The 57,671-nt window shown below is 45.6% G+C and carries 47 protein-coding genes and 1 tRNA gene (2 of these 48 cut by a window edge); 47 read left to right on the top strand and 1 reads right to left on the bottom strand.

The genetic code is table 11. From position 1 onward, the window contains the following. From thrB to QZV31_RS02595, 38 genes are all read left to right on the top strand, one after another. On the top strand, window positions 1-724 hold the 3' portion of the coding sequence (gene thrB / locus QZV31_RS02780; protein WP_093731122.1) for a homoserine kinase. Its footprint begins 206 nt before the window's first position; 724 of the gene's 930 nt are visible here — the last part of the coding sequence; the start codon falls outside the window, past its left edge; its stop codon occupies window positions 722-724. A 125-nt stretch (window positions 725-849) separates the two neighbouring features. Beyond that, window positions 850-926 (top strand) — tRNA-Pro (locus tag QZV31_RS02775). Between the two features lie 226 nt (window positions 927-1,152). Further along, window positions 1,153-1,386 (top strand): Nif11-like leader peptide family RiPP precursor, encoded by a 234-nt coding sequence (locus QZV31_RS02770; RefSeq protein ID WP_295357793.1) that lies wholly within the window; start codon window positions 1,153-1,155, stop codon window positions 1,384-1,386. A 274-nt stretch (window positions 1,387-1,660) separates the two neighbouring features. Beyond that, window positions 1,661-6,022 (top strand): amino acid permease, encoded by a 4,362-nt coding sequence (locus QZV31_RS02765; protein WP_295357790.1) that lies wholly within the window; start codon window positions 1,661-1,663, stop codon window positions 6,020-6,022. 11 nt (window positions 6,023-6,033) lie between these two features. Beyond that, window positions 6,034-6,879: a PHP domain-containing protein gene (locus tag QZV31_RS02760; RefSeq protein WP_295357787.1), complete on the top strand. Its 846-nt coding sequence runs from the start codon at window positions 6,034-6,036 to the stop codon at window positions 6,877-6,879. Window positions 6,880-7,086: 207 nt separating this feature from the next. Further along, on the top strand, window positions 7,087-7,365 hold the full coding sequence (locus QZV31_RS02755) for a hypothetical protein (RefSeq protein WP_093731127.1): 279 nt from the start codon (window positions 7,087-7,089) through the stop codon (window positions 7,363-7,365). A gap of 63 nt (window positions 7,366-7,428) precedes the next feature. Beyond that, complete coding sequence (locus tag QZV31_RS02750) at window positions 7,429-7,671, top strand: DUF2624 family protein (protein WP_093731128.1); 243 nt, start codon at window positions 7,429-7,431, stop codon at window positions 7,669-7,671. A 220-nt stretch (window positions 7,672-7,891) separates the two neighbouring features. Next, the gene (locus QZV31_RS02745; protein WP_093731129.1) at window positions 7,892-8,626 is read left to right on the top strand and encodes an acetolactate decarboxylase; all 735 of its coding nucleotides are present in this window, start codon (window positions 7,892-7,894) and stop codon (window positions 8,624-8,626) included. Window positions 8,627-8,759: 133 nt separating this feature from the next. Beyond that, window positions 8,760-8,990, top strand: coding sequence for a hypothetical protein (locus tag QZV31_RS02740; RefSeq protein ID WP_295357777.1), 231 nt, complete (start codon window positions 8,760-8,762; stop codon window positions 8,988-8,990). 228 nt (window positions 8,991-9,218) lie between these two features. Continuing rightward, window positions 9,219-9,467, top strand: a complete 249-nt coding sequence (locus tag QZV31_RS02735; protein ID WP_295357774.1) for a Nif11-like leader peptide family natural product precursor — start codon at window positions 9,219-9,221, stop codon at window positions 9,465-9,467. A 488-nt stretch (window positions 9,468-9,955) separates the two neighbouring features. Continuing rightward, window positions 9,956-10,567 (top strand): hypothetical protein, encoded by a 612-nt coding sequence (locus QZV31_RS02730; RefSeq protein ID WP_143005954.1) that lies wholly within the window; start codon window positions 9,956-9,958, stop codon window positions 10,565-10,567. Window positions 10,568-10,925: 358 nt separating this feature from the next. Continuing rightward, window positions 10,926-11,759 carry a GGDEF domain-containing protein gene (locus tag QZV31_RS02725; protein ID WP_295357768.1) on the top strand — a complete coding sequence of 278 codons (834 nt, stop codon included), beginning with the start codon at window positions 10,926-10,928 and terminating at the stop codon, window positions 11,757-11,759. Window positions 11,760-12,024: 265 nt separating this feature from the next. Then, the gene (locus QZV31_RS02720; protein WP_093729690.1) at window positions 12,025-12,255 is read left to right on the top strand and encodes a hypothetical protein; all 231 of its coding nucleotides are present in this window, start codon (window positions 12,025-12,027) and stop codon (window positions 12,253-12,255) included. A 620-nt stretch (window positions 12,256-12,875) separates the two neighbouring features. Beyond that, window positions 12,876-13,760 (top strand): Rpn family recombination-promoting nuclease/putative transposase, encoded by an 885-nt coding sequence (locus QZV31_RS02715; RefSeq protein WP_295357765.1) that lies wholly within the window; start codon window positions 12,876-12,878, stop codon window positions 13,758-13,760. A 793-nt stretch (window positions 13,761-14,553) separates the two neighbouring features. Further along, window positions 14,554-14,985, top strand: a complete 432-nt coding sequence (locus QZV31_RS02710; RefSeq protein ID WP_295357762.1) for an HD domain-containing protein — start codon at window positions 14,554-14,556, stop codon at window positions 14,983-14,985. 18 nt (window positions 14,986-15,003) lie between these two features. Next, a complete protein-coding gene (locus QZV31_RS02705) occupies window positions 15,004-15,270 on the top strand; it encodes a hypothetical protein (RefSeq protein WP_093729687.1) in 267 nt (88 codons plus the stop codon). 74 nt (window positions 15,271-15,344) lie between these two features. Next, the gene (locus tag QZV31_RS02700; RefSeq protein ID WP_295357757.1) at window positions 15,345-15,746 is read left to right on the top strand and encodes a hypothetical protein; all 402 of its coding nucleotides are present in this window, start codon (window positions 15,345-15,347) and stop codon (window positions 15,744-15,746) included. A gap of 44 nt (window positions 15,747-15,790) precedes the next feature. Beyond that, window positions 15,791-16,249: an AAA family ATPase gene (locus QZV31_RS02695; protein ID WP_295357755.1), complete on the top strand. Its 459-nt coding sequence runs from the start codon at window positions 15,791-15,793 to the stop codon at window positions 16,247-16,249. Between the two features lie 400 nt (window positions 16,250-16,649). Further along, entirely contained in the window at window positions 16,650-19,220 is a 2,571-nt protein-coding gene (locus tag QZV31_RS02690) for a DUF4268 domain-containing protein (RefSeq protein ID WP_295357752.1), read from the top strand. A gap of 90 nt (window positions 19,221-19,310) precedes the next feature. After that, window positions 19,311-21,344, top strand: coding sequence for a histidinol-phosphatase (locus QZV31_RS02685; protein WP_295357749.1), 2,034 nt, complete (start codon window positions 19,311-19,313; stop codon window positions 21,342-21,344). After that, the gene (locus tag QZV31_RS02680; RefSeq protein WP_295357746.1) at window positions 21,304-21,618 is read left to right on the top strand and encodes a hypothetical protein; all 315 of its coding nucleotides are present in this window, start codon (window positions 21,304-21,306) and stop codon (window positions 21,616-21,618) included. The genes QZV31_RS02685 and QZV31_RS02680 overlap by 41 nt, the downstream gene beginning before the upstream one ends. 62 nt (window positions 21,619-21,680) lie before the next feature. Then, complete coding sequence (locus QZV31_RS02675) at window positions 21,681-23,258, top strand: type I restriction-modification system subunit M (protein WP_295357744.1); 1,578 nt, start codon at window positions 21,681-21,683, stop codon at window positions 23,256-23,258. Next, window positions 23,255-24,397 (top strand): PDDEXK nuclease domain-containing protein, encoded by a 1,143-nt coding sequence (locus QZV31_RS02670; RefSeq protein WP_295357741.1) that lies wholly within the window; start codon window positions 23,255-23,257, stop codon window positions 24,395-24,397. Before QZV31_RS02675 ends, QZV31_RS02670 begins: the two co-directional genes overlap by 4 nt. Then, on the top strand, window positions 24,394-25,614 hold the full coding sequence (locus QZV31_RS02665) for a restriction endonuclease subunit S (protein WP_295357738.1): 1,221 nt from the start codon (window positions 24,394-24,396) through the stop codon (window positions 25,612-25,614). Before QZV31_RS02670 ends, QZV31_RS02665 begins: the two co-directional genes overlap by 4 nt. Window positions 25,615-25,646: 32 nt before the next feature. Beyond that, window positions 25,647-28,904, top strand: coding sequence for a type I restriction endonuclease subunit R (locus QZV31_RS02660; RefSeq protein WP_295357735.1), 3,258 nt, complete (start codon window positions 25,647-25,649; stop codon window positions 28,902-28,904). Window positions 28,905-29,023: 119 nt separating this feature from the next. Next, the gene (locus QZV31_RS02655; protein ID WP_295357732.1) at window positions 29,024-29,449 is read left to right on the top strand and encodes a PPC domain-containing DNA-binding protein; all 426 of its coding nucleotides are present in this window, start codon (window positions 29,024-29,026) and stop codon (window positions 29,447-29,449) included. Between the two features lie 48 nt (window positions 29,450-29,497). After that, a complete protein-coding gene (locus QZV31_RS02650; protein WP_295357731.1) occupies window positions 29,498-30,298 on the top strand; it encodes an MBL fold metallo-hydrolase in 801 nt (266 codons plus the stop codon). A gap of 240 nt (window positions 30,299-30,538) precedes the next feature. Beyond that, window positions 30,539-31,240 carry a hypothetical protein gene (locus tag QZV31_RS02645; RefSeq protein ID WP_295357728.1) on the top strand — a complete coding sequence of 234 codons (702 nt, stop codon included), beginning with the start codon at window positions 30,539-30,541 and terminating at the stop codon, window positions 31,238-31,240. Between the two features lie 105 nt (window positions 31,241-31,345). Continuing rightward, window positions 31,346-32,956 (top strand): peptide chain release factor 3, encoded by a 1,611-nt coding sequence (locus QZV31_RS02640; RefSeq protein ID WP_295357725.1) that lies wholly within the window; start codon window positions 31,346-31,348, stop codon window positions 32,954-32,956. Window positions 32,957-33,061: 105 nt separating this feature from the next. Beyond that, entirely contained in the window at window positions 33,062-33,799 is a 738-nt protein-coding gene (locus tag QZV31_RS02635) for a WecB/TagA/CpsF family glycosyltransferase (protein ID WP_295357722.1), read from the top strand. Window positions 33,800-34,091: 292 nt separating this feature from the next. Next, entirely contained in the window at window positions 34,092-34,718 is a 627-nt protein-coding gene (locus QZV31_RS02630) for a phosphatidylserine decarboxylase family protein (RefSeq protein WP_295357719.1), read from the top strand. Between the two features lie 57 nt (window positions 34,719-34,775). Beyond that, window positions 34,776-35,456, top strand: coding sequence for a CDP-diacylglycerol--serine O-phosphatidyltransferase (gene pssA, locus QZV31_RS02625; RefSeq protein WP_295357717.1), 681 nt, complete (start codon window positions 34,776-34,778; stop codon window positions 35,454-35,456). A 46-nt stretch (window positions 35,457-35,502) separates the two neighbouring features. Continuing rightward, the gene (locus QZV31_RS02620) at window positions 35,503-36,786 is read left to right on the top strand and encodes a glycosyltransferase family 2 protein (RefSeq protein ID WP_295357715.1); all 1,284 of its coding nucleotides are present in this window, start codon (window positions 35,503-35,505) and stop codon (window positions 36,784-36,786) included. Window positions 36,787-36,977: 191 nt separating this feature from the next. Further along, window positions 36,978-39,587, top strand: coding sequence for an EAL domain-containing protein (locus tag QZV31_RS02615; RefSeq protein WP_295357712.1), 2,610 nt, complete (start codon window positions 36,978-36,980; stop codon window positions 39,585-39,587). A gap of 317 nt (window positions 39,588-39,904) precedes the next feature. Continuing rightward, window positions 39,905-40,579, top strand: a complete 675-nt coding sequence (locus QZV31_RS02610; RefSeq protein WP_295357709.1) for a Maf family protein — start codon at window positions 39,905-39,907, stop codon at window positions 40,577-40,579. 56 nt (window positions 40,580-40,635) lie between these two features. Next, window positions 40,636-41,712 carry a response regulator gene (locus QZV31_RS02605; protein ID WP_295357705.1) on the top strand — a complete coding sequence of 359 codons (1,077 nt, stop codon included), beginning with the start codon at window positions 40,636-40,638 and terminating at the stop codon, window positions 41,710-41,712. Beyond that, window positions 41,640-43,361: an EAL domain-containing protein gene (locus QZV31_RS02600; RefSeq protein ID WP_295357850.1), complete on the top strand. Its 1,722-nt coding sequence runs from the start codon at window positions 41,640-41,642 to the stop codon at window positions 43,359-43,361. The genes QZV31_RS02605 and QZV31_RS02600 overlap by 73 nt, the downstream gene beginning before the upstream one ends. 6 nt (window positions 43,362-43,367) lie before the next feature. Then, entirely contained in the window at window positions 43,368-46,487 is a 3,120-nt protein-coding gene (locus tag QZV31_RS02595; protein WP_295357702.1) for a response regulator, read from the top strand. Between the two features lie 205 nt (window positions 46,488-46,692). Here QZV31_RS02595 and QZV31_RS02590 read toward each other — a convergent pair whose 3' ends face one another. Next, entirely contained in the window at window positions 46,693-47,979 is a 1,287-nt protein-coding gene (locus QZV31_RS02590) for a DUF4428 domain-containing protein (RefSeq protein WP_295357699.1), read from the bottom strand. 260 nt (window positions 47,980-48,239) lie between these two features. Here QZV31_RS02590 and QZV31_RS02585 point away from each other — a divergent pair, with 260 nt between their 5' ends. From QZV31_RS02585 to QZV31_RS02545, 9 genes are all read left to right on the top strand, one after another. Beyond that, a complete protein-coding gene (locus tag QZV31_RS02585; protein WP_295357696.1) occupies window positions 48,240-49,928 on the top strand; it encodes a hypothetical protein in 1,689 nt (562 codons plus the stop codon). Between the two features lie 41 nt (window positions 49,929-49,969). Continuing rightward, the gene (locus QZV31_RS02580; RefSeq protein WP_295357693.1) at window positions 49,970-51,184 is read left to right on the top strand and encodes a zinc ribbon domain-containing protein; all 1,215 of its coding nucleotides are present in this window, start codon (window positions 49,970-49,972) and stop codon (window positions 51,182-51,184) included. 124 nt (window positions 51,185-51,308) lie between these two features. Further along, entirely contained in the window at window positions 51,309-52,085 is a 777-nt protein-coding gene (locus QZV31_RS02575) for a hypothetical protein (protein WP_295357691.1), read from the top strand. 126 nt (window positions 52,086-52,211) lie between these two features. Beyond that, entirely contained in the window at window positions 52,212-52,799 is a 588-nt protein-coding gene (locus QZV31_RS02570; protein WP_295357689.1) for a hypothetical protein, read from the top strand. A gap of 280 nt (window positions 52,800-53,079) precedes the next feature. Beyond that, window positions 53,080-53,868, top strand: coding sequence for a hypothetical protein (locus tag QZV31_RS02565; RefSeq protein ID WP_295357686.1), 789 nt, complete (start codon window positions 53,080-53,082; stop codon window positions 53,866-53,868). A 15-nt stretch (window positions 53,869-53,883) separates the two neighbouring features. Next, window positions 53,884-54,771 carry a hypothetical protein gene (locus tag QZV31_RS02560; RefSeq protein ID WP_295357683.1) on the top strand — a complete coding sequence of 296 codons (888 nt, stop codon included), beginning with the start codon at window positions 53,884-53,886 and terminating at the stop codon, window positions 54,769-54,771. Window positions 54,772-54,881: 110 nt separating this feature from the next. Beyond that, window positions 54,882-56,450: a hypothetical protein gene (locus tag QZV31_RS02555; protein ID WP_295357680.1), complete on the top strand. Its 1,569-nt coding sequence runs from the start codon at window positions 54,882-54,884 to the stop codon at window positions 56,448-56,450. A gap of 100 nt (window positions 56,451-56,550) precedes the next feature. After that, window positions 56,551-57,381: a hypothetical protein gene (locus QZV31_RS02550; RefSeq protein WP_093729662.1), complete on the top strand. Its 831-nt coding sequence runs from the start codon at window positions 56,551-56,553 to the stop codon at window positions 57,379-57,381. Window positions 57,382-57,472: 91 nt separating this feature from the next. Further along, on the top strand, window positions 57,473-57,671 hold the 5' end (the start) of the coding sequence (locus tag QZV31_RS02545; protein WP_295357677.1) for a hypothetical protein. The gene runs 737 nt beyond the window's last position; only the first 199 of its 936 coding nucleotides appear in the window; the start codon lies at window positions 57,473-57,475; the stop codon falls past the right edge of the window.

The following is a 57,671-nucleotide window of genomic DNA, read 5'->3' as shown; positions in this document are numbered from 1 at the left end:
TTCCATATGGAACAGAATTACAAACCACAAACGTATCGGAATTGATATGCACATGCGGAACCAGGTTCCCAAAAGCCGTGGTTTGGGCAGCAGTTCCACCGCGATTGTGGCAGGCGTAACCGCCGCGAGCATTTTAAGCGGAGCCAATCTGACACAGGACGAAATATTACAGGAAACCAACAGACTGGAAGGGCATCCGGACAACGTGGCGCCTGCTATCTACGGCGGCTTTACCATCAGTTTTCAGGAAAACGGGGTTGCGCATACTCTGCGCACGGTTCCGAAGATGCCGCTGCAATTCATTGCGGTGGTACCGGATTTTCAGCTTTCTACCCATATGGCAAGGGAAGCGATTCCCAAGGAAATCGCACATCCCGATGCAGTATTTAATGCGTCCCGTACTGCGCTGCTTACGGCCGCTTTGTTGGAAAACCGTCCGGAACTGCTACAGTACGCATTAGAGGATAAACTGCATCAGCCGTACCGGGCAAAACTGATTCCGGGGTTAACGGAAGTCTTTGCCGCCGGAAAAAAAGCGGGGGCCTATCAATGTATTATCAGCGGTTCCGGCTCTACACTGCTTGCCTATGCTTCACCGGAAGTTGACGGCAATGGTATCGGTAAAGCAATGGTGGATGCGTTTGCTGCCTGCGGACAGAACGCGGTATATCATATTCTGCAGTTAAATACAAAAGGAACCGAGATATTACACACGGAACTGTAACCGCGTTACGCGGTACAGGAATGAATTATATCTGCCATATTCACGATGAAACCGCGATAACGTTCTGTATATCAAAAAAAGTGGTTGACATAATCGTATTTCTATACTAAAATATCCTATGTATTCGGGGCGTGGCTCAGCTTGGTAGAGCGCTTCCTTGGGGTGGAAGAGGTCGCTAGTTCAAATCTAGTCGCTCCGACCAATTAAAAAACATCGGGAATCCGCATAGTAAGCGGGTTCCCGATTTTTTTATTTATAACGACAACTTTGAATGTTTGATTTCGTATGCGATTTCAGTTTTGCTTTGCAAAGAATATTATGATATAATCTAAAAAAATATTCTAAGAGTGTCAATTTTGATGAGTCTGCCTTGTATATATAAATAATAAGAGGCATTTAACATATAGCAGGTAAAGGAGGAACATTATATGCCGATCAACAAAAACGAAATCACAAAAGCACAGTTGTTAAAAGCTATGCAGTGCAAGTCTGCCGATGAACTGATGGCGCTGATCAAGGCAGAAGGCTATGACATCACAAAAGAGGAAGCCGAAGCTTATTTTGCGGAAGTTTCCGATATGGAGCTTGACAGCGAGAAACTGAAAAATATCGCGGGCGGCATTGAAACCTGCTGGGCGGTTGACGGCTGCTCCTGGCATTGATAAAGCGCGGCGCGCCTGAACTGTCAGTCCGGCCTGTGTTGTAACGGTAAAGAAAATTAAATGAGTTCCTGTTTTCCCGACAGCCGTGGATTTATTTTATGTTCCGCGGCTGTTTTGATTTTGTCGGATGTTTTTTTATTTAGTAGCTTTATTTAGTAGCGAACTGTAGAATGGCATGATATAATATAGTATAATATAATGAAATAATAGAGCAAAACACTATATGATTCAAAGTCCGAAAAATCAGAATAAGTTTATTGAAGAGGCGATTATTATGAAGGAACAATCATCTTCTGTACAGAATACCGGGGGACTGAAGCCCCACCTGTCTTCCCTGGCGGTTTGGGCGTTATCGGTAGGCTCGGCGATTGGCTGGGGCTCTCTTGTCGTTACCAGCAGCAGCTATCTTTCGGAGGCGGGACCGCTGGCATCCGTTCTGGGACTGCTGGTCGGTTTTGTGATGATGGTGATTGTGTGCAGCCACTATAACTTTCTTGCGAACCGTTATCCCGGAAGCGGCGGGCTGTATGACTATGTGAAATCCGTCTTCGGGTATGACCAGGCGTTTTTTGTCGGCTGTTTTATGTTCCTTACATACATCTCCGTCTTCTGGGCTAATGCAACGAGCATCCCCTTGTTTGCGAGGTTCTTCCTGAATAATGCGTTGGGCGTCGGATATCTTTATACGGTATTTGGTTACGAAGTCTATTTGGGCGAAGCTATCGTGACGCTGCTTGTCATTGTCCTTGTCGCCTTTATGTGCATGAAAAGCAAGAAGGTTTCAGCGGATGTGATGGTGGGTTTTGTCCTGCTTTTTACCGTTGGCATCACAGTATGCTTTGCGTTGGCGATGACAGGCCATGGATCCACGGGTATGACAATGGAGCCTGCGCTCTTGCCGGATAAGAGTGTATTAAGCCAGGTTGTAATGATTGCGTTCCTGTCTCCGTGGGCGTTTATCGGCTTTGAAAGCGTAACCAATTACACAGCAGAATATAACTTCAAACGCAGCAAACTTTTTAAAATAATGCTCATCGCAGTTACTGTCACGACTGCGCTGTATATTTTTGTAATCCTGCTGAGCGTATCCGCCTATCCGGAAGGGTGCGCCAGTTGGGTTGATTACATCACGCATCTGGACAGATATAAAGGAATTGACAGATTTCCTGCATTCTACGCGGCTCACTATTACCTCGGCGATACAGGCGTTTATATCCTGATGGCGTCTTTGCTGGCGCTTGTATTTTCCAGCCTCATCGGTATGTTGCGCGCTGTCAGCTACCTGTGCTACGCCATGGCGCAGGATGATATTTTGCCGGGACGGTTTAAAGAACTTAACGACATGCAGATACCCGCTCGAGCGATTCTTTTGATTGTCCTTGTATCGCTGCCTATTCCATTCATCGGAAGACCGGCGATTGGCTGGATTGTGGATACCACCACGTTCGGGGCCACCATTCTTTACGGCTTTGCAGCCATGGCGGTTTACAAGCTGGCAAAGCAGGAGGGAAATAAAAAATATACTATCCTCGGAGGTATCTTAATACCTATTACAATCGCTTTCCTTGTATTCCTGATTCTGCCCATGTTCTCCGGGAATGTGCTTGCCCCGGAGACCTATGCCCTTATGATCGCCTGGTCTATCATCGGCTTGATTTACTTCAATCATATCATCCGGAAGGACCACACCAGAAAATTCGGTAAAGCGATCCTTGTCTGGGTTTCGCTTCTGGCGTTCGTCGTGATCCTGTCGCTGACATGGTCACAAAGGATGAACGAGGCCAGAGAGAATGCGGTTATTAAGGATATCTTCAGTTATGTAGACGGCACGGCGGACAGCAAGACGCTTGCGATGAACAGGGAAGAATTTCTTGCGATACAGCAGGAACGGCTGCGCAATGCCGACCAGCTCAGCGTCGTGATGATTGCCGGTCTTTTTGCCCTGTCGCTGGGCGTTATGATCGCCAACTATTACTCCGTGCGGAAGTGGGAGAAAAAGGCTGCCGAGGAGAGGGATCGCGCGGAAGCCATAGCTTTTATCGATCCTCTCACGAAAGTCAAAAGTAAAGCTGCATTTGCGTTGAATGAAAAAGATTATGATGGTTTGATTGCAGAGGGGAAAATCACCGATTTTGCCGTCGTGGTATGTGATGTGAACGGCTTAAAGAAGATTAATGATACGCTGGGGCATAAGGCGGGCGATGAATATATCCGTCAGGCTTCTGTGATGATTTGCGACATCTTTCAGCACAGCCCCGTATATCGTATCGGCGGCGACGAGTTTGTCGTCATTTTAGATGGCCGCGACTACATGATTCGCAAAGAGCTGGTGCTGGCTCTGCACGATCGCTCCGTAGAGCACATTAGCAGCGGTGGGGTCGTCGTCTCCGGCGGCTATTCAGATTTCAGGCCTGGTGAAGATTCCTATTTCCATAACGTGTTTGCCCGCGCCGATGAGCTTATGTATGAAGAAAAGCAGCTGCTGAAAGGGTTAGGCTCTGTTACAAGAGACGATGCCGAAGAAGCGGCTGCACCCGCCGGACCCATGATAAACGGACAGGAAATACTCAATGTTAAGAAGTATATGCTGATCGTTGATGATGAAGAAATCAACCGGATGATACTCGGTAATATGCTCCAGAGTTCGTATGAATTGCTGTATGCGGCAGATGGTATTGAGGCCATCGAGAATATAAAGAAATATGGGGAAGAGATAGCTGTTATGCTGTTGGATCTGAAGATGCCCCGTCTGAGCGGCATGGAAGTGCTCACTATAATGCAGGAGGATAAAGACCTTGCGAATGTGCCGGTCATTGTGATGACCGCCGATCAAAGCGCAGAAGTGGAATGCCTGAAGCGTGGAGCCATGGACTTTATTCCAAAGCCGTATCCTTCCGCTGAGATTGTACAGGCTCGTGTGAACCGCTACATTGAATTGTCTGAGAAGCGCAGTATCATCGAATCTACGGAACGCGACAGCCTGACAAAGCTGTACAACGCGAGCCACTTTATGAACTATGCCAGAATGTATGACAGACACTATCCGGAAATGCCCATGGATGCAATCGTGGTTGATGTCAATCATTTCCACATGGTCAACGAGCGTTATGGAAAACAATACGGCGACGAAGTGCTAAGCAAAATCGGCAGCCGCATCCGGTCTATTGCACGTGAAATCAGAGGCGTCGCCTGCAGGCGTAACGCTGACGTATTCCAGATTTATTGCCCGCATCGCGATGATTACGAAGCGCTGCTTACCAATATTTCAGACGGCCTTAACGGAGAGGATACTCTTAACAACAGGGTAAGGCTGCGCATGGGCGTCTATTCCAACGTGGACAAGACACTGGAAATTGACAGGCGCTTTGACCATGCCAAAACTGCCGCAAATACAGTAAAAGACGGATATCGGAAAGCTGTCGGTATCTACGATAATAAGATGCATGAAGCCGAGCTTTATCGGGAACGGCTTCTGGAAGATTTCCGACCGGCGCTGGAGAACAATCAGTTTTTGGTCTACTTCCAGCCCAAGTTTGATATCCGGCCGGACCAGCCGGTCCTTTCAAGCGCGGAAGCATTGGTGCGTTGGGAACATCCGGAACTGGGCATGATCAGTCCCGGCATATTCATCCCGATGCTGGAGGAAAACGGGCTGATTTTGGAACTGGATAAGTTCGTGTGGCGTAAGTCTGCTGCACGGATCAGAGACTGGAAAGACCGTTTCGGTTATTCGGTGCCGATTTCCGTGAATGTATCGCGAATTGATATGCTTACCCCGAATCTTACAGGCATCTTCAAGGAGATACTTGACGAGTATCAGCTGAGTGTGGATGATCTGATGCTGGAAATCACAGAATCTGCATATACCGAAGATTCTGAGCAGGTGCTGTCTACTGCGCGCGAATTGTGCGGGATGGGTATGGGCTTCCGTATTGAGATGGATGACTTCGGAACCGGGTATTCCTCACTGGGAATGCTGTCCCATCTGCCTATTGACGTTCTGAAACTGGATATCAGTTTTATTCGGAACGCATTCGGTGAAACCCGGGATGTGAGAATGATTGAACTGATCATTGACATTGCGGAGTACCTTCATGTGCCGGTGGTCGCAGAAGGCGTGGAAACAGAGGAACAGTACATGGCGCTGAAGGCTTTGGGCTGCGATTATGTTCAGGGCTATTACTTCTCAAAGCCTGTACCGCCTGCTGATTTTGACCGCTTCCTGATTGAACGGGGCGAGCAGGGCGTAGAGATTGCGCCGGCCGTTAAAAGGACATACGTGAGCATTTCCAAGGCACTGACCAGTGACTATGAGAACATCTACTTTGTTGATGTTGTGTCAAATCACTATCTGGAATTCTTCAGTGGCAAGAACGGAGATTTGGAGATTCGGCCGGGAGGAACGGACTTCTTCGGAGAGGCGAAGGTTACGATTCTGGAAGATGTTTCCGAGGATGATGTGAAAACTGTCGGTGATGCCCTCAGCAAGAGCAACCTGGTTCGTTGTGCAGGTGAAGATGAAACATTCACCATCACCTTTAAGCGAATGAAAGGCGGAACATTAAAGGAATACACGCTGCAGACGATAAAGACCAGAAGCGATGATAAGCACCATATAGTGATTGGCGTGAAGTAAGGAGGATCACTATGAATTCAAAAGTTGACTTACACATGCATACCGTCGTTTCGGATGGAACGGATACGATTCCGGAATTGTTGAAAAAAATACAAACCCTCGGCATAACGACATTTGCGGTAACAGACCATGACGCAATTGACGGCGCGCTGGAAATGGAACGCATTGTACCTGCCGAAATAAAATTTATAAAAGGCGTTGAGCTTTCGTGCAAAACAGATGTTGCCAAGTGTCATATTCTTGGTTATAACTATGATCCCAATCATGCAGCGTTTCGAAAATTTGTTGAAGAAGCGAACGATGTGCGGATGAACAAAACGGAACGGCGTTGGAAGTACTTGACAGAAGAATTGGGTTTTGCGTTCAGCGAAGAAGAAAAAGCAGAGCTGTTTAAAAAGAAAAGTCCCGGTAAGCCGGCTTTTGCCGACCTTATCCAGAAACACTTACCGCCTGTACAACCGCCAATAGATATTTACAAAACCTATTTAAAGAGTCTGCCCGGCGGCAGAGTGGATGCCATAGGCGCCATTAAAGCCATAAAAGCTGCCGGAGGCGTTGCGGTGTGGGCGCACCCTTTTGGGGGAGTCAGGGAGAAACGGTTAACGCAAGAACAATTCCGGGAGCAGTTGGAACTGTTACGCAATGCAGGCATTGACGGACTGGAATGTTATTATTCCGAATACACAATGGAGGAAGTGGAAGCGCTGTGCCGCGCTGCCTGTGAAAAGGGACTGCGGATCAGTGGCGGCAGTGATTACCACGGCACAGGAAAACCGCATTTGCACCTGGGGATGCTGAATAAGGAAGATACGATAATAAGAGAAGAACAGCTTACGGTGTTGGATATGTGGAGATAAGGAAATACGATTGTGTCATAACCGTGGAAACAGGTGTGAGGATTGGCGTGGTAATGTCATTAAGTTAAGCTGATTTCAGCTTTGCTTATCAAAGATTAGTATGATATAATCAAAAAAATATTTTCCAACAATGTCAAGTTTGCTGAACCTGTCTTGTATATATAATAAAAGGCATTTAATAATTAACAGTTGAGGGAGGCTTCTATTATGCCGATTGACAGAAATGAAATCACAAAAGAACAGATTGCGAAGGCTATGCAGTGCAAGAGTGCGGAAGAGTTGATTGCTTTTGCAAAATCGGAAGGCATTGACATTACCAAAGAGGAAGCTGAAGCCTATTTGGCTGAGATGAACGATGTTGAGCTGGATGAAGAAGCACTGAAAAAGGTTGCTGGCGGCAACTATGTTAGTTGCCCAATCCATTGCTTAACTGATTGCCCAAGATACGGTAAAGGAGCGAATTGTCGTCGTTATGGAAATACTTAATGAACTTGTCTTATTTCTATAATAAAAGGCATTCACTATTTAACAATTAGGGAGGATCCTGCTATGCCGGTTAACAAAAATGAAATTACAAAAGAAATGCTGGAAAAAGCGATGCAGTGCAAAACTGCGGAAGAGTTGATTGCATACGCTAAAACCGCAGGCGTTGACCTTACGAAAGAGGAAGCCGAGGCGTACTTTGATGAGTTATCAGAGTGTGAACTGAAAGACGGCGACCTCAGACATGTTGCGGGCGGATTGTGTGGGGATGTTGGCGCTCCTCCTGTAGGACCCTCAAACTATCAATAATTCACGCTAAATCAGAGTTTTGCGAAGTAAATAATGCAACAGTCGTGGACCTTCCACGGCTGTTTTGTTATAATGATGATAGTGACATAACGAAACAAACCGCCTCATACCATTGGGAGCGGATGCATAGACAATTCTCGCTTCATTTGTGGGATGCTGTCTTCTCAACCGAAACTCTGTGTCAGCATAAAAAACGTCGTCGTAGGAGGGACAACAGGTTATGAATAGCATGAAGATGTATCAGGTTTCAACACTGCAAGCTCTGATGCTTGGATATTCGAGGGCTGTTATACCCGTTTCGGAGTTGCTTAACCACGGTAATATCGGGCTTGGCACATTCAAAGACGTAGATGGCGAAATGATCGTACTTGACGGTTCCTGTTACAGAGCTATGGAAAACGGTGATGTTGTTGTGGCAGAACCAGACCGTGGCGTTCCGTTTTCTACTGTTTGCGTAATGAAAGAGAGTACCCCTATAGAATTCGGTTGTATTAATAGCATAGAAGAACTGAAGATGGCGCTTAATAATATTATTGATTCCCACTTTGGCCTTAACAGCATGCATATGGCTCGTATTGACGGAGAATTTGATATTGTGGATGCCAGGTCGGAATCAGGCTATGAGTCCGTGCATGTGGACCTGAAAACGATACTTGGAAAAACCCAGAAAGCTTTTAAATTTGAAAAAATTAAGGGTACTCTTGTCTGTGTCTATTTTCCTGACTATATGGACGGAATCAATGCCTTCGGATGGCATTTGCATTTTATATCCGATGACAGAGCGCATGGCGGGCATGTGTTTGACATTATCATGAAATCCGGAAAAGGACAGATTTCAAAAATCAATTCGATCGAAATTAAACTCCCGGAAGGACCGATGTTTGACACTTACAGCTTAAAACAGGCGTCAGAAGAGGAAATAAAGGCTGTTGAGCAGGGTCACGGCACCGTATGACTGTGCACTGCTTGTTTTCAAAACCATTTTGCGGATTATTTAAAAAATATTTACATCAATGTCAAATTTGCTGAACCTGTTTTGTATATATAATTAAAGGCAGTTACTATTTAACATAAAGGGGGATCCTGTTATGCCAATTAATAAAAACGAAATCACAAAAGAAATGCTTGCAAAAGCGATGCAGTGCAAGAATGCCGACGAACTAATCGCGCTGGCAAAGACCGGCGGCATTGAGCTGACCAAGGAAGAAGCCGAAGCGTATATGGTGGAGCTGGCCGACGTTGAGCTTGACGCCGACACGCTGAAAAATGTAGCGGGTGGCGGTTGCTATTCAGATTGCAAGGCCGAGGCATGGTTATGAAAAGGGGTATATGTAAGGTGTTTACACAGTAACAAAGTAAATGATTCAACGGTCGTGGAGTTCAGTATCCCCGGCTGTTATTTTAATACGTCACATTTCAGTTTTGCTCCGCAAAGATGAGTATGATATAATTAAAAAAAAAATTTCCAGCAGCGTCAATTTTGATGAACTTGTTTTGTATATATAATTAAAGGTATTTAATATATAGCACCTAAGGAGGAACCTATTATGCCAATTAACAAAAATGAACTCACAAAAGAAATGATTGCAAAAGCGATGCAATGTCGTACTACAGAAGAACTGATAGCTTTAGCCAAATCGGAAGGTTTTGAAGTGACAAAAGAGGAGGCTGAAGCCTATTTGGCCGAGATGGACGATATGGAGTTGGAAGAAGAAGCACTGAAAAAGGTTGCAGGCGGCTATAATATATGCGAAAATTATGGGCAAGCTTGTCCGAGTTATATAAATGTAGGTTAAATCGTCCTGATTAAAGTTTTTAGTTCGTTCAAAAATAGAAAATTTAATAAGTTCTGTTTTCCCGACAGCCGTGGAATTAATTTATGTTCCGCGGCTGTTTTGTTTATAATGAATAATAGTTGAGACTATTGAGACAAATCCCAGTTTTGCTTATCAAAGATTGGTATGATATAATTAAAAAAATAATTCCATCAATGTCAATTTTAATGTGTCATCTTTGAATAAATAATAAAAGGTATTTATTGTATTAGGTAAAAGGATAAGATCTGGAGGTTACAAAAACGGAGAACAGGGAATACAAATTTACGCGGGAGAACGTCACCGAGCTGCTTTGCGAGGTAGCGGCAGAATATGCCAGACGGAACGGGCCTCCGCTAAAGGTGTTGATTTATGGCGGCACTGCGGTTACTCTCCGGCATAAATTCCGGACTGCAACTCACGACATCGATTATGCGCTCCGGGGGCCGTCGCCTCTGTTTGAGGATTGTGTGGCAGCTGTTGGAGAAAAGTACAGGCTGTTTCCTCACTGGATGCACAGTCTGGAACAATTTACGTCTGCCCCGCACTTTCGCGAAAATTTTTGCCGTCATGCCGATGCACTCCACCTGGACGCAGCGTCTGGCAATCTTTCTTTTCTGGTGCAAGACTCCGACTGGCAGCTTGCCCACAAGCTCTGCTGGTTTCGTCGTGACAGGAAAAATGACGGCCGGGACATTGTGGGTATCCTGCAAGGACGGGATGGTGATGCAGCGAAGCAGGTTTCCCGAAGCGTGCAGGATGTATTTGGTGAAGATGCAACATTTGATACCGATGGAACGATGCTGTTAGATGCTTTGGAGCAGGGTATAAACCTTGACGAACTGGCCGTCCGGCTTTACAGGCGTGCTCAGTATTATGAAACGGTCTACAGCTATCTGTTTCCATTATTATGCCAAAAAGATGTTCTTGCCGCCGGGAAAATTTGTTGGATGGAAAGCCTGTTCTGGAGGACGGAAGAGGACATCCGAACCTCGTTGGCGCGGTACGGGGTCCATCTTCCTTCTATTATCGTGAATCATACTGCCCGTGTGATGTTCAAACCGGAATTCTGGAATTTATAATAAAAGTGATGGATTGCATCGGACACAATTCACATATTTTGGATTGAACTGTTAAATCCCAGTTTTGCACAGTAAATGATTCAATAACCGCAGATGTTTATTATTAAAATCATAACAAGGCGGCTAAAGATAATGTGTTGTGACGTTTTGGAACCCCCATTGTTTTGAACAGCGTAATGAAATATAATTAATAATAATTTAATTTTGTTTTTTGAGGGGAAGCAAATTCCCGGAGATCTACTTACTTATTAATGAAAGGTTACCCATAGTGTCCAATCAGAAATCCAGAAAGAAGCATAATAGAAATAAAAATCAAGGCAAAACACTGATTCTCACTTCGTTAGTGGCATTTTTGTTTATGCTCTTGCTGATGGTTGCCTGCGGCAACCTCTCCATTCCCAATCCGGAAGTGTTGTTACTTTCCGGCCTGGTCGTCTGTGTCAGTCTCTTTGATTTTCCGGCAGGTATCATATGCGCAGCGCAGGTAATTCTGTTTGCTATGTATTTTTACTCGGAAGACCATAGCTTTTTCAGCTATGCACCCATCAATCTGCAAAGAGTAATTATGATCGGCTTCAGTGTGATTGCCATTACCGTGTTTTTGGGGAAACTGCACCAAATCTGGAATACAACCCGGCAGAAAACAATGAGTGTTGTGAAAAGGCTGCGTGACAGTAACGAAGTGTTGCAGGAAGAAAGCCATATTGATCCGCTGACAGGATTGTATAACCGAAATATGCTGCGTACAAATTATGAGGAGTATAAGAATCACAGTCTGATCGTTACCCTTTTAGATATTGATGACTTTAAAAAGATTAACGATGTCTGCGGACACGAAACCGGCGACGTGGCACTCAGGGAACTCAGCGAGGTGCTGGCCGATACGTTTACCAATACGGATTGTTACCGGTACGGAGGGGATGAGTTTCTGCTTATCCGGCTGGATGAAGACTGGAGCCAGTACAATTTGGAAATGATACATGCACGGACGAAGCTGACACGGGTCGCATTAGGGCCGGAAAAACTGCCTTTGCATATTTCTGTAGGGTATGTTTCCGGGATAACGAAGACCGGCGAAGATTTACGAGCCATGTTTCATATGGCGGATGGGATGCTTTATGAATCCAAGCGCCAGGGAAAGAATCGTGTTACCGGCGGTATGTTCCAAAAAGATGTAGCTACAAGTGGATAAGGAGCCAGAGAACCGTGGAAGTAAAGTGCATAGCAGATGACCAGGAAAGGCAGACGGATCCGGCCCTGACGCTTGTACCCGGAAGGGTGCAGGCGTTATTTATTTGGTGTTAACAGTTATGAAATATGATAATTTCAGTTTTGCTCAGCAAAGATGAGTATGATATAATTAACAAAATATTTCCATCAGCGTCAATTTTGATGAACCTGTTTTGTATATATAATAAAAAGCATTTAAGTATTAACAGTTAAGGGAGGAATTGATTATGCCAATCAACAAAAAAGAACTCACAAAAGAAATGCTGGAAAAAGCGATACAGTGCAAATCGGCCGATGAACTGATTGCGTTGGCAAAGACAGGCGGTTATGAGATGACAAAAGAGGAAGCGGAAGCTTACATGACGGAATTGTCTGATTTTGAATTAGATGATGTAGCACTTAAGAATATTGCTGGTGGTGAGTGTTATATGAGAACTCCCCTGGATGATATGATGTGAAGATTTTTCTGTAAATCGGATTTCCTGTCATATTGTTTAAGCCATGATATATGTAAGAGTCAGCAAACTTTCCGAGGCCGCTGTTCGCAAACTTGCCAAGTCTATTGGCGTAGCAGTGCTTTAAGTTTTAATCTCCACACCGGGCGTGTAAAAACGTCCGGTGTTTTTGTTTTGTCTCTTTTGGCTGGTTTTTTCGGGACAGCGCAGTGGCAGCTCTCTCGAACAGACAATAGAATGCTGGCATGTTAAGTTACAAAGAGACAAACAAATAGTCTGTCTATATTTATAACAGAGAGCAGGTTCCAAACCTGCGCCATCACTGGACTGACGAAAATTTTCCGGTCACTAAACTGACCGGATGCAATGTCAGCGCGACGATGTTGCCGTGGAATTGGATAAAAAGAAAACTGTCAATGATAAACTGTCATTTTTGTCATTTTTTCATGGCTGATATTGCATCCTCTGTATTGGCGAGACTAAATAATAAAGCAAAAGAAAGCGGTAGAGAAGGAGTAATTTAACGGAGGATAGTTTAAGAACGTTTTATAAAAGGTTCTTTTCATCAAAACTTCATAGAAAACGCATGAAATCTATGCTATAATACAACTGCGGAAGGAATCGTGCCGGTCGGAAAGACAGGTGTCGATTTGAAAGATTTTGAAAAGATTGATTGGGATTCTTTAACCTTCGCCAACAATTATATTTTTCTGGAGGTGATGAACAACAAAGAGCGCTGCCAGTACCTGATAGAGAAGGTTTTGCACATACCTATTAAGAGGATTCTGCACATTGTTGCGGAGCGCCACACGAACAGTCCGCGGATCAGCAGTAAAAGCATTCGGCTTGATGTGTATGTGGAAACTCTGGACGGAACAGTCATAGATTTGGAGATGCAGGTGACAGGGAAGGGCAGCACCATTTACCGTGATGCAGAGGAAGAGCAAGTGGAAAGCGAGCTTCCGTTGCGCACGCGGTATTACCAGAGCCTGATCAGTATGGACATGCTGCGCAGGGGTATGAATTATCCGGAACTGCGTAAATCTTTTGTGGTTTTTATCTGCACGTTTGATCCGTATGGAAAAGGTCTGCCAGTGTATCATTTCACGTATCGCTGCAAAGAAGACGATGATTTGCAGATGGGAGACCTGACGGAGAATATTTTCCTGAATGCCAAGGCTGCGGACAACACGGAAGATAAGGAACTGGCTGCGTTTTTGCGGTATGTGAACAGCGGATTGGCGCAGAATAAATTTACGCAGGAGATTGACGAAGAAACAAAACGTGTGAGGAATGATACGAAATGGAGGGAACGCATCGTGACCTGGGAGATGGATTTGCGGATTATAAAGAAACGGGCGCATGAAAAAGGCAAACAGGAAGGAATACGAGAAGGTAAAGCCCTTGGAAAACAAGAAATTGCGGAAGCGTTACGCAAAAAAGGTATGTCCGAATCTGAGATTGCTGAAGTAACTGGACTTCCTGAAAAAAAAGAAACGCTGAAGTAATAAATGGTAACTATAATACTATTTTTGCTTTAACGAGTAACAAGTTTTGCTCAGTGAGAATTGATTAAAAATATGTATTTAGACCGCACGATTCTTTCGTAGCGCCTGTACCCATGCAGGCGCTTTTTGTTTTGGTCCATTTGGTCGGATTTTGCGGGTCGGCGCAGTGGCAGCTCTCTCGAACAAACAATAGAATGCTGGCATGTTAAGTTACAAAGAGACAAACAAATAGTCTGTCTATATTTATAACAGAGAGCAGGCTCCAAATCCTCACTATGACTGGACTCATGAAAAAATTCCGGTCACTAAACTGACCGGATGCAATGTCAGTCCGGTAAGTTGCCGTGGAATTGGATAAAAAGCAAACTGTCAATGATAAACTGTCATTTTTGTCAATTTTTTCATGGCGCTTTTCAAAAATGACAGTTTTGTCATTGACAGTTTTCAAAAAAACGAATTGGCGGGCGTGTATAACGCGTCTGGAAATTTTGCGCACAAAAATGCAAAACTTCCAAAATCCGCACAAGGACTGGCGCACAGCGTTTCTCAAAGTACGTACAAACGGACTGGCAAAGTTGTAAAATTTAAGTAGGAGGGGGGGAGGGCAGGGAGGAAGGGGGATTGTCGCATGACAGACGACCACATTATTTGACAAATTAACTATAATGGTATTAGAAAGGATGAAGAGGAAAAGCGGATGGGTGGAGGTGTTATGCGTGGACAAAAATGATAGATACGATTGCATGAACTTACAAAATAATTACAAACGTAAACGGGGAACAGGAGACTGCAGATGATCTACACAGACAAAACGAAAAAAGCCATGAAACTTTGTTTTGAAGCACACAAGGACCAGTTGGACAAAAGCGGGATGCCTTACGTATTTCATCCCTTCCATGTGGCGGAACAGATGACAGACGAAGTAACTACCATTGTTGCCCTGTTGCACGATGTGGTGGAAGACACAGATTATAAACTAGACGATATTGCAGCAATGGGTTTTGGGCAGGATGTGGTAGATGCGCTGGCACTGATGACACATGACAAGAACGTTCTGTACCTGGACTACGTGGCAAAAATCAAAGACAACCCCATTGCAAAAGCTGTGAAACTGGCAGATTTGGCGCACAACTCTGACCTGACGCGGCTGGATGTGATTGATGAAAAGACAAGAAAACGGATGGAAAAATATAAAACGGCGATAGCTCTTCTGGAATCGAATTAATAAGCAGGGGGAAACTATATGTTAACAGAATACGATAAGAGCAAAGTTAATAAGGTTAAGACAGAAGATGGAAAAGTCGTCTTTTACGCTTTTGTAGACGAAATCGATTATCGGTTTAAAGATTTGCCGGGATGGGCACAAGCGCTTCCTGATAGTGCTTTATTGGTTATTAATCCTGAAATAAGAGATGGTAAGGCGGTCTTGCCAGATCATATTCAAACTGTAAAAAGTATACGCTCTGAGTTATTTTGGGATAGCTTTTATGAAATGGGCAGAGATGATTAAAATAAAAAGAAAACACAAGGCACTGTCTTTTAATTCAATAAACGACCAAGTGTTTAAAGGAGGCAACGCTGAATATGGCAGTTAAACCGAAGATCTGTCCTGTCTGTGGCAGTACGAAAACGACAGGATATTTCTATGGCAAACAGGAAGAATATGACGAAGCCCTGAAAGTAATGACGAAGAATCATCCTCTTTATGGCGGAAATACGATGACGCCTGATAAGCCAATGTACCACTGTAAAGATTGCGGTCATGACTGGAATATTCCGCATAAGTATCCCTTTAGCGGTGAAGCAGATAAAGATGCTAAGTGGCTGCGTTGTGTAGTGGATGATATGATGAGCTTGACAAAGGGTAAAATTTACGAGGTAAAGAGCATCAGAAATGGTGCTTATGGCATTATTGACGATGAAGAAGAAGACGTATATCTCTACAATCCATTATGCTTTGAAGTAGTTGATGGAAAGAAAGGCTAAAGTAAATCTGCAGGAAAAATAAAATTATCACGGAGGTTGAAGTTATGCCGGACATAGTGATTATGATAGGACTGCAGAGCAGCGGAAAGAGTACCTTTTGTGCTGCACACTATCCCGAATATACGCGGATCAATCTGGATACGCTGCGCACCCGGAAGAAGGAACATGACGCCCTCTGGCAGGCACTCAACAAAAAAGAAAACATTATCATCGACAATACGAATCCAACAAAGGCTGACAGAAATAAATATATACAGGCGGGCAGAGAGCAGAAGTACAAGATCATCGGCTGTTTCATGCAATCCCGGCTGCAGGACTGCAGAGAGCGTAACAACGCCAGAACAGGAAAAGAAAAGATTCCTGAAATAGCGATATCATGTACAGCAAATAAGCTGGAACTGCCGTATTATGACGAAGGCTTTGATGAACTGTATTACGTTAAGATAACAGACGCAGGTTTTACTGCTACATTATGCAGAGAGACAGGTATAGTGGAGGAGTAACATGTTTGATAATATTCCCTTTTTCTTCCAATTTTAGAAAAAGGGAAATTTTTATATTTTTATAGGAATAATATTATGCAATATTAATGCAGAGACATACAGAATATGATAAAATGAAATGATACAGGGATGATGTAACCATTGACGATTACGAATCGGATTATGAAGACGAAGATTTTTCTTATGAACGGCGAGAGTTCGTCGGCCGTGTAGCTAAAAGTGATGTCAGAGATAAATATATTCACAAATCTGTAGAACAGTTTTATGGTAACGGAAAAAGAAATCCTATCCGCTATATCATGAATAGGGTTGATGATGAAGGTTGATCTAAGGATTCAATTATAATTTCGTTTGGAGACAGTGCTTTTTGTACTAAGTAATAGGGATCGAGGCGCAACATATGGACGGAAAAGCAATCAAATTACTGAAATACCTGGACGGAAGCGATAAACGGTTTATTATTCCGGTATATCAGAGAAATTACAGTTGGAAAGTGGAAAACTGCCGGCAGTTATATGACGACCTGGTTAAACTCATCAGGAAGAAGAGGAAACTGCATTTTTTTGGCAGCCTGGTCAGTGTTTACAATGGGATTCAGGAAGAATTTCTTATCATTGACGGACAGCAGCGTGTAACAACGATTTCGCTTCTCCTTCTGGCCATGCATAATATTTTAAAAGAAAAAAAACTGGTTGCAAATGATAATCGTCTGATTGATAAGATTTTTGAAGAGTATTTGGTAGATAAATATGCGCCCTCTGAAAAACGGATTAAATTAAAAGCGGTCAATAAGGATCTGGAAGCCTTTGAAAAACTGTTTGACGAGGAACCTTCCGAATACATTCCCAATTCTGATGTTACCATCAATTACCAATATTTTTATGACCGGATTCTCAAGGAAGAGATTACCATTGATGAATTGTATGATGCTGTCAGTAAGCTTGTGGTCATAAACATTACTGTGGGGGAAGATGATAACCCGCAGCTGATTTTTGAAAGCCTTAATTCTACCGGCGTAGATTTAACCGAAGGTGATAAAATCCGTAACTATGTATTGATGGGGCAAAGCGCAGAGAATCAGGAGGCGTTTTATAAAAAATACTGGAGCAAAATTGAACTGTGCACAGGAAACAATAACAATGGTGTTAGTCTGTTCGTAAGGGATTACCTGAGTGTTAAACGGCAGGCCACACCGTCCATGGATAAAATTTACGTTGTTTTTAAAGCGTATGTGAATGAATCCGGGATTGCAATGGAGGAACTGTTGAATGATTTGCTGTACTATGCCCGGTTGTATGAAATGTTGCTTCAGGCAAAATTTGAAGACGGAGCTGTCAGCAGTGGCATAAGCCGTTTGAATTATATAGAAACGACAGTTTCAAGACCGTTTTTCCTTCAGGTTTTGCATTTGCATAAGCAGGGAGTTCTTTCCCTGCAAGATTTAAGAAAAATAGTTGCACTGGTGGAGAATTTCCTGTTCCGCAGAAATATCTGTGAAGTACCTACCAATGCGCTGAATAAAATTTTCCTGACATTAGATCGGGAGATCCATCGGTATGACGGAACTTACGAAAACTATGTTGAAAAAATGAAATTCGCACTTTTGTCAAAGAAGGAGAGCGGAAGATTTCCTGACGACCGGGAGTTTGCAACTGCGTTGTCCGACAAACAGGTTTATCTCATGCGGAGCCGTTATAAAAACTATTTGTTTGAACGGTTTGAAAATTTTGGCACGGAAGAAATTAAAGATGTACAAAAACTGATTGAAACTGGTAAATATACTATTGAACACATAATGCCCCAGACCTTGACGCCTGCCTGGCGTGAAGCCCTGGGAGAAGAGTATCAGCGAATACATGCACAGTGGCTTCACCGGTTGGCCAACCTGACCTTAACAGCTTACAATTCCAGTTACAGCAATAATACCTTTTTGGAAAAAAGAGATGCGGAAAATGGCTTTAAAAACAGCGGAATCCGCATGAATCAACTGATTGCGCAAAAAGAGAAGTGGACAGAGGAAGAACTGCAAGAGCGCGATGGGTATATGGTTGAAAAAGCAAAAGAAATATGGAATTATCCGCAAACAGATTATAAACCAGAAGAAAAACAGTTAGACACGGTAAGCCTGGATGATGATGTTGACCTGACCGGCAGCCAGATTGCGAAATTTTCATATAAGAATACAGAACAACCCGTTGAGAGCTGGACAGATATGTATGCAAAAGTTTTAAAGATTTTGCATACAGAAGACAGCTCCAAGCTGACAGACCTTGCCTATACCTCGGATCATGATGTTGAATTAGCATCCCATGTTTCGCACGAAGAAAAAACGTTTTCAAGTAAAGTTCAAATAGCTGAAAATATCTATGTATGGACTGGCACGGCAACACAATATAAGTTAGCAACCTTGCGCAAATTTTTTGCTGTCTTCGGCATTGATCCGTCGGAACTGGTATTTTACCTGCGAGATAAGAGCGAGCCTGATAAAACAGATACGATGCCCGAACGGTATGGAATCAGAAAAAAGTATTGGGCGTTCGCGTTGCCGTATATACAGGAAAAATTTGGACATGACGGTCCCTTCTCAAATGCAAACCCTACCACCGGGAACTGGATTAACGGGTATTTTGGCGTTAATAATTTTGCGATCTCCTTGACAGCAAACTTTGATTGCGCACGCGTCCGTTTATATTTTGGAAGTCAGGATGCCCCGAAAAATAAAGAAGCTTTTGATTTTATGTATGCGCATAAGGCTGAGATTGAGGAAGCTTTAGGGACTGCGCTTATATGGAATCGCGCGGATGATAACATTGCTTCGTTTATTGCTTATGATATGCGCGGCATCAGCGTTGGAAATGAAACCGACTGGATACAAATGGCAAAGTTTCATGCGGAATGGGGCAAAAAGTTTGCTGACGTATTACTGCCGATTTTGCAGAAGAAATATCCAGGTGTAGTTATACCGAAATAGGGTAGTTTTTATTACGGCTTGTGGCTCCCAACAGGGTATATCTATTTTTAAAATAAAAAACGTTTGAAGAAGTAGACTTGGTGATATGCTATGAAAAAGTTTGATTTACATATACATACACTACAAACAATCAGCGATCATCCTTTTACTTTTAGTTTTGAACGTTTAAAGCAATATGTTGAATGGGCAAAACTAGATGTTATCGCAATAACTAATCATAACGTCTTTGATACAGATCAATTTCGTTTTATACAAGAGAATTTGAGCAGTACTGTTACAGTGTTGCCTGGTATTGAAGTAAACGTCGGGCAAAATGCAGGTCATCTAATCATAATTACGGATAATACATTGGTTGAGGAGTTTGCCATAAAATGTTCTATTATATCAAAGGAGTTTAAAAGTAATACTGATTTTGTAACGTTAGAAAAATTAAGAGAAGTCTTTATTGACTTTGATAGATATTTTTTGATTCCTCATTATGAAAAATCGCCACGAGTTGACAGACAAATTTTAGACGATTTAAAACAATATATATGTTGTGGAGAAGTAAGTAGTGTAAAGAAGTTTGTTTATTGCAAGAAGAATAATAACAGTTTAACACCTGTCTATTTTAGTGATTGGCGCCCAGAAGAAGAAAGCGAGTTCCCGGTAAGGTCTACTTGGATTGATGTAGAAGATATTAACGTTCAAAGTCTTAAAAGAGCAGTTTTAGACAAGACAAAAGTTCAGTTGTCAGAAGAGGAAGGACATCAGGTATTTCAAGCTTTGCCTAATGTTAAGCTGTCAACTGGGTTAACAGTTATCATGGGTGGTAGATCATCAGGGAAGTCTTATACATTAAATCAGTTAGAGAAGAATTACGATAACATAAAATATATAAGACAGTTTTCGCTTTTGGAAACAAATCCGGAAAAATCAGAAGAAGATTTTAATAAAAGAATTGCGGCAAAGCAAAGTGCTGAAATGCGTGATTATTTTAGTGCATTTTCAAAAGTTGTTGACGATATAGTAAATATATCTATTCATGAAGATGAAAATGCAGTTGAATGCTATATAAATTCGTTGTTAAAAAATGCTGCTGAGATTGAAAGAGCAGATTTGTTTTCAAAATGCACTCTGTATACGGAGAGCAGTTATACAATAGCGGACCTCGAAAGTTTAAAAGATTTGATTAAGGCTGTTGAAAAATTGCTGGAAGCTCATCAGTATCAAGAAATTATCGAAAGAAATATTGACCGGAATTCTTTGAAAAAGCTTCATAAAGAATTAATAGAAAAATACATTTCAGAAAATCAAAATAATCTTAAAAAAATTTGGGTTAATGATGTAATATCCAATATTAAAATAGGCCTTCAATCAAGAACTGCCGCAACCAGAGTCGAGGATGTTGATTTCTATCAAATTCAACTTAACCGTATAAAGGTCAAAAAATTCGAGAAAATTGTTGAGAAAATTAAAAAACCCGTAGTCATTGATACACAAAATATTGAAGGATTTAGTATTCAAGTTACAAAACGACCTTTTGAAGGCGCGGGCGAATTAAAATTACAAAGTGGTCGTGTGGTTGCTTTTTCAGGGATTTTTGATAATTACCAGAATAAACCATATGAATACTTATGTGGATTAAAGCAAATTGAAATAATTCCTGTAGCAGATTATTATAAGTTTTTTGCTAAAATAGAGTACAAAATACTAAATCAATATGGTTATGAAGTTTCCGGGGGCGAAAGAGCAGAATTTAATTTATTACAAGAAATTAACGACGCATATCAATACGACATGTTACTTATTGATGAACCAGAATCTTCATTTGATAATATTTTCTTAAAAGAACGGGTAAATCATATTATTAAAGATATTTCGAGTAAGTTACCCGTAGTAATCGTAACACATAATAATACCGTGGGTGCGTCTATTAACCCAGATTACATTGTGTACACTAACAGAAAGATTATCAATCATAAAGCTGTGTTTGAAGTCTATTATGGGAAGCCTAGCAGTAAAGTGTTATGTAGTAGGAATGGTGATCAAATAAAAAGTATTGATATAACTCTTGACTGTCTTGAAGCAGGAGAGAATGCTTATGAAGAAAGGAAACATAACTATGAAATGCTTAGAGATTAAAGACGGCAAAGGTTTTTTTAGGAATAGAAATGGTAATATGGAAACACTTGATAATATTAGAAAAGATGATATTCTATATCTCTTAAATATTGCAATTAGCAATCAAGAAACTTTTGAAATGGATGATATGGAAAGTGCGACAATCAATAATCAGGCACATATTATAATATACCGTAACTTGGGTGATAAATTTAAAGAAATACTTAATAACAAAACTCGATTTTTAGAAGAGAGTGAGAGTATTTATAAAGATGCATTACAAAAGTATCAATAACACATAACGAGTTTTCTGTATAATAAAAATAAATAAAATGATGTACCAAGGAGCCTAACACCATGGTTGACACAAAAAAAGAGCAAGAGCGAGACGAATTGCACAAAGCAATATGGAGTATCGCCGATGATTTGCGGGGCAGTGTGGACGGCTGGGATTTTAAATCCTATGTTCTCAGCACCATGTTCTACCGTTTCATATCAGAGAATCTGACCAATTACATTAACGATGGCGAGATTGCTGCCGGTAATACGGATTTTGATTATTCTGCACTGACAGACGGCGCAATTGATGAAGAAGCACGGAAGGATTTGATTGATGAAAAAGGTTTTTTCATTTATCCTTCGGAATTGTTTTGCAATATTCGCAAACGTGCAGACAAAGATGAAAATCTGAATGAAACGCTGGAAAGCATCTTTAATCACATTGAAGATTCTGCAAAGGGCAGCGATAGTGAAGCGGACTTTGCCGGGTTGTTCGATGATTTTGATGTGAACAGTAACAAATTGGGCGCAACCGTTGCGAAACGTAATGAAAAACTGGTGAAGCTTCTTAATGGAGTCGGCGAAATGAAGCTGGGCGATTATAAGCAGAACACCATTGACGCATTCGGTGACGCCTATGAATACTTAATGACCATGTATGCTTCCAATGCCGGCAAAAGCGGCGGCGAGTTTTATACACCGCAGGAGGTTTCTGAACTGCTGACGCGGTTGGCCATTGTTGGTAAAACGGAAATCAATAAAGTGTATGATCCGGCTTGCGGTTCTGGCTCCTTGCTGTTAAAAGCAGCGAAAATATTAGGAAAAGAGCATGTGCGTCAGGGCTTTTTTGGCCAGGAAGTTAATATAACAACTTATAACCTTTGTCGTATCAACATGTTTTTGCATGATATTGATTACGATAAATTTGATATTGCCTGTGAAGATACATTGATTAGTCCTCAGCATTGGGATGATGAACCTTTTGAAGTCATTGTGTCTAATCCGCCGTACAGTATCAAATGGGCTGGCGACGATAATCCGTTGCTCATAAATGATCCGCGCTTTTCTCCGGCAGGGGTGCTGGCGCCGAAATCAAAAGCAGATTTGGCTTTTATTATGCATTCCCTGAGCTGGTTAGCGGCAAATGGTACCGCGGCGATTGTTTGCTTCCCCGGCATCATGTATCGCGGTGGCGCAGAGCAGAAAATCAGAAAATATCTGGTGGACAACAACTACATTGACTGTGTAATCCAGTTGCCGCCCAACTTATTCTTTGGTACTTCCATTGCCACTTGCATCATGGTACTGAAACGAAACAAGGCAGACAGTAAGATTTTATTTATCGATGCGTCCAATGAATTTATAAAGATAACGAACAACAATAAGCTTACCGATGCAAACATAGCCCATATTGTGGATGCCTTTGTAAAACGTGAGGATGCAGAATATTTCTGCAAGCTGGCAACCTATGATGAAGTGAAAGAGCAGAATTATAATTTGTCCGTCAGTACCTATGTGGAACGAAAGGATACGCGTGAACAAATTGATATTGTAAAACTGAATGCAGAAATTAAAGAAATCGTTGCCCGTGAACAGGTGCTGCGCGATGAAATAGATAGTATCATTGCGGAGATTGAAGGAGGGCAAGGCGCATGAGCAGTAAGCTGATCAAACAAGATGATTCATACCGGAATTGGATACAGGAAGTCAGTAAGAGATTCCGGCAAAGCCAGTTAAAAGCTGCAATCAAAGTTAACAGCGAAATGTTGCGCTTTTACTGGATATTGGGGCGCGATATGGATGCCAAGAAAGAGTCTTATGCGTGGGGAAGTAGGTTTTATAATCAGGTTAGCAAAGATTTTAGTGATGAACTACCTGATGTAAAGTCTTTTTCACCGAGAAACCTTCTCTACATGCACCAATTTTACAAATTGTTCCCAGACGCACTATTTGTGCCTCAGACGGATGTAAAATTACCGGAAACCGTAATTACGCAACAACCTGTTTCGCAATTTGATTTAACAAAAACTGCGCAACAGCCTGTTTCACAAAATGATACTCTAAAAGAAATATTTATGATTCCCTGGGGTCATGTAGTACAGATATTAAATAAATGTAGAGGAGATAAAGAAAAAGCGTTGTTCTATGTGCATAAAACGATTGAAAACAATTGGTCCAGAGCCGTCCTGTTAAATTTTCTTAGTACAGATTTGTACGAACGCCAGGGAAAGGCTGTTACGAATTTTGCGTTAACGCTGCCTGCGCCGCAGAGCGATCTGGCCCAGGCCGTTACGCGCGATCCATACAATTTTGATTTCCTTACCATTCGTGAAAGGTATGATGAAAAAGAACTTAAAGACGCTCTGATGAATAACATTGAAAAACTATTGCTGGAACTTGGTAATGGATTTGCATTTGTCGGACGTGAGGTACGGCTTGAAATTGGTGAAACGGAAAACTTCATTGACATGCTCTTCTATAACATAAAACTGCACTGCTATGTTGTGGTAGAAGTTAAGGTAAGAGAATTCGAATCCGGCGATATGGGGCAGCTTGGAACATATATGGTAGCAGTGAATCATCAGCTGAAGGGGGAACAGGATACTCCGACGCTGGGATTATTGATTTGCCGTTCGAAAGACAACGTTAAAGCAAAGTATGCTTTGGAAGCAAGCAGCCAGCCGATGGGAATTTCGGAATATGATATCAGTCACTTTATGCCGGAAAATTATCGCAGCTCTCTTCCCACAATAGAAGAGATTGAGGCAGAATTAGCCGGAGGGCAGAACGTATGAGTAAGCTAGATAAACTGATTGCGGAATTGTGCCCGAATGGAGTTGAGTACAAAAGACTTAAAGATGTTGCAACAATTACCAGGGGTGGCAGCTTTCAGAAAAAAGATTATGAAGAAAGCGGTTTCCCTTGTATTCACTATGGGCAAATCTATACTCTTTATGGGTTATTTGTTGAAGAAACGGCAAGCTTTATCGGCGACATGGTTGCAGCTAAACAAAAAAAGGCTGTTACAAATGATATCATAATGGCTGTTACCAGTGAAAATATTGAAGATGTATGCAAGTGTGTAGCTTGGCTTGGAGATGGCGAGGTTGCAGTGAGCGGACATACTGCTATTATCCATCATACACTTGATCCAAAGTATTTGGTTTATTATCTTCATTCATCAATGTTTTATAGCCAAAAAGTTAAATTGGCGCATGGTACAAAAGTCATTGAAGTAAAACCGGATTCATTAGGAGAGATAAGGCTCCCTGTACCTCCTCTGGAGGTGCAACGCGAAATTGTCCGTATGCTGGACAATTTCACATTCCTTACAGCCGAGCTTACAGCCGAGCTTACAGTTCGGCAAAAGCAATTTGATTATTATAGAAATATATTATTGACATTCCATAGTAGTAGTAATGCTAAAATGAAGACGTTAAAGGATATTTGTATAAAAATATCATCCGGTGGGACGCCAAATACAAGTATTTCGTCATATTATGATGGCGATATTCCATGGTTAAGAACCCAAGAAGTTGATTTTAATGAAATAAACGAAACGGCAATGTACATAACAGAAGAAGGGTTGAATAATTCTTCAGCTAAATGGATACCAAAGCATTCTGTTATAGTTGCTATGTATGGCGCAACTGTTGGAAAAGTTGCGTTTACTTCTATTCCTGTTACTACTAATCAAGCTTGTTGTAATCTAGAAATAAATAGTAATGTAGCAAATTATAAATATGTATTTTATTGGCTTTCAAAAGAATATGAATATATCAAATCGTTAGGTCAGGGAAGTCAAACAAATATCAATGCTCAAATTGTAAAAAACTTAAAAATAGCAATTCCTGAATTATCAGAACAGGAAAGAATAGTGGAATGCTTGGATAAGTTTAATGGTATTTGCAGGAGTTTAACTAGTGGCATCCCTGCCGAAATCGCAGCACGGCAAAAGCAATACGAGTATTACAGGGATAAACTGCTAACGTTCAAAGAATTAAACGCATAATATAACAGAACAAATATTGCAGGAGATCTATCATGAGCGAGTACAATATTATTATCTCTACCAGTGAAAGCACAGTTGTAACAGAATACGAACCCCAGGGAAAACGGTCGGACGCATACCAGAGCGAAGCGGCTTTGGAGAAGGCGTTTATTCAGCAGCTTTCCGGGCAGGGATATGAGTATTTGCAGATTCATGATTCTGATGCATTGGTTTCCAATCTTCGTAAGCAACTGGAAAAGTTAAATAATTACACATTTACAGAAAACGAATGGCAACGTTTCTTCTCCCAGAATATTGCCAACACTAATGAAGGAATTGAAGACAAAAGCCAAAAGATTCAGGAAGACAATGTGCAGGTGTTGAAGCGTGATGACGGGTCAACCAAGAACATTACGCTGATTGATAAGAAAAACATTCATAACAATTATCTGCAGGTACTGAATCAGTACACGGAGAAAAGCGGCAATTATGATAACCGGTACGATGTTACCATATTGGTGAACGGTCTGCCGTTGGTTCATGTGGAACTGAAACGCCGGGGTGTGGCGCTGAAAGAAGCCTTCAATCAGATTAACCGGTATCAGCGCGACAGCTTCTGGGCGGGTGCCGGTTTGTACGAGTATGTACAGATCTTTGTGATTTCCAATGGCACTCATACCAAGTATTATTCCAATACTACCCGGTTCAGCGCTATCAAAGAGCATGAGAACGGGAAGAAGAAATCTAAAAAGACCAGCAACAGTTTTGAGTTTACTTCCTATTGGGCTGCTGCCGATAATAAGGTGATTCCCGATCTTGTTGATTTTACGAAAACATTTTTTGCCAAGCATACGCTGCTGAATATTTTGACCAAGTATTGCGTGTTCACTTCGGAGCGTATGCTAATGGTGATGCGTCCGTATCAGATTGTAGCTACGGAACGGATCATTAACCGGATTGAGATTGCCACCAATTATAAACGGATGGGAACACTGGCTGCAGGTGGTTATATCTGGCATACCACGGGTTCCGGTAAAACGTTGACGTCTTTTAAGACGGCACAACTGGTTTCACGGTTGGGGTACATAGATAAGGTTTTGTTTGTGGTAGATCGGAAAGATTTGGACTACCAGACCATGAAAGAGTATGACCGCTTTGAAAAAGGCGCTGCCAATGGCAACCGGAGCACTGCGGTATTAACACGGCAGCTGGAAAACCGGGACAGCAAGGGAAATCCCCACGACTATAAAATCATTGTTACCACTATCCAAAAGTTGGATAATTTTATCAAACGGAATCCTAATCACCCGGTGTATCAGCAGCATTGCGTTCTGATTTTTGACGAATGCCATCGTTCACAGTTTGGTGATATGCATGTAAGTATCACTAAGAATTTCAAGAATTATCATATTTTCGGCTTTACCGGCACACCAATTTTTGCAGAGAACTCCGGGGCGGGCAAGCATCATAATTTGAAGACGACGGCCCAGGCATTTGGCGACAAACTGCACACCTATACCATCGTGGATGCTATCAACGATGGCAACGTGTTGCCGTTCCGCATTGATTACGTGAACACAGTGAAAGAAAAATCTTCTGTAAGAGATAAACAGGTGAAAGCAATCGACACGGAAGCAGCGTTGCTTGGCGCACAGCGTATCGCTAACGTGACAAACTACATTCTGGAACATTTTAACCAAAAGACAAAACGCGGGGAAGGGTTTTATTCTTTTTCCAAGTTGATGAACATAGCGGAGGTAGCCAAGAACTCTGGTTTGGAAGAAAAGAAACAAAAACTTCGGCTGAACGGATTTAATTCGATTTTTGCTGTTGCTTCTATTGAAGCGGCCAAACGGTATTATTTAGAATTTAAAAAGCAAATGGCTGAACATCCGGAAAACGCCTTAAAAGTTGCAACTATCTACAGTTACGGCGTGAATGAAGACGAAGATCCGGAGGGATTTCTGGATGATGAAAATTCAGACAGCACGGATGAACTGGATGCTTCTTCCCGGGATTTTCTGGGAAAGGCTATTGCAGATTACAATAAAATGTACGGAACCGCATATGATACGTCTTCTGAAAAATTCCCGAATTATTATAAAGATTTGTCATTACGTATGAAGAACCGGGAAGTGGATCTGTTGATTGTGGTCAACATGTTTCTGACCGGTTTTGATGCTACCACCCTGAATACACTGTGGGTAGATAAGAATTTGAGGCAGCATGGTCTGATTCAGGCGTTCAGCCGTACCAACCGGATTCTGAATTCGGTAAAGACCTTTGGCAATATCGTCTGCTTCCGGGATTTGCAGGCAGCGACGGATGCGGCTATCGGTCTATTCGGGGATAAAGATGCCAGCGGTATTGTTTTGCTGAAATCTTATAACGACTATTACTATGGTTACACAGATGAAAATGGGAAAAAACAGAAAGGCTATGAAGAACGCATTGCCGAACTGGTGCAAAAATATCCGCTGAACCAGCAGATCATCGGGGAAAGTGCGAAGAAAGATTTTATCGTTTCCTTTGGCAATATTCTGCGGCTGCGCAATATCCTGTCATCTTTTGATGATTTTTCAGGCAATGAGATTCTGTCGATGATTGATTTTCAGGATTACACAGGTATTTACAACGATTTGTATGTAGAATTCAGGCCACAGACTGAAAAGGAAAAAATCAACGACGACATTGTCTTTGAAATGGAACTGGTCAAGCAGATTGAGGTAAACATTGATTACATCCTGATGCTGGTAGCCAAATATCACAAGAGCAACTGCAAGGACAAACAAGTGTTGATTGCCATTGACAGAGCAATCAAATCCAGTTTGCAGTTGCGAAGCAAAAAAGAACTGATTGAAAACTTCATTAATACCATCAATGCAGATACCGATGTGCAGCGTGATTGGCGCAAATTTGTTAAAGAGCAGGAAGAAACCGATTTAAATAATCTGATTGCAGAAGAAAAATTGAAAGCGAAAGACACCCGGAAGTATGTTGAAAATGCTTTCCGTGATGGCGCATTGAAAACAACCGGCACAGATATTGATAAAATACTGCCGCCTGTTTCCCGTTTCGGCGGCGGGCGAGCCAAGAAAAAGCAAACAGTTTTGGAAAAGCTGAAAGCATTCTTTGAAAAATATTTTGGGTTGGGGATTCATGATTCTGATGAAGATGAAGTAGAGAAGGTTGCTTATGATACTGAAGAAACAAAATTAGAAATGGCAGCAGAAGATCAAGAATCGTTAGTGGAAAGCGCAAAGAAGAATAGTGAGCTTACAAGTTTAATTGTGGAAACAGTTGAGGAATAGAAACGAATCTGCATGACACTCTGGATTGAGAAAACGAATACAGAGGATGATTCCTTCTATGCCTTGTTCACTGTAGAGAGTCGCTTAACTGAAAACCATTTTAACTGAGGAGGTACCAAATGGAATTTCAAAAGTTTGCGGATACGTATGTAGTACGACTGGACAAGGGAGAGGAAATTATTGCGTCTCTCCAGAAATTGTGTGAAACGGAACAGATTGCGCTGGCCAGTGTTACGGGTATCGGCGCGGCCGATCATGCGGTGGTCGGGTTATACGATGTGGGGAAGCGCCAGTATCACAAAACAGAACTGAACGGCCCTATGGAGATTACCTCCCTGATGGGGAACGTGACACAGAAAGAGGGGGCGGTGTATCTTCATCTGCATATTAATCTGTGCAATACGAAAATGCAGATTATGGGCGGTCATTTAAATGAGTGCCGGATCGGCGCCACGGGGGAAATCGTGGTTCGTACGCTGCCCGGCAAGGTGGAACGCCTGCTGGATGAAACGGTGACGGGGCTGAATCTGTTCCGGTTTGTGTAAAGAATGTTTTGGATTGTTTTTGTTTTATTTTGGAGGGGGGGAGCATTCATGATTAAATTTCTTGCCACGTTACTGTTTTGTGTATGCACATCCGTGTCTGCCTGGGCAGGCAATATGGAGACGGTTACTCTTTTCGACAAGCAGTCGCACCCGGACACGTCCATACTTATGGGAGCGAATACGGAACAGAAGGCCAAATACTTCCCGGACGGAAAAATGGAGGGGAATGTGCTGGCGTTTCTCGTGAAAATAAAAGGACGTGAAATTTTGTTTGATACCGGTCTGCCTGACGGCCGTATCGCAGCGGATCTGAAGAAAAACGGGCGGGCGGCCGCTGACGTGAAGACCATTCTGCTGACCCATCTGCACCGGGACCATTACGGCGGACTGGTAGACGCGTCAGGAAAGGCCGCGTTCCCCAATGCAACGGTGTATGTCAGCAGGGCGGAACGGGCTTACTGGGTCGAAGAAAAGAAAGACGTAAATGTGATTCATGCCCTTGCACAGTATGCAGGCAGAGTGCATGAGTTCGGGCCCGGTGATAAGGTGATGCCGGGGGTGAAGGCGCTGGATACCAGCGGACATACGCCGGGCCATGTTTCGTTTTTGCTGAAAAACGGCAGGGAAAGGCTGCTGATCCTCGGCGACCTCATCCATTTCCCGCGGATCCAGCTCCCCCTTCCCGAAGTTGCGGTCAGGTATGATGTGGATCCGGACAAGGCCGTGCAGGTTCGCAAACGGATCTTTGACTATGCGTGTGAAAACAAGATTCCGGTGGCCGGCATGCACATCCCGTTTCCCGGTACGTTGAAACTAAAGAAGACCGGCACAGGGTATGAGGCGTATTGATCAGTCATTCTTATAATGCATCACACTTTTTGAAATGGGGAAGTTCTCACCATAGGCGTAGTAAAAAACGGAAATCCCGGAGCGAACCGGTGCAGGGCAGCTGTGCCGGATATGCAGCCCCGGGATTTTTTTAGGAAAGGAAGGATTAAAAATTCTGGAATGGATGTGGATTCCTCCCCGTTGTTGTGATATAATATTATGTATTTTATTTTCGGCAATTCAGGATTAAAGGAGTTCGCTATGATTCGTACATTGTCTCTGACCTGTTCCCGCTGCGGCAAAGCCTTCAGCGCCCAGGATCATTTGTATTATCAGGACGATTTTTCCGTGCAGAGTTTTCAGGATATTAAGCTGGTCTGTGATGACTGCATCCGGGCCTGGAAAGAGAAATGGCAGATTGCCCATGCGGAGTTTCATGAGCATAATTATGTGCTGACCGTTACTATTACGCTTCAGGACGGAACGGTGTATGAAAATATGGACTGCACGCCGATGGAAGATACGGAATCGGTGATTACCGGGGAAGATATTCCGCCGGAAGCGCAGCATGCGCTGTATGAGTATTATGTTGCCTTTGCCCGGCAGCGGGAAGCGCAGCAGCTGAAGGACTGCTTCTTCTCCAAAGGGGAAGACGGGAAAATGGTTGCCGACTTGACCACGGTGGGCGGCGAGCAGTATGACAAGCTGGCCTTTTCCGTGGAAGAAGGGTATCTGAAAACGGAGCAGGACGTGCCGGATTATATTTTGGAAGGTCTGGTTACCGCGTACAAATCGTATCTGGCCCAGGAGCAGATGCTTTCCACCGCGTCCCAGCCTGCGCCCCGTATGCCCCAGCGTAAGCCCATGCCGGAAAGCCAGTGGAATACCGGCGACAGTTATGGAAGCGGCAATACAGGCGGCGGTTTCGGGCGCCGGAACAAAAATCCCTTCGGGGGATTTTAATTGAGGATTGTAATAAATACTTGCAAATAAAAAGTAGATTTGCCTGACGGATGCCTTTCAGGGAATGGGGATCCGGGGACAGGAAAAGAAAATTTGGGAGATGCCATGAGCGAATTAAAAGAAAAAATAGAGAAACGGCGTACTTTTGCCATCATTTCGCATCCGGACGCCGGTAAAACCACCTTAACCGAAAAGCTGCTGTTATACGGCGGCGCCATCCATCTGGCAGGCAGTGTAAAAGCCAGAAAGGCAAACAAGCATGCCGTTTCCGACTGGATGGAAATTGAAAAGCAGCGCGGGATCTCCGTTACTTCTTCGGTGCTGCAGTTTGATTACCAGGGGTTCCGTGTCAATATTCTGGATACGCCAGGGCATCAGGACTTTTCGGAAGACACGTACCGCACCCTGATGGCGGCGGACAGCGCCATCATGCTGATTGACGCGGCCAAAGGCGTGGAACCCCAGACCAAGAAGCTGTTCTGGGTCTGCCACCGCCGGCATCTGCCGATTTTTACGTTTATCAATAAGCTGGACCGTTTCGGCCGGGAGCCCCTGGACCTGATGGAAGAAGTGGAAAAGATTCTGCAGATCAAGGTGTATCCCATCACCTGGCCGGTAGGTCTGGACGGAAAATATAAAGGCGTGTATAACCGCCTGACCCGGGAAGTTTCTTTATTTAAAACGGATGCCAGCCACGGCAGCAAACAGCTGGAAGAATTTTCCGCGGACATCGACGATCCCCGCATTAAGGAAATGATCGGGGAGGAACTGTTCGAAGCGCTGCTGGGTGACATTGAGCTGCTGGACATGGCAGGGGAAGAATTCCATATCGAAGACGTGTTAAAAGGGGAGCTGACCCCCATGTTCTTCGGCAGTGCCATGACCAACTTCGGTGTGCAGGAGTTTTTGGAAAAGTTTCTGGAAATGTCTCCGGCGCCCCAGCCCCGCACCCTGTTAAACGGCGATGTGCTGGAACCGGACAATCCGCTGTTCAGCGCGTTTGTCTTTAAGATCCAGGCGAATATGAATCCGGCCCACCGTGACCGCATCGCGTTCATGCGCATCTGTTCCGGCGAATTTGATAAAGGCATGACGGTGTATCACGCCCAGAGCGGGAAACCGGTAAAGCTGGCCCAGCCCCAGCAGTTTCTGGCTCAGGAACGGACCATTGTGGAGAAGGCGTACCCCGGGGACATCATCGGTCTGTTTGATCCGGGCATCTTCGGCATCGGCGACAGTCTCAGCGATGAGAAACTGAAATTACGGTTTGAGGATTTTCCCGTGTTTCCGGCGGAAATTTTTGCCCGGGTGCAGCCGAAAGATTCCCTGAAGCGGAAACAGTTTGAAAAGGGGATCCTGCAGCTTTCCCAAGAGGGCGCCGTGCAGGTGTTTACCCAGAAGCATGTGGGCCTGGAAAGTTTTATCGTGGGCGTCGTGGGGCAGCTGCAGCTGGAAGTGCTGGAATACCGTCTGAAGAATGAATACAACGCCCAGCTTGTGATGACGCAGCTTCCTTTTACCGTGGCCCGCTGGGTCTATGCGGAGAAGCCGGAGGATATTGAAAAACTCCGGGGTCTTGATAACGGCATGCTGGTGTATGATAAAAAAGACCGCCCGGTGATTTTAGTGAATAATGAATGGGCGCTGAACTGGATTCTGCAGCGCAATCCGGGATTGGAGTTCCTGATTGTGCCGTCCGATAAGGCGACCGTGTAAGTGAGTTGCGATGGCGACAGTGTAAACGGGTTGCGCGGACAAAACGTTTTTGTGAGCGATCACGTTTTTTCCGGTAAAAATGCAACAGAATAAAGGTTTGGAAGTATGAAAGAGATTGCAACAATTTTAGGTGTGCCTGTGGTACCGTACACCATGGACGAAGCGGTAGCAAAGCTGACGCAGGATACGCTGCAGCGGAAACGAAACTTTGTGGTCACGGCCAATGCGGAAATTATTATGATGGCCCAGGATGACAAAGAATATAAAACCCTGCTGGCGGAAACGGCGGATTTGATTCTGCCGGACGGAGCCGGAACGGTGTGGGCCGGAAACTATCTGGGCTATACCGTACCGGAACGGGTCGCGGGGTATGATTTATATCTGCGTCTGCTGGAAGAAGCCGCAAGAAATAAAATTCCGGTTTACTTTTTCGGCGGAAAACCCGGCATTGCGGAAGAAGCGGCGGCGGAAGGCAAACGCCGTTGGCCCGGTTTGCATGTGGCCGGCTGCCGCAACGGGTATTTTTCGGCGGAAGAAGAACCGGAAATTATAGAAGACATCAACCGGAGCGGGGCAGCCATGCTGTTCGCCGCCTTAGGCGCGCCCAAACAGGAAAAGTGGCTGGCACAATACCGTGACCGGTTAAAGCCCAGTTTGCTGATGGGCATCGGCGGCAGTTTTGATGTGCTGGCCGGAAAAATGCAGCGGGCGCCCAAATGGATGCAGGACGCCAAACTGGAATGGCTCTTCCGTCTGATGAAACAGCCCAGCCGTTTTGGAAGAATGCTGGCGCTGCCAAAATTCGTTTTTGCGGTGCGCGATGAAAAAAGCAAGAAAAAATAACTAAATATTGTAGACAAATTTGGTTTTACATACTATAATGTACAAGTTAATGTTAGTATAGATGTTTTTCAGAGATTACGCAGGATAAATTTTCCGGTACAAAACGGAGGAAGGAACGCGTAGTGAAGCTACGCTGACCGACGACAACGTGGTACAGGGAAAATATAGATAATTACGCAGGATAACTTTCCCGGTACAAGGCGGAGGAGGGAACGCGTAGTAAGACCTACGCGGACTGACGACAACGCAGTACATGGAAATTTAGACAAGTAAGAGAAAGGAGGCCGCTCACATGCATATCGTACGACAGGGATACCCCTTTATTACCGGCGCACTGGTGCTGGCAGTTGTCTGCTTTATTGCGTTCGGAATTCACATTGCGGTAATTCCGGTAGTGCTGGCCTGCTATTTTGCATATTTTTTCCGTAATCCGGAACGAACCGTCAACCCGGATGCGTCCCTGTTATATTCTCCGGCCGACGGAACCGTCATGGGCGTAACGGAGTTTTTTGACGAGGAGTTCTTAAACGCAAAGGCCAAAAAGGTTACGATTTTCCTTTCGGTCTTCAATGTACATGTGAACCGGAGTCCGGCGGAAGGAACCATAAAGTTCCAGCGGTACACGGTAGGGGATTTCCTGCCGGCCTTTAATAAAAAGGCTACGTTTGAAAACGAACGGTTCGCCATGGGGATTGAGAATGACCGTATGAAAATTCTGGTCATCCAGATTGCCGGCATTCTGGCCCGGCGTATCGATAACTGGGTCAATCTGGGCAACCATCTGGACCAGGGCGAAGTGTACGGCATGATCAAATTCGGTTCCTGTACGGAACTGGTCGTGCCTGCCGATGTGGAGATCCTTTGCAAAAAAGGGGATAAGGTGAAAGGCGGCATTACGGTATTGGGCCGTACAAACTAACCGGGAAGTTTGACACGCTTCCGCTAACAGCATCTCGAAGCTTGGGAGGACATTCGCGTGAATTATAAACGCATCGTACCTAACACCATCAGCGGTATCAGTTTAGTGTTGGGCGTTTTTTCCATTTTTTATACGCAGGAACAGAATTATTATATGGCGGCCGTCTGTATCGTCCTGTCCGTTGTGGCGGATTCGTTAGACGGAAGGGCTGCCCGTGCCCTGGGTGTGCAGGGTCCTTTCGGAGTAGAGATGGATTCCCTTTGCGATCTGGGAGCCTTTGGTGTGGCGCCTGCGATTTTAATTTATCAGTTCGCCTTGACAGACCTGGGCTGGTGGGGTAAAATAATCGCCGGACTGTACACGTTCTTCGGCGCCATGCGGCTGGCCCGCTTTAATGTGAACACCTCTGTGGTGCACGGATATTTCCAGGGCATGCCCATTCCGGCAGGAGCCTGTTGTATCGCCACCTATGTGATTTCCGGATTTAATTTTACGCCGGTTGCGGCAGGCATCATGACGCTGGCAGTCGCCCTCATCCTGTACAGCAACGTAAAGTTTCCGGATTTTAAGGGAAAGGGCAATCCCATGTACCGCTATCCCGTGATTATTGCGGTTTTGATCGGCGCGTATCTGTTGTGGCAAAAGCCTTCCGGCTGGCCTTTTGTAGGTATGTTTACCTATTTTATTGCCGGTGTGATAAATGCTGTGTATTGTATGTTGTTTGTAAAAGAAGAATAAGGATTTGTGAAAGAAGAATAGGAAAGGATAGGGTGCATAGGTCCAAATGCATTTCAATTACGATGTGGTGATGATCCCACTCCAGTTGATCATCGTGTTCTTTACCATTTATTATTTCGTCGTATCCTGGTTCGGTCTCTTCGGCAAAATGAAAGAGACGAAACAGTTCCCGGAAAAAAGTACCTTTGCGCTGATCGTCTGCGCGCATAACGAGCAGCAGGTCATTGCAAAGCTGGTTGAAAACCTGAAGCAACTGAACTATTCCGACAAGTTATACGACATCTTCGTCGTGGCGGATAACTGCGTGGATAAAACCGCGGAAGCTGCCCGCAACGCCGGCGCCATTGTGTATGAACGTTTCAGCGAAACGGGGAAGGGCAAAGGCTTTGCCATGGAATGGATGTTCCACCGCCTGTTCGGTCTGGAACGCCAGTACGACGCAGTCTGTGTATTTGATGCGGATAATCTGGTGCATCCGGATTTCCTGAAGATCATGAACAACCACCTGTGCAGCGGGGAGCGTCTGATCCAGGGCTATATGGATTCCAAAAATCCGGAAGACACCTGGGTGTCCGGTATGTTCTCCATTTCCTTCTGGATCGTGAACCACATCTGGCATCTGGCCAAATATAACATCGGCCTTTCCTGCGTGCTGGGCGGTACCGGCATGTGCATTGATACCAAATTGCTGAAACAGTACGGATGGGGCGCCACCTGCCTGACGGAAGACATGGAATTCACCATGAAAGCCCTGATGGAAAATATTCCCACCACCTGGGCGCATGACGCCGTGATCTACGACGAAAAACCGCTGACCTTCAAAGCCGCCTGGAATCAGCGGAAACGTTGGGCCCAGGGACATTTTGACGTAGCCAACCGCTACATCCCCAAAATGTTATGGAAAGGAATTACGGAACACAATATCGTCGTGCTGGACGGCATGATCAATCTGGTGCAGCCGTACTTCCTGCTTGTGTCAACTTTCTTTGTGTTCTGCACGTACATTTACAACCTGGTGCCGTTCTACACCAACGTGTTGTATGAGGTGCTGCCGATCCAGGTATGGCAGATCATCGGCGTGGGCCAGTACATTTTCCCGGTAGCGGTGCTGTGGAAGATTCGCGCTTCCTTTAAATCCTGGCTGTATCTGCTGGTCTATCCCATTTTCATTTACAGCTGGATTCCCATTGTAATGCTTGGGTTCCTGCACCGGAACGAGCACGAATGGTGCCACACGCTGCACACGCGCAGCATCGGCTTCGACGACGTCATCATTCCGGAAGACGTGGTCAATGTGGGACCGAAACAGGTTGCTTTCAGAAAAAAATAAGGATCATATCTCTCTTCTGCAGCAAGGCGGAAGAGAGATTTTTTTATGATTCTGCGATTGTTGTTTCTTGTCATTTTTAAAATTTTCATTTATAATTAATATATATGTGAATTTTTATAACGCTGTTACGTAAGACACACACTTTATCTCCCAAAGTATTTTCTAAAAAATTTCCGAAGGGGAAAATCTGTATGAAACCGTTAACTGACAAAGAATCTTTAGTGTTCACAAACGAGAATTGTGTCGGCTGCAACAAATGCATTAAGGTTTGTAGTTGTGTAGGTGCCTGTATCTCTACCGAACCGGATGAACGTGGCGTATCCCGGATTAATGTTGATCCGAAACGATGTGTCGCCTGCGGCGCGTGCTTTGATGCCTGCGACCACAATGCCCGTTCCTGGCGCGACGATACGGACGCCTTTTTTGCTGACCTGCAGAAGGGCGACAGTATTTCTGTTCTGATTGCCCCGGCCTTTAAGGCCAATTATCCGGATGAATACGAGCAGGTGCTGGGCGGACTAAAAAAGCTTGGCGTCAAACGTTTCATCAACGTTTCTTTCGGCGCGGACATCACCACCTGGGGTTACATCAATTATATCCGGCAATACGGTTTCACCGGCGGCATATCCCAGCCCTGTCCTGCTGTGGTAGCTTATATCGAAAAATATCATCCCGAACTGCTCCCGAAACTGTTCCCGGTGCAGAGTCCCCTCATGTGCGCTGCCATTTATGCCCGGAAAGAACTGGGGATCACCGATAAATTTGCGTTTATCAGTCCCTGTATCGCCAAGAAGATGGAAATCGACGACCCTCATAACAAAGGGCTCGTTCAGTATAACGTCACCTTCGATCACCTGATGCATTATGTACGTTCGCATCAGATTGAAGGGGAGCCGGTAACGGACGAAATCGATTACGGTCTGGGCGCGTATTACCCGACGCCCGGCGGTCTCATGGAAAATGTAAGATGGCTGGTTGGCGATGAAGCGTTTATCCGAGAAATCAGCGGCGAAAAACGCATGTACCGCTATCTGGATAAAAACGCCAAACTGATTGCGGACGGAGAGACTCCGTTTTTGATGATTGACGCGCTGAACTGTGAAAAGGGCTGCATCTGCGGCACTGCGGTGGACCTTAGCATGGCTTCCACAGACAAGGCGCTGTATAATCTGCTGAAGATTCGCGAAAGCGTGAAGAATAATAATAAAAACGACGCCTGGGGCCGGAACCTTTCGGCGCAGGAGCGCATGGACGCCCTGAACAGACAGTTCGCCTCCCTGCGTCTGGATGATTATCTCCGTGAATATACAGACCGATCCGCAGCCTGCCACGTCCGCGAACCGCTGGAAGAGGACATGGAAAAGATTTTTATCTCCATGCGCAAGTTTACGGAAGAGTCCCGCAACATTAACTGCACCAGCTGCGGTTACGATACCTGCAGGCAAATGGCGAAGGCCATCTATAACGGGTTCAACCACCGTGAGAACTGCATTTATTATCTGAAGCGGGAAGTGGAAGACGAAAAAGAGCTGTTGAATTATGAGACCACCCACGATGCGGATCTGCGTATCTGGCGTCGTCGTCTTGCGGTACCGCTGCTGTCTAAAATTATGCGGAATTCCACGGACTGGTCCGTGGTCATGGCTGATATCGACGGGTTCCGGAATGTCAACAGTACCTATGGAACGCAGATTGCGGATAAGGTGCTTCTTACCCTGACGGAACGGTTAAAAACCATTTCCGGGAAATGGCAGATGGAACTGATCCGTTACGCAGGGGATGAGTTTTTATTCCTCATGCCGGATCTGGTGGCGAAGAGCGATCATCCGGCCGTACTGGAAATCCTGAAAGCGTTTTCGGATCCTATCATCCTGGATAATATTTTCCTGAAACTCAGCGCCAGCGTGGGCATTGCCCTGCCGGTGGATAACCTGGAAGCGGAACATCTGATTGCCAATGCGGAAGACGCCATGGACGAAGCACGTCGGCGCGGCAAGAACCAGGTCTACGTGTATTCCGAAGAATTGAAGGACCGGGCCCACGAAGAGCATACCATCAGTGAAAAACTGATTGATGCTATTGAAAACGACAAGTTTTATATGCTGTACCAGCCTAAGGTGGACGTTAAGACAAAACTTGTCAACGGGTATGAAGCGCTGGTACGCATGAAAGACTCCAAGATTGGCCCCGCCCAGTTTATCCCGGTAGCGGAAAAGAACGGCTGGATCTGGCGCATCGGGCGTATCACCACCGAGCTTACCATCCGGCAGATGGCTGTCTGGAGAGGACTGGGGTATCCGTTGCAGCCGGTTTCCATCAATTACTCCAGCCGACAGATCAGCGATTCGGAGTATGTGTCATTCCTGGAAGAAATGCTGCAGCGGTATAATATTCCGTCCAATCTTGTGGAAATTGAAATTACGGAAAGTGTATTCCTGGACCGGACGGCTCATGCCGAACTCCTGCTGGACCGTTTCCGGAAAGCGGGAATTCGTCTGGTCATGGATGACTTCGGCATCGGGTACTCCGCCCTGGGATACCTGACGTACATTCCGGTGGAAACCATTAAACTGGACAAATCCCTGGTAGACAACTACCTGGTGCAAGGAAACGACTCCATCATCAAAGATGTCATCAACCTGTCCCACGATCTGGGGAAGGGTATGGTGGTCGAAGGCGTGGAAACCGGCTGGCAGTATGAACGTCTGAAAGAATTTGGCGCAGACACCATTCAGGGGTATTATTTCAGCAAGCCCCTGGAGCCGAAAGAAGCCATCGCATTCCAGAACGCAAATTCATAGTATAGAAGCTATCGCGTTTTAAAATGCAATTTCATAATATAGAAACCATTGCATTTCAAAATACAATTTTATAGGATTCGTGTTGTGTAGTATCGCCTGTCATGTGACAGGCGATTTTTTTTGCATAGTATATGAACCTGGCAAAAATAATTAACAAAAATTATTTCTATATTATGTAACATTTTTTGGAGAATGTGGTAAAATAGAATTGGTTAATTATGCAATGATGTAAAGTGATTTAAATTTAAAGTGGTTTAATAAGAAAAAACTTTTTATGTTTTCACAGTGTATATCCAAATGATAAAGGTGTAATCATCATGAAAATTATTCTGGCCTCCGGGTCGCCCCGCCGTTATGATTTACTGAAGCAAATAGGCTGGGACGTGGAAGTACGTTCTCTTCCGTTTGCGGAAGTGGAGACGGTAAACGAAGCAATGGAGCAGTTGATACAATTACGAAAAAACTTTTTGTCTGCGGATTCCACTCAACAGGACGTAACGTTTTGCGAAAAAGATCTGGTGCTGCTTTCCCAGTACCGGGACGCAGAGCTTGTCTGCGCCTATAACGCGTTGGGCAAAGGCAAGGCTGCCGCGGCCGTGACGAGAACCTGGACGCCGGTCATCGCCGCCGATACCATTGTCGTACTGGGAAATAAAATATTAGGCAAACCCACAGACCCGGACAACGCGAAGGACATGCTCAGACAGCTGAGCGGCAACGTGCACGAAGTCAAAACGGCGGCTGTCGTGTTGTATCGGGATAAGACGATGCTGCAGGTCATCACCACCAGGGTGCACTTCCGTAAGCTTACGGAAAAAAGAATTGACCGGTATGTCAGCACCGGCGAGCCGCTGGACAAGGCCGGCGCATACGGCATTCAGGGCAAAGGCGTTGCGCTGGTGGCACGGATCGAAGGCAGTTACGATAATGTAGTAGGGCTGCCGCTGATTACCGTTTATAATATGCTGATGAAGCTGCAGGAAGTAACATAGGGAGACGCTGATTTAATGAGTTTCCATAGTTTGCAAATCAGAAAGAAGGATAGTCTATGCTTCAGACGGAGGAACAATTTACTCCTGAAAATAAAAAGCTAATGGTACTGGTTGTGGACGACGAACTGATCAACCGGGAGATTCTCGGGCAGATTCTTTCGGAAGAGTATCATGTAATTTTTGCGGAGGATGGCAAAAAAGGGCTGGCTGCCATCCGCGATCACAGGAACGATCTGGCGCTGATCTTATTGGATCTGGTTATGCCGGGGATACACGGGCTTGATTTGCTGAAGCTGATCAAGAGCAATAAGGAAATGAAACATATTCCCGTGATTGTGCTGACTTCCGATCACAAATCTGAAGTACCCAGCCTGCAGCTGGGCGCCAGTGATTTTATTCCCAAACCGTACCCGTTGCCGGAAATTATCATGGCTCGGGTAAAGCGCACCATTGAGTTGGAGGAAGACCGGAGACTGATCCAGTCAACGGAAAAGGATTCCCTGACCGGACTCTACAACCGTGAATATTTTTTCCGTTATGCCGAACAGTTTGATTTGCGTAACAAAGAAATCCCCATGGACGCGATCCTGGTAAACATCAATCATTTTCATAACATCAACGAACGGTATGGCAAGGAATACGGTAACACGGTGCTTCGCCATCTTGCGGATCTGATCCGGGTGCTGCTCCGCAAAGCCGGCGGCTTTGCCTGTCGTCTGGAGGCGGATACGTTTTTGATCTATTGCCGCCACGGTGAGCATTATAAAGAAATGATGGAGCAGGCTGCTTCGGATTTTGATGATAACGCGGCCGCATCCGGAAACCGGTTTCATCTGCGTATGGGCGTGTATCCTGACGTAGATAAAAGCATTGATATCGAACGGCGTTTTGACCGGGCAAAGATGGCGGCCGACACCGGACGAAACAAGTATGGACAGACGATTTCGTATTATGATAATAAACTTCATAACGAAAACTGTATGAAGAGCAGTTGCTGGATGATTTCCGGAGTGCGCTGGAGCAGCGCCAGTTCCAGGTTTATTACCAGCCTAAATTTGACGTGCGTAAGGACGAGCCTGTCCTCGCCAGTGCGGAAGCGCTGGTCCGCTGGAAACATCCCCGGCTGGGCATGATCGACCCGGGTCTGTTTATTCCGCTGCTGGAAGACAACGGCCTGGTCCAGAAGCTGGACCATTACGTCTGGCAGGAAGCCGCCGCACAGATCCGCCGTTGGAAAGATACGCTGGGCGTTACCGTGCCGGTATCGGTCAATGTATCCCGTGTGGATATGTATGATCCGGAACTCATTTCCATATTTAAAAAAACAATTGAAGAAAATCGGTTAACCACGGCAGAGTACCTGCTGGAAATTACGGAATCCGCCTACACCGATAATTCCATACAGATTATCAACATCGTAAAGCAGCTCCGTAAGTTAGGATTCCGCATTGAGATGGATGATTTCGGGACCGGGTATTCGTCCCTGAATATGTTGTCCATGCTGCCGATTGACGCGCTGAAGCTGGACATGAAATTTATCCGCACTGCGTTCAGCGAGCGAAAGGATACCCGCATGATCGAGCTGATCATCGACATTGCGGAGTATCTGAAGGTGCCTGTCATTGCAGAAGGTGTGGAAACAGAAGAACAGCTCACCACGTTAAAAGCGTTGGGCTGCGACATTGTACAGGGATATTATTTTTCCAGGCCGGTACCGGCGGAAGAATTTGAAACATTTATTATACAAAAGAAGAAACAGTCCGAGGCTGCAAGTGCCGGCGTTACAAAACCGAACCGGGAGGTTGCCGCTATGGAAGGCAGCCATTCGGCACAGGATGCAGACGCAGAAGGGAACGCTTCTGCGGAAGCGGAGCAAAAGCTGAAAATCGTAGAGTTGTATGGCATCGCCCATGCTCTTTCCAGCGATTTTGAAAGAGTGTATTATGTAGATCTGGACACGGAAGAATATACAGCGTTTAAAGCGGAAGACGCCTATGCGGATCTGCATCTGGAGCACAGCGGCTCCAGCTTTTTCCGGGAGTGCAGGAAGAACTTAAAAAAAGTGATTCATCCGGAAGACCTGGAAAAAATACTGGCTGTCATGGAGAAGAAAGAAGTGATCAGCCTGCTGGACAAAATGCCGGTATACTCCATCGATTATCGAAAGCTGGCGAATGGTCAGACGGAATACTGTCGCCTGAAGCTGGCGCGGCCCGGCAGTGAAAGCCGGGGCGTGGTCATCGGCATCAGTAATATTCATACCCAGTCGCTGTACCGGCAGACACAGGAGACGAAACTGCAGAAAGTACACAGGGACAGCCTGACCTATGCCCGCATTGCCCAGGCGCTGGCCGGCGAGTATTTCAGCATTTATTATGTGAACCTGGATACAAACGCCTTCATTGAATTCAGCTCCGCCGATAAATACAAGGAACTGCAAACGGAAAACAACGGCATTGATTTCTTTGAAAGCTGTCTGCACAATGCGCCCCTTGCGGTTCATGAAGACGATCTTGAGACAGTGCTTTACGTGCTGAACAAAGAAAACATGCTGAAGGAATTGAATGAAAACGGAAGTATCTCGGTTACCTACCGCCTGGTTAACGGCGGAAAAAGCGTATATGCCCATATGAAAATCATTCTCATGGAAGATTCCGAAAATGACAGCCGCCACGTTGTGGTAGGTGTCAGCAACATCGACGCCCAGATCAGACGGGAGCAGAAATTTGCGGAAGCACAGGCTCTTGCCAAACAGAACAGTGCAAAACATACAGGAGCGTGATACACAATGGCCAATAATATGGAAAGCAGCAAATCAAACGGTATTAAGAAAGCCGCAATCATAGGCGGTATCATTGTATCGGTTATCTTGATCTTTGGCACCATGTGGATGGGCAGGATCGCAAAAAAAGATACCGAAGATGCCGTACGTTCCGTCAGCCTGTTATATCTTGACGAACTGGCAGGGCGGCGGGAACAGGTCATTGCGTCCAATCTCAAAAAGACGATTGATAATTTTCAGGTGGCAACGGGTCTGCTTGAGCCTTACGATTTGCAGGACATAGACCATCTGCAGGCGTTCCAGCGCAGGATGAAACAATTGTACGGACTGGAAAAGTTTGCCTTTGTGGACAGCAACGGGCTGATTTATACGGCCCAGGGACTGCAGAATGATATTGATTCCTACCAGTTTGATTACCGGGCTCTCACAGGTCCTGAGATTTCCATAAAGAATATCGAAGCCAAAAACAAAAGTGTAATCATCGCCATTCCACTGAAAAAACTCCCGTTTAACGGGCAGACGCTGGTTGCAAGCTTCATGGAAATCGACATGCAGCGTATGCTGGAAGGCGTTTCCCTGCAGGCCGATGGCAATAAAACCACGTTTTGTAACATTTATACAAAAGCCGGAATCCCGCTGACGAATGTGGTACTGGGCGGTCTGTCTGCCGATACCAATCTGCTGCAGGCGATGGAATCCGCCATCTTTGACTCCGGAAACTCCCTGGAAAAGATGAAACAGGATTTTGCCAGGGGAAAAGACGGTTATGTTTCTTTCACATATAATAAAATCGCGGAAACCATGTATTATGTTCCTATCAAGGGGACAACCTGGATGCTTACCTACCTGATCCGGGAAAGCCTGATCAGTGAACAGATCAGTTCCATTACCAACAGTATGATGTCGCGCAACCTGGCGCAGATCCTTCTGACCGCGGCCGTACTGATGGCTATGTTTATGTTCATGCTGCGGCAGATGCGCCGTGCCGCCAGGCTGGAACTGGAAAAAGAAACCTTTGAAGCGGAGACCCGGGTAAAGCAGCAGGAACTGGAGCAACGCCTGTCCTTGCAGGAGAAGCTGCTGGAACAGGAAAAGCAGCGTGTACGTCAGGATAAGATGATCACGGCGCTGGCTTCCGATTACCGAAGCGTTTATTTTGTAGACCTGGATACCGACCAGAGCATCTGTGTCCGTTCCGGCTCCAAACTTCCCGGCGCGCCGAAAGAAGGGGAGAACGTTTGCTTCCATGAATTATTTACCAAGTATGCGGAAAAGTTTGTTACAGACAGTTACCGGGAAGGTTTCCTGAACTTTATTAACCCGGAATCCATACGGGCGGCGCTGGAAAAAGGTCTCGTAATCAGCTACCGTTACCTTGTGAACCGGGACGGGAAAGAAACCTACGAGATGCTTCGCATGGCCGGCGTCCGTCATGCGGAGGACCGGGAGGACCACATCGTCCATGCGATTGGTGTGGGCTTTACGGATGTTGACCAGGAAACCCGGGAGGACATGGCAAAGAATCAGGCGCTCAGCGACGCGCTTACGGTAGCTGAGGAAGCAAACAAAGCCAAAACCGCGTTCCTTTCCAACATGAGCCACGAAATCCGTACCCCCATGAACGCCATCATCGGTCTGGATAATATCGCCCTCAGCGAAAAGGGTCTTTCCCCATCCACGAAAGAATATCTGGAAAAAATCGGGGACTCGGCCCAGCATCTGCTGCATCTGATCAACGACATCCTGGATATGTCGCGCATCGAATCCGGGCGTATGAGCCTGAAGAATGAAGAATTTTCTATTTCGCACCTGCTGGAACAGATCAATACGCTGGTCAGCGGCCAGTGCACCGAGAAAGGCATCAACTACCGCTGCAACATCAACGGGCATATTGATGACTATTATATCGGCGACGATATGAAGCTGCGGCAAATCATCCTGAATATTTTAAGTAATGCGGTGAAGTTTACACCGAAAGAGGGCCATATTGATTTTACCGTAGAACGGGTTGCCAGCTTCGATAATAAATCGACGATGCAGTTTGTCATAAAAGATACCGGCATCGGTATGAGTAAAGAATTCCTGCCGAAGCTTTTTGATGCCTTCAGCCAGGAGGATTCTTCTACAACCAGTAAATACGGAAGTTCCGGTTTGGGCATGGCCATCACCAAAAACATGGTGGACGTAATGAACGGAAAGCTGGAAGTGGAAAGCGAAAAGGGGGCTGGCACCACATTTACCGTGACTGTTACGCTGATGGATTCCCAACGCACCAATGCAATGGATGAACCAGAACTTAATCCCCGCGAAATGAAAGTGCTGGTAATTGACGACGATTCCATTGCCTGCGAACATGCAAGACTGGTGCTGGAAAAGGTCGGCATCCCGGCGGATACGGCATTGTCCGGCAGAGAAGCGGTAGAAAAAGTACGGTTCCAGCATGCCCGGCGCGATCCCTACAATTTAATATTAGTGGACTGGAAAATGCCAGAGATGGACGGAGTGGAAACGGCTCGGCAGATTCGCGGGATTGTGGGCAATGAATCCGCCATTATCATCCTGACGGCCTACCGCTGGGACGATATTACGGAAGAAGCCATCGCTGCCGGTGTGGACAGCTTTATTGCCAAGCCGTTGTTTGCGACAAATGTGATGGAAGAATTCCGTCAGGCTGTGAAACGGAAAAATATTGTAACGATACAGAAAGAGAGAAAGGCGGAACTGAAGGGGCGCCGTATCCTTCTGGCGGAAGATGTGGCTATCAATGCGGAAATCGTCATGATGCTGCTGAGCATGAAGGAGATTGAAGTAGACCATGCTCTCAACGGCAAAATTGCGGTAGAAAAGTTCGCGGAGCATCCGGAAAATTATTACGACGCCATCCTTATGGATATCCGCATGCCGGAGATGGATGGACTGACCGCTACCGCAAACATCCGCGCCATGGACAGGGCGGACGCTAAAGTAATTCCCATTGTCGCCCTGACTGCCAACGCCTTCGATGAAGATGTGCAGCGGAGTTTACAGGCCGGGCTGAATGTTCATCTGAGCAAACCCATTGATCCGGAGCAGTTGTTCAGTACGCTGGGAAGCTTGCTTTGGGAACGGGAAAATCGGGAAGAGTAAATAGTGTTGCAGTGTTGTGAAGTGTGATTCTCATTACGGAAAACTAAATAAATAAGTAAATAAGGCAAACGAATAGCGCTCCTGCTTGCTTTACAGGAGCGCTATAATTTTATGAATCAAAAGTTATATAAAGTTTTATTATGAGAGACGCTGATTATATGAATTTGTACGAATGAATCAGTGTTTCCTTAGGATATGCAAACGGTTACTGTTTCGGTGCTCCGCAGCCTATGCAGAATTGACCCTGATTCGCCGTTCCGCAGTTGGGGCAGGTCCAGCTGCCTGCGCTTGCCTGTTGCGGATAACCCTGTTGTGGCATCTGCCCGGGATAACCCTGTTGCGGATAGCCTTGTTGCGGCATCTGTCCGGGGTAACCCTGCTGCGGATAACCCTGTTGTGGCATCTGTCCGGGGTAACCCTGTTGCGGATAACCCTGCTGTGGCATCTGTCCGGGATAACCCTGTTGCGGATAGCCTTGTTGCGGCATTTGTCCGGGATAACCCTGTTGCGGGTAACCCTGCTGGGGCATCTGTCCGGGATAGCCCTGCTGCGGATAACCCTGTTGGGGCATCTGTCCGGGGTAGCCCTGTTGCGGATAACCCTGCTGCGACATTCCGGCAGCTGCCATACCACCGGCGGCCGCCATGCCGGCCACGCCGCCTACGGTTCCCATACCCGCATTCGCACCCATGCCCATGCCGGGAGTCGGCACGGAGCCCGGGTTACGCAGATTCATCAGCGAAGCGCGGATGTCTTCCGCAATCGCCATATTCTCCTGATAATCCGGCGGATATATAGCGCCGGGATTATTCGCGTTCATGCTGCTCTGAATTCCGTTGATAACAGCGCCTAAGATGCCGGCCGCTGTGCCCATGTTTCCGCCTGCATTAAAGGAAGTGCCCATGCTGCGATTTCCGAAACCGGTGATGCCTCTGGACTGCAGATAGTCGTACCTTACCCAGACGCTGCTGCTGTTCACTTTTATACGCCTGTGACTGCAGTAGGGATGGCTGACATCGATGTTTACGTAAAAATCATAGGAAAAATCATAACGCGGAGGATTGTAGGATACGCTCCGTCCTTCTTCGTCCTTGGTCCGCAGTTCGTGTTTGGATTCGTCAATATCAACGGCAACATTCGTGATAGCGGAAGCGTCAATCACATCTGGATTATCATCCTGCAGATTGCTGGCGCTGGAAACCATAAATTTCCGGTTCATTTCATCCACATAGACCTTGGTGTTTTTGCCGATGGTACGTGTCGCATGGAACTGCGCGACAGCCTGCCGGTTCTGTTCCCGATAGGCAAGCTGTTCCTTGATCTGCTGGGGAGTGGAAGCTTTGCGGGCTTCTGTGGAAAACCAGTCGGAAAGCTTTTCCGCACAGTCGTCGCACAGATTGCCGCCGGACAATTCTTTGCGTTCCGTCAGTCCCATTTCCTTTCCGCAGATAGAGCACTGTCTCTTTTCAAATAAGCTGCCAAAGAATCCCATTGTGAACCTCCTTATGATTAAAAATTAAAATTAAAATACTTTTACAATACTTTTCGGAATGCAATGTTCCTCCTATTTTTTATTATACACATTTCATACGCGAAAATAAAGATTCTGTTTTGTTAAATTCGTAATTAAATTAAATAATTCTTACATGATTTCCGTATTTTTAACAATTTTTCTGCCCGTAGTGATATAATGTAAATTAGAAACAAGCCTTACAGTATCTATTACAAATTTATAGAAAGGAGCGCGACGCCATGGAGGAAACCCGAAAGAAAATGAATCCCCTTCGTATTTTTTGTAAAAACTGCGGCGCTCCCGCAGGTTTCGACATTATACGCCAGACCTACAGCTGCCCGAACTGCGGGCAGGTTTCCGGAATCCAGGAAGTGGAACGGAAGATGAGCCAGTGGCGCGACCTGAACAAAAAGAATATAAAAGCCGGTTCGGCGGGCCAGGCTCTGGAAGAGCACTCCTGTCCTACCTGCGGGGCCCAGGTAATCTTCAAAGCAGGGGAGGCTTCCGGTACCTGTGACTTCTGCGGCAGCAAACTGATCCGGAAGGATCTGCTGCGTCCTGATCAGATGCCGGAACTGATCATTCCTTTCTTTATCACCCCGGAAGAGGCGAAAAAACGGATGCTGGAGTGGGCCCACGAGAATGAAAAAACGCCGGAAGGCCAGGCCGTCCTTTCCAACATGGACCAGTTCAAAGGATATTACCTGCCTTACCAGCTGGCCCGGGGACCCGTGTCCGCCACCGTGACCCGGGATGAAACACAGCGCAGTTTTTACTGCGACGGATATCTGGATGGCACTGCGGTGAACACTTCCAAACAGCTGGACAACCTGACGTTAAACGCCATGGAGCCCTTTGACTGGTCGGAAGCCCGTCCTTTTGAATACGGATATATTGCCGGACAGAATGTAAAACTGTCCGACATTTCTGACGCCCAGACGGAAAAGCGTATCCTACAGGAAGTGGAAGAAGATTTCCTGCCGGAAGTGGAACGGGTCATGCAGACCGAGGGCGTCGACATCCGTTTACGGTCCGGTAATCTGCTGACCATGCCGGTATTGCTTCCGGTTTATTTTATCAAAGCCAAATATAAAGACACGGGCGTAACTGCGGTCATGAACGGCCAGACCGGGCGCATCGCCGTCTCAACCGGGCGTGAGAAAAAATCCAGGCCCTGGCTGTGGAACTGGTTCCTGTACACCCTGGGCACCTTCCTTCTCCTGACATTTTTATTCGGCAATGCATGGGTTGGCCTGTATATCACCTCCGTGCCCTTTATCATTTACGGGGTTATGTTTTCGCAAAACGGCAGTGAGGTAGTGCGTAGCATTGTATTGAAAACGGAAGCCGCCAAAGCGGAACGCAAGGGAAATACCCTTTCCATCGCGGAAGGGGAAGACGTTTTGGAAAACCCCTACGATAACACGCCGGTCTTCCGGGAGAGAAACGACGATGGAAAACTGGTACCGGTGCATCTTCGGTTTTACCCGTTAAGCCGTATGGTTTCCGTTGTTGTGAACACCTTTGTTACGGTGTTTTTGCCGGCCATCATCGCCGCATTCTTCCGTTGGGTCGACATGAAGGAAGGCGAAAAGTTTATGGACAGCTATTCCCCGGGATACGGTGCGGCCTGGTATTGCATCGCCTTCATCATCGCCCTGCTGTATCTGTCAAAAGGGCTTCGCATGGACGCCTTTGACCATCCGTTTATTTATGAGATTCTGGAAAACGGCAAGGAAAAACTCATTGGCGACAGCGATTCACGGAAGCTCACCGTACTGTCCATGTTCGGCGTAGGCGTGAAGGATGAGAACGGCGAAAGATGGGGGCTCATCAAAACGCTGCGGATGATGGGCGGTATAGGTTTGTTTTTAGGTGGTGCGCTGCTGTTCATTTTAATTGGCAGCACAGCGGCGATTATAATGTAGCGGCGTTTATATTTTAGGAATGATTGATAATGGAGCTGAGAATGATGAAAACTTTCAGTAAAACCATCACAAAGCTGACAATTGTTACCGTCCTTTTCTGTCTTTTCTCTTTGCCCTGTTTCGCTGAATTGCGACGGGTACCTGCCGCTTCTATCGTTGAACAGGGACTGACCGCCATAACGGTAGATGCGGAAGGGGCGGAAGATTTCCGCTACGCAGGGCTAAAAGATAAGAGGCACACCTATGTAGGCAAAATCAAACCGGAAAGCAAAATTAAATTTGTGATCGGCGGCTCCTTAAAGAATGCAAAGGAGCTTCCCATCACAGGCCGAACCAACCTTATACGTTTGCAGGTAACCGTGAAAAAAGGCGACACGGTCATTAAGACCGAGAACTTTCGGAAAGAAAACATGAGCAACGTGTTCCTGAACTACACAGTTCCGAAAGACGCGGATACACTGGAAGTCATCGAAGTCTTTACCCTGACCAATAAAAGCAAAGACAGTAAATATAACCAGAAAGTCACCACCGTCAACAAACTGATCCTGTCCGCCAGAGAGGAAGTTCTTACAGCGGCTTTAGGCCAACCGGTAACTACTAACAGTCCGGATAAAAAAACAACGACTGATACTGACAACAAAATAACAACCACTGACTCAAATGACAAAAAAACAACAGTCGACGCAAACAATACTAACGGCGGCAGCGGCAAAAACACCGAAAAGACTGACGGAAAAAAGGGCAAGGGCACCGAAGAAAGCCCGGAGGCTGAAGCAGCCAAGCGTTTTACACGTATCGTTTCCGGCACGGCGTTTCTGGTATTTCTTGCCGGCATCGGTTTCCATTTCTTCGTAAAGAACAGGAAAAGCAACAAGATCGCTTCCGACCGACTGGCACGTAAAGAACAACTGCGTCTGCAGGCGATTGAACGCCAGAAACAACTGAAGCAAAACAACCGGCCTGAAGAAATGCAGGAGGAAATACAGCGGACAGACGGTCCCACTGAGGACACGCTGACTCAGGATAATACCCCGCACGATCTTCCCCAGGCAGGGGAACCAAACGCAGCAGCGGCAGCAGCCGGTGCTGCACAGACAGGCGGGCCAAACGTTGCGGCAGCAGCCGGCATTGCACAGGCAGTCGAACCGAACGCAGCGGCAGCAAACGGTGTTGCACAGACGCCCTATTGTCAGAATTGTGGCGCGCCGCTAAAAGCGAACAGCAAGTTCTGTGAAAACTGCGGCAGCAAAGTCTGACGGTGTAAACAAAACTATCACGCGCGTATGTTGAAACTTCTGATATCATGCAGGAATTGTAATATGGTGCTAAACAAAATAGCCATCACGCGCGTATGTTGAAACGGTAAGGAGGCGATTTCAATTGATTAAGAAAATAATAGCAGTCTGTTTTCTGATTTTTGCAATGGCATTACATGGGACCGTGCTTGCCGGGTCCGGTCCCAACGGCGCGGGTCCGGATGTACGTGACCCGAAGTATTATGAAGCCATGGACAAAGTATATCTGGGTACCTGGGAATGTACCAGCGATCCTCATTCCACGCTGACCATCAAGGAAGCCAACCCACAGACCGGCGGCTATTACGTGGACTTTTTCTTTTACCGGCTGGCCCATGCCGACGGCTACGCCAACATCAGCGGCGATAAGCTGTCCATCAATCAGGGTTCTGTCAATGACGACCAGGACTTCCGGGGGATTTTTGAAAAAACGCAGACCGGTATCCGCTTTACCGTTACCGAGTCCGGCTTTAACTATCTGAAACCCGGCGAAACATTTGAATATAAAAAGATGAGCGGAAAACCGGCGGTAGCTGATACGGACATTCTCGGAAAATGGACCTTGCGCAGCTGGGCTAATGCGAGAATCGTATGCTACGAATTCACCAAAGAGAATCACTGGATTGCGTATTCCCCCCGGTGGGTAGGCCCAAATCCAAAGTCAAAAACGGATGAAAACGGCGTATTAAAAGCGGTGGCAGCAGGTCATTATAAAATCCAGCATGAAGGGAATTACAATCCGGTTTTCAAATTATTTGAGGCAAACGGAAAGTTTTACGCGTATGTTACCATTGACCAGGACGACCGTTGGAAAGTATTGTCTATAAACGGGGAAAAATCCTGGTTTTACAAGGAAAACTAATCAGTGTTTCCTTAACGCTGCGAAAAGGCAATGCATGTTTACAAGTTTCGAGTGAAATGGTAAAATATGTATATTCTTAATGGCGTCAAATTAAGAACTAGTAAAGGCTAAGGAGGATGATTCAACATGAACAAAATAACCAAAGGCTTGTTGGCCGGTGCTGTTGTTGTATCGTTATTTGCTACTATGGGCTGTGGCGGCGGCGACAAAAAGAAAGAAGACCCGAAACCTGCCACCACAACTACGACGCAGAAACAGGATAAGGCTCCGGAAGTGAAACAGGCAAAAGTTAAACCGGTTCCCAAATCCAGTATGTACAGGTATGCGTTGCATCTGGACGATGTGAACAAACTGCCGCCCATGACAGACGAAGTCATTAAAGAATTTGAAAAACAGGCAAAACCCATTAAGATTGCAGAAAAAGATCCCAAGAAACATCGTGCCGGGATTTGGACATTCAATAGCGCCCCTCAAAGGAAAGGCGCGCAGGTTTATACCTATCGCTGGACTGCGGAACTGGATGGGCATCACGACAGCCAGTTTGAAAATGACAAAGGCAAAAAGATTAACGAACAGCACTTTGCCCACATCGAAATGACCACCGACGGGAAAACGGAAAAACTGCGCAGCGTTCGCGTGGTTAAATACCATGTAACCAAGGAAACCGGTGAAAAGGGCAAGCTGGAAGAACTTTACAAACAGACTTATAAATAATTTCATAACAGACGTTTTGCATGGAGAGGAAATGAGTTTCCTCTCCATTTTTTGTAGCGAACTGACGTTAACTTTTTCTATCTGACTAAATGTTTTCGTTGAAATGAATTGCCACAAATTCGCATATTTTCCTGTAATGTATGCTATAATAATTAAGGAAACGCTGATTAGTTTGTCCACACGCTGACAGATGCTTTTTGCGACTGACTAAACGAATAATCGTCATGAAGCGCTTTGGTTATAAACGTATTCATTGTTTTTTGGGGAGGTGGAAGGCAGGATGATAAAGAGAGAATCGTTTTTTTCGATTATAATTGGTTTGTTTTTACTGATCATCTCACCTCTGATCGTTCACGCCGCTCCGGAAGAGATACAGCCTGTGAAAGCAGGTGAGTACCACTGTGTTTCGTATCCCGGTATAGGGACCCGGGTTCTTACACTGTTCCGGGAACCGGACGGCACGGTATATTTTTCGTTGGAAGGAAGAAATGGGTACGGACTGAAGAATAAAGACGCTTTTAACCGGGAAGGGCAGTGTTGCACACTGGCCGGCGTTTTCCGTCAGGAAGGAAAGCGCGGGATTATGGACGCAGGTTCTGTTGACTTTTCGCATCCCATGGAATTACAACTCCATCACAAAGCACCGGTTAAAATTATATACCATGCGGAAATCGCAGGGGATGAGATACACATTACCCAGGTAAAAAAAGATAAAACCGGATTTACCGAATTTATTGAACTGACGGGGATTTACAGATATAAGCAAACGGATCAGAAACCTCCTGTCATCAACCGGACGCTGGCGCTGTATCGGGTGGAAAATCTTCCTGGCAACGCAAAGAAGGCCGGCTTCGATCCCCGGAAAGTCGTTGAAACAAAAATGAATACATTTGCAGACAGTGCTTACGACAATACACAGAGCTGGGCGATCGAAATCTTTACGGAGGACAGAAAACATTACGATTACTGTGTAGCCCTGAACGGCAGGCATATTTTTAAACTTACCGGCCTGGGGCTGTGGCTCATTGTTAAGGATGGCATTCCCTGTGAAGGTGAGATTCCGAAATAGAGGAGGATTTTTTCAATGAAAAAAAGTTTGCAACTTTTATTGGCGGCTTTTTGCTTTGCAATTATGTTGTTTTGTATTTCAGAACCGGTAACCGCTGCGCCCGCTATTAACAAAGACGCGCAAAGGCCAAAAGCAACAGTAAATAAAGCACAGAACCGGCCCATAGCAGAATGCTATCAGAACAAAGGTGAAGTGTGGCCGCCTGCACCCGGACGTTATGAACGGAAAAATCCCAACGGCCTGTGCAACGCTTATCTCAACGTAACAGTATTGCCGGATCAATGGCCGGTAATCAATCTGCACGCCTGCGAGTATAACGGCCCCAACGATGAACACGGCTGGGAAGCGCTGGATACCAACCCCGGCATCTGGCTGGGCGGTTCCATGCAGCCTGCGCAGATGGGTCTGGCAGTACGTTTTATTATTGGTGCAAAAACGATTGGCATGTACAGGGGAAACGGAATCCTGGAAGCGCTGCCAAACCAAAAAGTCTTTTTGCATAACAGCGGCGTTAAATCGTTAAAGGACCGGATCATCATTGATTACCCCGGAAATAAGGCAGAAGGTCTCCCGGACATCCGGGGCGAATATGTACTGAACAAAATGGCACAGGGAACCAATGATGAATACGCCGCATACGCATTAATCGAAAACCTGCATCAAAGTGAAACAAAAACCGATTTCTTTGATAAGAATCTGCAAATTAAACCGCAAGCCATTACAGGCAGTGAAGCAGCCCCTTACAAAAATCTGATCGGCGATTCCGGCTTTGCCGTTAAAGTGTTCCGGAACGGCGCGCCGATCCGCACGTTTATTGTGCCTCAGGATCTGAGCGCGGTGTACCGCTTCGATAGCAACGGCAATTCCGTTATGATTTATAATATCGACGGCTCAAAAGGATAAAATATCGGAAGGATACAGACCAATACACACATCTTGCTGAACGCTTTTTTTGAAGATGCAGTGAAAGTGTATAGTACCATACTGAACGTTCAGGAAGGAGTTGAGGAAACGTGGAGACCCGGTTTGGATCGTTAGGCATTTTTTTAGTAACGTTCTTTATTGGCGGCGGTTTAGTGGATACGGCGGTTCATAACTCGACTTCCTACTTCTCCTTTGAATTTATTGCCTGTGCGTTGCTGGGCCTGCTTCTGGTACTTGGATCCTTTTTGATTTTTTACGCACTGGTATTACCGGCCTGGACTGACAAACATTATACGCTGAAAAACGAATTGACCGGACTGGTGAAAGAAGATCAGACGGGAAAGCAAGACAGCGATGCTACGGAACGTCTGATTACGGATTTCCGGAACAGCCTGCGGGAATTTTTCGACAGGCCGGGACTGCCGGAGAACAGTCCGCTCCAAAACACCGCAACGCAACTGTATTGGCACATTCTGTATCTGCAGAAACGCCGCATGGAACAGCTGGGCGTCACCATGGATTTCGATGCGGTGCGAAAACGGTATGGTGGGGTATCGGTCACCAAAAACAAACACTTCGACGGCAAGTATATGATTACTGACGCGAAGGAACGCATTGAAGCTTCCCGCATCTATAAAAGAGACCACAGGACGATCCATGAGAAAAAGGACAGCGAGCTGGCTCATTACACTATTCTGAATGCCAAGCAGGCGACAAAAGAGAACAGTATCATCTGTCCCAACTGCGGCAACCCCACCACCCGGGAAAACCTGCTGGACGGCTGCGATTACTGCGGCACGAAATTCACGGTGGAAGACCTGGGCAACCGGGTCAGCAGCTTCGGTCTCCGTCAGGATTACCAGGTTGCCTATGATAAGTACACGGATGCCCGGGAGCATTACGGCACCCGAGCGTTTTTGCTGGGAGCCGTGCCTGTCTTTATTGTGTGCATGATTTATGGCCTCTTTGTAATGGACGACCTGGATGCAGGACTGTTTATGCGTCTCACGGCCACGTTCTTCACAGCGGTGTTCTGCGCTGCATTGATGGGCTACATTGTAAAATACGGTTTTTGGGTGACCTTATTTCCCGTGCTGCAGTTAAAACAGTCCTTAACCTACCGGTCCAAGAAAAAACTGGATGAACTGAAACAGCGCGAATCGAAGAACGAGGTACTGGAAAAAGAAATCCGCGCCTTTGACAAACGTTTTTCTCTGGAAAATTTTTTCAGCAATATCCAGAACAAGCTGGCGGCGATCCATTATGCATCCACCGGCTCCCAGGCCCACGCCTTTGCCACTGTGGAGCTTTCTCCCTATTTGGAGTATTATAACGACGTGGCTGATATGGATGTGACCGAAATGTCTCTGCTGGATTTTCACTGCGATGAGAAAAGCCAGCACATCCACATGAAAGCTATCGCCAACCTGACGAGGGTAACCGGCAACAGCTGCAGGGAAACAACCGAGACCGTGGAACTGCAGCTGATTAAAAGCGCAGCCTGCAAGACCCAGGCGGTGTGCGGTCCGTCTGTTCTGAAATGCAAAAACTGCGGGGCCAGCATCTCACTGCTTAATGGCGGCAAATGCGAATACTGCGACTCGGAACTGAACCTTTGGGAACACGACTGGGTCATTGCGGATTATCAGGTTTTATAGAAATAGCGACAGGGATTTCGTGCAGGAACTGTTTTTTAATAAAGCAACCAAAATAAATTTTATAAAGCATAATAAGTAACTGACAGGAGGCGAGAACACTATGAACAGATTTTGGAAATTGTTATTATGCGCAAGTCTTTTTCTGACAATGATTTTCAGCAGCGGGTTGGCCAATGCAGAGCCAAAAGCAATTGACGGGGACTGGCCGCCGGCATCCGGTGTCTACTTGCGTAAAACAGCAAGCGGGATTCCCAATGGACGGATTGATGTAGTTGTTGTGAAAGGTTTTAATAATAATCCTGCTGTTCTTGTGGGTGTGGAAAGCCGTAACTATGAAGGAGACAGTTATGAAGGTTCTGACATGGCGCCCCGGATTTATATCGCAGGCCACATGTACATACCTATGAGTTCGCCTGAAGTAATTCTGACCCACGGTTATACCGATAAACGAAATCCGACGCCGGATCCAAAAGTTTTGCCTCTCATGACCCATGTGGTATATGACGCGAGGATCAGCAATAAGGCCATCACATTAGAGCCCCAGTATTTTGACGGAGCCAAAGTCCGGGCCATGCGTACCGATCCGGATCTGGCCGGAACCTATGTGTTTGAGAGCGTTCATAATTCTCCGTCCGTATTTATGGCCATCGCCTGGGTACGGCAGCAGAACCCGAAGCTGACCGGGCTGGAACCGGGCCGTGATTACCGTTATGAAGATGATTATATTGCTGACGTGAGGAAGATCAGCTATCCGGGCATCCAGGCAATCCGGCCTCCTATTGCACCGAAAGAATATTTTGAATTGAAAGCCTATGATGGCAATAAACTGATACAGACTTTTTTAGTCAGCCGGGACTTTAATCAGATTTACAGAATCAAACCAAACGGCGAAGCCATGTTAATTTTTAACAACCAGGGCGGAGTAGGCTGATGGAAATTGCCAGGAAATCATTTTGCATCTGATGCATAATTCTTTTGCCACGTAAAACAGATATGTGCTTGAACAGGGAGGCTCTGCAATTGTGAAAAAATTATTACTTTCCTTTTTACTCGTTGCGTGCTGTTTTATCTTTCCGTTGCCGTCTCACGCGGCCGTAATGCCGGACACCTCCGAAATCCGGGATGGAATACGGTTTTCGGAATGTGTACGCCCCTATGACGGAGGTGTGCTGATCGCCAATTACGGTTCCCAACATAAAATGCCCGGCATCGACGAAATCA

This window comes from uncultured Succiniclasticum sp., from assembly GCF_902793885.1.
In the GTDB taxonomy this organism is placed as follows: Bacteria; Bacillota; Negativicutes; order Acidaminococcales; family Acidaminococcaceae; genus Succiniclasticum.
The sequence above is the reverse complement of the archived record's forward strand: the minus strand, read 5'-3'. Positions and strand labels throughout refer to the sequence as shown.

Bases quoted from the DNA above. Each gene is read 5' to 3' on its own strand.
- QZV31_RS02705 (WP_093729687.1), top strand. From the start codon at position 15,004: ATGTTAACAGAATACGATAAGAGCAAAGTTAATAAGGTTAAGACAGAA.
- QZV31_RS02635 (WP_295357722.1), top strand. From the start codon at position 33,062: ATGAAAGAGATTGCAACAATTTTAGGTGTGCCTGTGGTACCGTACACC.
- QZV31_RS02580 (WP_295357693.1), top strand. From the start codon at position 49,970: ATGATGAAAACTTTCAGTAAAACCATCACAAAGCTGACAATTGTTACC.
- QZV31_RS02765 (WP_295357790.1), top strand. From the start codon at position 1,661: ATGAAGGAACAATCATCTTCTGTACAGAATACCGGGGGACTGAAGCCC.
- QZV31_RS02605 (WP_295357705.1), top strand. From the start codon at position 40,636: ATGCTTCAGACGGAGGAACAATTTACTCCTGAAAATAAAAAGCTAATG.
- QZV31_RS02740 (WP_295357777.1), top strand. From the start codon at position 8,760: ATGCCAATTAATAAAAACGAAATCACAAAAGAAATGCTTGCAAAAGCG.
- QZV31_RS02725 (WP_295357768.1), top strand. From the start codon at position 10,926: ATGCTCTTGCTGATGGTTGCCTGCGGCAACCTCTCCATTCCCAATCCG.
- QZV31_RS02735 (WP_295357774.1), top strand. From the start codon at position 9,219: ATGCCAATTAACAAAAATGAACTCACAAAAGAAATGATTGCAAAAGCG.
- QZV31_RS02570 (WP_295357689.1), top strand. From the start codon at position 52,212: ATGAACAAAATAACCAAAGGCTTGTTGGCCGGTGCTGTTGTTGTATCG.
- QZV31_RS02700 (WP_295357757.1), top strand. From the start codon at position 15,345: ATGGCAGTTAAACCGAAGATCTGTCCTGTCTGTGGCAGTACGAAAACG.
- QZV31_RS02770 (WP_295357793.1), top strand. From the start codon at position 1,153: ATGCCGATCAACAAAAACGAAATCACAAAAGCACAGTTGTTAAAAGCT.
- QZV31_RS02670 (WP_295357741.1), top strand. From the start codon at position 23,255: ATGAGCAGTAAGCTGATCAAACAAGATGATTCATACCGGAATTGGATA.
- QZV31_RS02610 (WP_295357709.1), top strand. From the start codon at position 39,905: ATGAAAATTATTCTGGCCTCCGGGTCGCCCCGCCGTTATGATTTACTG.
- QZV31_RS02550 (WP_093729662.1), top strand. From the start codon at position 56,551: ATGAACAGATTTTGGAAATTGTTATTATGCGCAAGTCTTTTTCTGACA.
- QZV31_RS02630 (WP_295357719.1), top strand. From the start codon at position 34,092: ATGCATATCGTACGACAGGGATACCCCTTTATTACCGGCGCACTGGTG.
- QZV31_RS02645 (WP_295357728.1), top strand. From the start codon at position 30,539: ATGATTCGTACATTGTCTCTGACCTGTTCCCGCTGCGGCAAAGCCTTC.
- QZV31_RS02565 (WP_295357686.1), top strand. From the start codon at position 53,080: ATGATAAAGAGAGAATCGTTTTTTTCGATTATAATTGGTTTGTTTTTA.
- QZV31_RS02690 (WP_295357752.1), top strand. From the start codon at position 16,650: ATGGACGGAAAAGCAATCAAATTACTGAAATACCTGGACGGAAGCGAT.
- QZV31_RS02755 (WP_093731127.1), top strand. From the start codon at position 7,087: ATGCCGATTGACAGAAATGAAATCACAAAAGAACAGATTGCGAAGGCT.
- QZV31_RS02655 (WP_295357732.1), top strand. From the start codon at position 29,024: ATGGAATTTCAAAAGTTTGCGGATACGTATGTAGTACGACTGGACAAG.
- QZV31_RS02710 (WP_295357762.1), top strand. From the start codon at position 14,554: ATGATCTACACAGACAAAACGAAAAAAGCCATGAAACTTTGTTTTGAA.
- QZV31_RS02615 (WP_295357712.1), top strand. From the start codon at position 36,978: ATGAAACCGTTAACTGACAAAGAATCTTTAGTGTTCACAAACGAGAAT.
- QZV31_RS02590 (WP_295357699.1), bottom strand. From the start codon at position 47,979: ATGGGATTCTTTGGCAGCTTATTTGAAAAGAGACAGTGCTCTATCTGC.
- QZV31_RS02665 (WP_295357738.1), top strand. From the start codon at position 24,394: ATGAGTAAGCTAGATAAACTGATTGCGGAATTGTGCCCGAATGGAGTT.
- QZV31_RS02660 (WP_295357735.1), top strand. From the start codon at position 25,647: ATGAGCGAGTACAATATTATTATCTCTACCAGTGAAAGCACAGTTGTA.
- QZV31_RS02685 (WP_295357749.1), top strand. From the start codon at position 19,311: ATGAAAAAGTTTGATTTACATATACATACACTACAAACAATCAGCGAT.
- QZV31_RS02675 (WP_295357744.1), top strand. From the start codon at position 21,681: ATGGTTGACACAAAAAAAGAGCAAGAGCGAGACGAATTGCACAAAGCA.
- QZV31_RS02650 (WP_295357731.1), top strand. From the start codon at position 29,498: ATGATTAAATTTCTTGCCACGTTACTGTTTTGTGTATGCACATCCGTG.
- QZV31_RS02720 (WP_093729690.1), top strand. From the start codon at position 12,025: ATGCCAATCAACAAAAAAGAACTCACAAAAGAAATGCTGGAAAAAGCG.
- QZV31_RS02695 (WP_295357755.1), top strand. From the start codon at position 15,791: ATGCCGGACATAGTGATTATGATAGGACTGCAGAGCAGCGGAAAGAGT.
- QZV31_RS02750 (WP_093731128.1), top strand. From the start codon at position 7,429: ATGCCGGTTAACAAAAATGAAATTACAAAAGAAATGCTGGAAAAAGCG.
- QZV31_RS02680 (WP_295357746.1), top strand. From the start codon at position 21,304: ATGAAGAAAGGAAACATAACTATGAAATGCTTAGAGATTAAAGACGGC.
- QZV31_RS02560 (WP_295357683.1), top strand. From the start codon at position 53,884: ATGAAAAAAAGTTTGCAACTTTTATTGGCGGCTTTTTGCTTTGCAATT.
- QZV31_RS02595 (WP_295357702.1), top strand. From the start codon at position 43,368: ATGGCCAATAATATGGAAAGCAGCAAATCAAACGGTATTAAGAAAGCC.
- QZV31_RS02620 (WP_295357715.1), top strand. From the start codon at position 35,503: ATGCATTTCAATTACGATGTGGTGATGATCCCACTCCAGTTGATCATC.
- QZV31_RS02640 (WP_295357725.1), top strand. From the start codon at position 31,346: ATGAGCGAATTAAAAGAAAAAATAGAGAAACGGCGTACTTTTGCCATC.
- QZV31_RS02760 (WP_295357787.1), top strand. From the start codon at position 6,034: ATGAATTCAAAAGTTGACTTACACATGCATACCGTCGTTTCGGATGGA.
- QZV31_RS02745 (WP_093731129.1), top strand. From the start codon at position 7,892: ATGAATAGCATGAAGATGTATCAGGTTTCAACACTGCAAGCTCTGATG.
- QZV31_RS02585 (WP_295357696.1), top strand. From the start codon at position 48,240: ATGGAGGAAACCCGAAAGAAAATGAATCCCCTTCGTATTTTTTGTAAA.